This window comes from Roseateles sp. P5_E4 (genome assembly GCF_054049255.1).
The window spans coordinates 218795-275127 of the sequence record NZ_JBFUMS010000010.1 but is presented as its reverse complement, the minus strand read 5'-3'; the positions used below and the strand labels follow the sequence as shown (position 1 = coordinate 275127).

The window sequence follows — 56333 nt, the reverse complement described above, 5'->3', positions numbered from 1 at the left end:
GCGCAGACTCTCCAAGCCGGTACACCCACCGCGCCGGTAGTCGTGGCCATGGCAGCGACGAGCACAGCACCGCTCACCCGCATCCCGCGCCTGCGTGACCCCAACGGCGACCAGACCCCCGACCTGGCCGACTACGTCAACGAAGGCGAACGCCCCACCATGGCTGAAGTGATCCAGCGCCTGCATGCGGCCGGCGTGCGCACGGGCCTCGGCGCCTTCAATCCCCCCGGCACGCGCCCGCCCATCATCGGCCTGGCCGTGCCCGAGAACTTCGAGTTGCCGCCCGGCTATGTGCGCCACCACCAGGCCACCGACGACGGCCAGCGCATCGAGCCCATATTGATGTTCTCGCCGGACGCGCAGATGCTGGTCATCAATGGCCGCGCCGTCGCCGTACCGGCCGACCGCGTCGTGCCGCCTGAACTGGCGCCGCCGGGGTTGCCGATCCGGCGCATCGTCGTGCCGGCACCGGTGGACGGCCCGCGTTGACGCTCGCTGCCTTGCCCAGCCGGCTCGCCCGCAGCCGGTGGACCGGCGTCGTCGCGGCCGCGCTGCTCTGCGGTCTGTACGCCCGCGGCGGGCCGGCATGGATGCTGGGCTTCGTCGCTTTGGTGCCCTGGCTGCGCACGCTGGATGCCGAAGCCCGTCTGGGCCGCACGTTGCTCGGTGCGTGGGCCATGTCGGTCGCTTACACGGCCGCCGTGTTCTTCTGGTTCGGCAGCGCCCTCGGCGCCTACACGCAGATCGGCGCGGGTGCGGGCCTGGCGCTGCTGCTGCTCGCCGCGCCGCTGTTCCAGCCGCAGATCCTCGTCTTCGCCGTCGTGCGCCACCTGGTGCGCCGCCATCACGGCGTGACCCTCGCCGCATGCATCGGCGCGACCGCCTGGGTCGCGGCCGAATGGGCGCTGCCGCATGTGCTGGGCGACACGCTGGGCCACGGCCTCTACCCCGCGCCGCTGCTGCGCCAGGCCGCCGAGCTGGGCGGCGCCACCGGGCTGACCGTCGTGCTGCTGCTGGCCAACGAGGCCATCGCCGCCGCACTGGCGCGTCGTCGCGAAGGCCTGCGCGCGATGGTTGTGCCGCTGGTGCTTGCTGCCGTCGGCCCACTGCTGCTGGCCGGCTATGGCCTCTTCGCGCTGCAACCTGAGCAAACCTCAGCAGCCAAGCCACTGCGCATGGGCCTGGTGCAGTCCAACATCACCGACTACGAGCGCCTGCGCCGCGACAAGGGTGCTGCCGCAGTCGTGCGCGAGGTCCTTGATACGCACTTCGCCATGAGCTACGACGCCGTCGAGCGCCAGCATGTCGACGCGGCGCTTTGGTCCGAGACCGTCTATCCCACCAGCTTCGGCCAACCCAAGAGCCAGGCCGGCGCCGAGTTGGACGCCGAGATCCGGGCCATCATCGACGCGGCCGGCGTGCCCTTCGTCTTTGGCACCTATGACCGGGATGCCGACGGGGAATACAACGCGGCCGCGTTCGTGCTGCCCCGCAGCGGCTTGGCTGGCATGTATCGCAAGACGCGGCTCTTTTCTTTCACCGAATACCTGCCTGCCTGGCTGGACAACGCCACCGTGCGCGGCTGGCTGCCCGGCGCCGGCAGCTGGCGGCCGGGCAGCGGCGCGCGCATCTTCCCGTTGCGCCTGGCCGACGGCCGCGAGATCCCGGTGCTGCCGCTGATCTGCCTTGACGACACCGACTCCGGCCTCGCCATCGCCGGCGCACGCCTGGGCGCGCAAGTCATCCTGACCATGTCCAACGACTCGTGGTTCACTGACCACGAGCAAGGCGCCGCACTGCACCAGGCCGTCGCAGCCTTTCGCAGCATCGAGACCCGCCTGCCGCAGTTCCGCGTCACGACCAATGGCTTCAGCGCCGTCATCGATGCCCGCGGCACCGTCATCGCCGCCACGCGCATGGGCGAACGCACCCTCGTCATCGGCGACCTGCCAGTGCGCGACCCCGCGCCAACGCTGATGGTCCGCTGGGGCGACTGGGTGGGCGGCGCGGCGGCGATCTTCCTCGCCGGCCTGGCTGTGTTGACGGCGCTGCGCCGTTGGATGGGTGCGGTGCCTGCGAATGCCCCGGTCCGGCTGCCGACGCGGCTCGTCGTGCTGCCACCCGCTGCTCGTGCCGTGGCCGGCCTGCTGCGATTGATCTCGAGAGGCGGCGCGCTGGTCATGGGCGCTGCCGTGCTGTGGGGCGACGGCTCGCTGCAGAGCAATACGCTGGCGCTGCTGCGCATGTTCACCGCCCTTTGTCTCATTCCCGAGGCAGCGGCCTGGGCCGTGCTGCGAGCCTGCACTGCTCAGGTCACGGTGACAGACAGCCAGTTGGTGCTGACGCGGGGCACACAGCGACTTGAAATCCCACTGCATGACATCGCCGCCGTCGAACCCTGGCGCTTGCCCCTGCCTGGCGCTGGCGCCTCCCTGCGCATGAAGTCGGGCGAGCGCTGGCCCCACGGCCTGGCCCCGCACGATCCCTGGGCCCTCGCCCGCGCCCTCGGTGCGCCCACGCACGAGCAACCACCCTCACGCGCTTGGTGGGCCTACGTCCGCAGCCGTCCGCAGCTGCCGGGCAGTCGCCTGGCGCAATCAGCGTTCAAGTTCCTGCTGCTGCCGTTCCTGCTGGCCGTGCCCGCCTTCCAACTGCACCAGAAGATCGCGTACGGCAGCGCCTTCGGGGAGTTCTACAGCTACGGGCTGACCGCCTATCTGACAGCCTTTGCGCTGTGGTGGGCAGCATGGATTGCCGGCGTGGTGCTGTGTGCAGCGGCGCTGCGAGCGGCGATCGAGGTGGGCGCGTTTGCGGGCGCGCTGATGCGTCCGCAGCAGGCGATGGCGGTGCGTGTCTGGCTGGAACGGCTGGGCCTGCTCGCGTTGTATCTGGGCTTGCCCGCTTGGTTGTTGCTGCGGGCTGTGGCCGGTTGATTCCGCCCTGGTGCTTTCCATCGGCTGGCCCAAGGCCGCGGCGAGATGCGCTTCTCGGGCATGCCGGCTTTTCCAGCCGTGGCAACCCTCACGCCTTCGTCACATGCTCTGACGGGCTCAGCCCATGAACCCGCCGGTAGGCGGCTGAAAACGCGCTCTGGCTGTCGTAGCCCACTTGTGCCGCCGCCTGGTTCACGGACGAGCCGAGTTCGATCAGCTGCCGCCCCACCATCAGCCGTGCCTGCCGCACCCAGGCGGGCCACGTGAGGCCGTTGGCTTCCTGCGGGAAGACGCGGCAGAACGTTCGCACGCTGACATGGGCAGCGTCCGCGCAGGCGGCCAGCGGCCATTCGACGGCGAGGTCAGCCAGTTGCATGGCGGTGACGCGGCGCAGGCCGGGGCTCTTCGGCTGGGGCACGCTGAGCATCGCCGTGGCGGAACTCTTGCGTACCTCGTGCAACGCGGTCTGCCGCAAGGCGGCGATGGTGGTCGCCGCCTCGGGATCCTGATCCCTCCTGGCGTCCTGGCCGCCCCCTTGCATCTGGCGAAGTTCCAGGATCACGGCGGCCAGCAGCGGGCTCACACCGATGACTGTGGGCTCCGTCGGCAAGGTCGCCGGCAGCGGCACCGGGAAGTGCAGCGGCCGCAAGCGCACCGCCGAGCGCGTGCCGGCCCGCCAGCCGCTCGGTACGCCCGGCGGCAGCCAGATGGCACGGCTGGGCAGCAGTGCCCAGACGAGAGCTTCGGTGAAGAGGGTGTAGGCGCCTGACTCGGCGTAGATGAGCAGGGCCTCCTGCGGGTGCACGTGCAGGGGTTCGCCGCCTCCCGCCTGGACGTCGTAGGCCCGGGCATCGACGCTGGCGTCGGCGCTTCTGGGCAGGAAAACGGTGATTGGCAAGTTCACGACGACGTTTGGCGCAAGTGCGGGCGACCGCGTGATTATCGAGTCGCAGACTGCAGGCATGGGCATACAGCAAGACCTGCCACCTCGCACCGGCACTGCAGTCGACGTGCCAGCGACGCGACCTGCTTGAGGTCGCTGGCGCTCGCTGCCCATCGCGTCGCCAGGCGTTGCCCCCTCCCCACCCTCGAAAGGCCATCGCATGCCCTCTGATCCGCCCTTCACCGCACCGCCAGGGACCGGCGCCCCAGCGGCCCGGCGCCGGTCATTCATCGCCCTCACTGCCGTGCCACTCATCGCATCGGTTGCCGGCGTCTTCGCCGCAAGCACTTCCACCACGCAAGGAGCCTCCATGAGCAAGCCCACCTCTCGTCCGACATCCCACTTCGCGGCCGTCAACGGCCTCAAGCTCTACTACCAGACACAGGGTGCCGGTGCGCCCCTGCTGCTGCTGCACGGCGGCGTCGCACCGGACTGTTTCGGGGCCAATGTCGAGGTGATGGCCAAGAGCCGGCAGGTCATCCTGGTCCATCTGCAAGGCCATGGCCACACGCAAGACATCGACCGCCCGCTGCGCTTCGAATCCATGGCCGACGACGTGGCGCAACTCATCCAGCACCTGGGCCTCGGCGCGGTGGACATGCTCGGCTATTCGATGGGTGGCGGCGTGGCCCTGCAAACGGCCATCCGCCACCCCGGCGCGGTGCGGCACCTGATCGTCATGTCGCAACCCATGCGCCATGACGCTTGGTTCCCTGAGGTGCGGGCCGCCTACGAAGGGATGGTCGCCCACGCGCCACAGATCGCTCACAACATCCAACGCAGCCCGATGGCCACGATGTACCCCGAGGCCCGCTGGGAGCCTTTGCTGCGCAAGATCGGTGAACTCGAAAGCCGTGAATTCGACTGGCGGGCCGAGGTGGCGGCGCTGAAGATGCCGGCGATGCTGATCTTTGCGGATGCGGACGCCATTCAGGTCGACCACATGGCCGAGTTCTACAAGGCCCTGGGGGGCTCTCAGCGGGACGCAGGGATGGACGGCTCCCTGCGTGCCAAGGCTCGGCTCGCCATCGTGCCGGGGGCCACGCACTACGGCATTGCCTCGTCACCGGAGGTGCCCGATCTGGTGTCAGCGTTTCTTGGCTCAGGGCCCGAAAGCCGTGGCTAGGTGCGTGCAGATCTGCCCGTGGCGGCCTGCCTTGGCCGCAGTGAAAGGGCGCGGCCGGTGCGCATCGTCTTGCGTTGCCTCCAGTATATGAACCGCCTGGGGGCTTGCGCGAGTGCCCATCCCCCATTCCAGAATCGTCGCCCGATGCAGGGAGCCGATTGAAATAGGAGTTAGGGCAATGCAGTTGATGCGCGAACCAAAGGGGTGCGGGACGGGCGTTGGTCCGCGGGTGGGTAGCCACGAGGTATCGACAGCCGCGGGAGCGCAGCGATGAGCGCGCACAGCGTGGCCATTGCGGGCGGCGGCCCGACGGGACTCATGCTGGCGGGCGAGCTGGCTCTGGCCGGTGTCGACGTGGCAATCGTCGAACGACGGGCGAGCCAGGACCTGGCCGGCGCGCGGGCGGGCGGTCTGCACGCACGCACAATCGAGATCCTCGATCAACGAGGCATCGCGGACCGTTTCATCACCGAGGGCCAGACGATGCCACGGTGCGGATTCGCCCAGCTGAAACTGGACCTCAGCGATTTCCCCTCACGTCACCCGTATGTGCTGGCGCTGTGGCAGAACCGATTCGAGCGCATCCTCGCCGACTGGGTCGAGGCGCTGGGCGTGCACTTCTATCGCGAACGGGCGGTGACGGGCTTCACCCAGGACGAGACCGGCGTGACCGTTGCGACGGCCGACGGCGCCACGCTGCGGGCGGACTACCTCGTCGGTTGCGATGGTGGGCGCAGCGTGGTGCGCAAGCTGGCCGGCATCGCGTTCCCGGGGTGGGAGGCCACGGCGAGCAACCTGATCGCCGAGGTGGAGATGCGCGAGGCGCCGCCACTGGGCATCCATCGCACGGCGCTGGGCATCCACTCCTTCGGCAAGCGGGACTATGAGATTCGCGATGGTGAGGTGCACTTCGCGGACGACGGGCCGATCCGGGTCATGGTGCCCGAGGCGCAGCTGGGTGTCGGCGGCGAGCCGACGCTGCAGGAGCTCAGCGCGGCCCTCGTGGCCGCCTGCGGCACCGACTACGGCGTGCACACGCCAACCTGGCTCTCGCGCTTCACCAACGCGGCTCGCCAAGCCGCGGCCTATCGTGACCGGCGCGTGCTCCTGGCCGGCGACGCCGCGCACGTGCATTCGCCAGTGGGCGGCCAGGGGCTCAACACGGGCGTGCAGGATGCCGTGAACCTGGGCTGGAAGCTCGCCCAGGTCGTGAAGCGCATTTCGCCCGAGAGCCTGCTGGACAGCTATCACGCCGAACGGCACCCGGCAGGGGCACGCGTGCTGCAGCTCGCGATGGCGGCGGTCTCACTTCTTGGGCTGGACGCCGGCACCGGGGCCTTGCGCGACACGCTCGCCGAGCTGCTCGTGATGAACGAACCGCGCAGGCGGCTCGCTGCAGACCTGTCGGGACTGGGGGTTCGCTACGACCTTGGCGACGGGCATCCGCTGCTCGGGCGTCGCATGCCCGACCTGGACCTCGTCACCGAAAATGGCCCAAGTCGGGTCTTCAGGTTGCTGCACGATGGTCGGTCAGTGCTGCTGGATCTGGGCGACGCGCGCCGCGCCGATGACGTGACGCCCTGGGCGGGCCGCATTCGACACCTGCATGCGAGATACGAAGGCTCCTGGGAACTCCCCGCGCTTGGGGCCGTCAAACCGCCCACGGGTGTGCTGATCCGGCCCGACGGGCATGTGGCCTGGGTCGGTGAAGGGGATGTGCGTGGGCTCGACGGGGCGATGCACACATGGTGCGGGCCGGCCCGGGCGTGAAGGGCTGGTGGTGCCGCTGCGCGCTTCGGCGGCCCGTGCCGGTCAGAAGCTACCGCTCGATCACGAGCCCACGAGTTTGTCGGCTGCGCAGCACACCGGCCAAACCGAGGCCGCCGGCCAACCACAGCAGCAGTACGGAGGGCTCCGGAATCGGCGCGGTGGGCAGCTCACTCATGAACACGCCGCTCGACGAGGTGAAGCTCCAGCCCTCGGGCATTTCGATGCCGAGCTGGGCGGTGTGGGTGAAGTTCATCACCGCGTGGTCGTTGTTGTCCGAGCGGAGTCTCAGTTCAAGATGGGCCAGCACGCCGACCACCTCGCCCGGCGTCACCAACTGCCGCACCTTGAGCACCGCGGACAGGCTGTCGACATGGTCGTCCAAGACGAGGACTTCGCCGCTGCCGAGGACCGAGGCGCGCTTGTCGGCGCTCAAGGGCTGGCTGACCCAATCGAAGGTCAGGTTGGAAACAGTGGCATTGAGAGACAGGCTGTTGTTGGCTCTGAAGATGGCTTGCGCCATGCTGGAGAAGCTGCCGCTGACAGTCAGCGAGAGTGTCACCATGCCGGGCCGCGAGCCGCTGAACTTCAGCTCGTCGGAAACATCACCGGTGGCGTTCACGGTCACCCCGAAGAAACCGCTGCTCCCTGAGGTGTCGACCGTGATGCCGCCACCCACCGCGCCGCGGTTCATGTCGGCGTACGAAGTAGCCAGATAAGTCCAGCGCGTGGAGGCACCATCAAAGTCGGTCCGCACGTCTTCGACGGCGGCGCGCCCGCTTGCGACGGTCTCGCTTTCCAGGAATCGGCCGCTACCCGCAAAGACCTTGGCCGTGCCGAAACCCTGTGCCTGCGCTGGCAGCTCGGCCAGCAGCAAGGCCGCGATGCCCAGCCACGCCGCACAGCCGACGCGCCTGGCTGGCGCTGCGATCGAAGCCTGAGTTCGGTTCATCGTCCGTCTCCCGCTGCGGCCCGCCCTGACCAGGACACCGGGCCAGAAATCGGCGACACCGGGTGCGAGTCTATGCCTCGTGGCGACGTTGCGCGAGCGCTGCAGAGCAGAAGCCTCCGATATGCTCCCGCCCCAGTTGTACATACAAGTGGAGCATTCCCATGACGACCTATGACATCGTCATCGCCGGCGGCGGCGTGTCGGGCCTGTATTGCGCGCTGCGCCTGGCCGACGCGGGCCACCGCATCCTCGTGCTCGAAGCCGCAGCCGACCGCTGGGGCGGACGCATCGAGACCGAGGACATGGACGGCTTCATCGCCGAGTACGGGCCGATGCGCTTCGAGCCGACGCTGCAGCCGCGTTTCGCTGCCCTGTGCGCCGAGCTCGGCGTGGGCCTGCTCGATTTCTCCGGCCCTTCATCGGATCAGGTCAGCACCGATGACACCGACCTGCCCGAGGCCGAGCGCGGCCTGAACTCGCTGCAGCTGCTCAAGCGCGGCATCATGCTCATCATGGGTCGTGCGCCCGATGACCAGGCCTGGATCGATGCGCTGACGGAAGGCGACTACATGCGGCTGCGCAAGCATGCCCAGCTGCACGGCCAGCCGCTGTGGGACATGGGCTTCTGGAACGCGTTGTCGGCGCAGGGCATCCTGAGCCACCGGGCGCTGGTGAAGCTGCGCGACACCGGGACCTTCTATCACATGATCCCGGAGAACCTGAACGCGGCGGAATGGATCATCTGGTGGCTGCGCGCGCTCAAGACCGTGGGCCAGCAGCTCGCCAGCATCGAGGGCGGTTCGGCCAAGTTGACCGAAGGGCTGCTCACGCGGCTGCGCGGCCATGCCAACGTCACGCTGGCGGGCGGCCACAAGCTGATGGGCGTGCGCCCCGTGGAGCTGGGCAAGCCGACGCTGGCCCTGGACGTGGCGACGCAGAACGGCGCTCTCACGCTGCGTGCCGAGCGGCTCATCCTCGCGCTGCCGCGGCTGCCGCTGCTCAAGCTGACGCGCCACCTGCCCGAGCACATCGGCTCGCAGCTGGACTGCGTCAATGGCTTCCCGATGCTGAAGGTCTTCTTCGTCTGCAACACGCCGTGGTGGAGCTACGGCCAGGCGCCGCAGCAATACGCCAACTGCATGCCGACGCGCGAGATCCACTACTTCCGCCGCGCCCCCGAGGCCGACGCCGACGGCCACGGCATGGTGCTGCTCTACATGGACCGCCCGTCCACCGAGTTCTGGCGCCACTACGTCATCGACGGCGACCGCCACGACCGCGCCGAGGTGGACCAGAACGCGCGCATCGTCGATGCCTTCACCCTCTTCGTGGCCCGCGACGTGAAGCGGGCGGCGGATGCGAATGCCGAGTCGGCCTTGAAGTTGACCGATAACGCACGGCGCGTCTTTGGCGACCTGAGCCTGGCCGAGACCAGCCAGTACATCCGCAACAGCATCATCACGTATGGCATCCGCGACTGGGCCCGCGCGCCCTATGGCGCGGCCAACCACGGATGGCAGCCGGGCGTGCGCTCGTGGAAGGTCATGGACGCCTTCAAGGCCTTCGATTTCGGCAGCGGCGCGCGCAACTTGCACATCGTCGGCGAGGCCTATTCGGACTACCAGGGCTTCATCGAAGGGGCGCTGAACAGCGCCGAGCTGGCGCTGGCGACCATACCAGCGCGGCCCGTGGACGAGGCCGACCAGGAGCCCAGCTTGGGCCTGTCCTGAGGAGCCAGATACCAGTTGCGAATGGCTATCCTGCCCGCCACAGAAGGAGTGGCGATGAGCAGGAAATGGCTGGCGCTGGCGGCGCTGACGATGATGGTGATGGGTGCCCGGGCGGCCGAAGACGGCTCGATGGACTGGGTGCGCGCCCGGATGAAACCGATGGCGGCGAGCACCCCCGCCGAGCTGACCGATGCGCAGCTGCAGGCCTTTGGCGACGCCATCGGCCATGCCCGCGTCGTGGCCCTGGGTGAGCAGACGCATGGCGGCCGCCAGGAGTTCGAGCTCAAGACGCGGCTGGTGCGCTATCTGCATGAGCAGAAAGGCTTCGACGTGCTGCTGCTGGAGAGCGGCGTCTTCGACGTGGCGCTGCTGCAGCAGGCCATGCAGCGCGGTGAGCAGCTCGATGCGCTGGCGCCGGGCAATGTCTTCTACATGTACTCCAAGAGCGACGCCGGCCGCACGCTGCTGCGCTATCTGGACGAGGCGCAGGCCGGTCCCAAACCCATGCTGCTGTCTGGCATCGACAGCCAGCTCAGCGGGGCTCTAAGCCGCAGCGAGCTGCCGCCACGACTGCGCGCCAGGCTGCAAGGCGATGCCAGCGACTGGCCGGTGTTCGAACGCCTCGCCGACAAGCTGATGCAGATGGACCGCACGCCACCATCAAGCAACGACGCGAAGACCTTCGACGCGGTGGCCACGCGTCTGAAGGCCGCGCTGTGCAAGCCCGGCGGCGACGAGTTGCTGTGCCGCAGCCTGGCCGGATTGCAGGCCCAGGCGGCCAACTTCTGGCACGGCGAATACTTGCGCGACCACGAGATGGCCGACAACGTGCTGTGGCAGCTGCAGCACGTCTACCCGGGCCGCAAGGCCGTCATCTGGGCCCACACCATCCACGTGGCGCGCGGCGTGAAGTTCGACGACAGCCATCGCTATGCCGGCGACATCCTCGGCCAGAAGCTGGGCCGCGACTACTACGTGCTGAACACCACCGCGCTGCAGGGGCGCTTCATGGAGTTCGCCTCGGGCGAGGTGCAGGCAATCCCGCCGGCCTATCCGCGCAGCCTCGAGTCCGCCCTGGCCAGTGATCCGGCCGGCTTCGCCTTCCTCAATGCGCCGAAGAAGCTCAAGATCGGCCTGCCGGCGCGCGGCATGGAGTTCGGCTACAGCATCCCTCTGGGCACCGGCATTGGCCTGGGTGCGCAATGGGACGGCGTCTTCTACATCCGCGACATGGCGCCCGTGAAGATGGAGCGCTAGGCGCTCAAGCCGGCTTCGCCGTGCAGGCCTTGGCGGCCGAAAGCCCACGAAGATAGCCGCGCCTCACGCCGCCGGCGGTGATGGCCGCGCTGACTTGATGCGCGTAGCGCTCGGCGCCGCTGAGCTTGCGCACCCAGCCGCGAAAAGGGATGACGCCTTCGGCCGTGCGCTGCAGCGCACCGGTGGCGGCGTCGCCGCCCCGGTCCAGCAGGCCAGGGTTGCCGCTGGTGTGAGGCGCATCCAGATCGGGGCCGAGGACTTCGTCCAGCGCACGGATGCCGGCGGCCAGGCCACCGCAGCTCGTATCGGCCGGCATTGCATAGGGCGCGGCAGCGGCCGCCTTGAGTACGTCGGGAATCTCGGCGCGCACGACGTTGAGGTCGGACAACGGCGTGGTCGCGGCGTTGGCGACCTTGTCCTGGTTGGAGCTGGCGCAGGCGGTTAGGACGAGAACCGCGGCGAGGAGGGTCAGTGGGTGTGGGCGCATGGCCCCGGATCATCTCAGCCCGGCATTGATCTTTGCCAACGCGACCGAGCCCGGGCAGAGTGCTTTTTCACCAAGACTGTTCAATGCGCCGGCCGCCGTGCGCTGGGCCGCATGCCAATCCTTGGCCGCCGGGTCGACATAGAGCAGGCCGGTGGCGATCTCGCCAGCCGCCGCGCGCAGTTGCATCGCGTTCATGGCGTTGAGGCGGTCGGTCGGGTCGTAGTCGGGCGCCATCTTGCGCAACCGCAGCGTGCTGCCATCGGCCTGGGGTACGTCAATGACGTCGGGCGAGTGCTCGACGACCTGCTCTTCGGCCAGGTCGATGAAGTCGATGCGGTTCAGCGCCTCGTTGTGGTCGCGGACATGGTCATAGCTGCGTGTCGAGCCGGCGTGGTTATTGAAGGCCACGCAGGGGCTGATGACGTCGATGAAGGCCGCGCCGCCGTGGCGCATGGCGCCTTCAATGAGGGGCACGAGCTGGGTCTTGTCGCCCGAGAAGCTGCGCGCGACGAAGGTGGCGCCGAGCTGCAACGCGAGGGCCGCGAGGTCGATGGCGGTGTCGTTGTTGGTTGCGCCCTTCTTGGCGACCGAGCCTTTATCGGCCGTGGCGCTGAACTGACCCTTGGTGAGGCCATAGACGCCATTGTTCTCGACGATGTAGACCATGCGCACGCCGCGGCGCATCGCATGCGCGAACTGGCCCAGGCCGATGGAGGCCGAGTCGCCGTCACCGGAGACGCCGAGATACAGCAGCTCGCGGTTGGCGAGGTAGGCGCCGGTCAGCACGCTGGGCATGCGCCCATGCACGGTGTTGAAGCCGTGGCTGGCACCGAGGAAGTAGTCGGGCGTCTTGCTTGAGCAGCCGATGCCGCTGAGCTTGGCGACGCGGTGCGGCTCGATGTCGAGCTGCCAGCAGGCCTGCACGATGGCGCCGGAGATGGAGTCGTGGCCGCAGCCGGCGCACAGCGTCGAGACCTTGCCTTCGTAGTCGCGGCGCGTGTAGCCGACCGCGTTCTTGGTCAGGCTGGGATGGTGCAGCTTGGGCTTCGCAAGATAGGTCATGCTGCACTCCTCGGCGCCGTGGCCAGCGCATGCACATGACGCGTGATTGCGTCGATGATGAAGCGGGCCGTGATCGGCGTGCCGTCGTAGTGCAGCACCGGCGTGAGGTGAGCCGGCGCCACCTCCAGCTCGTTGACCAACATGCGGCGCATCTGCGCATCGCGGTTCTGCTCGACGACGAAGACGGCGCCATGCGCGGCGATGAACTCGGCCACCGACGGCGGGAAGGGGTAGGCACGCAACCTCATCGCGTCGATATGGATGCCAGCCTCGGCCAGCGTCACCAGCGCCTCATCCATGGCTGGCGAAGTGGAGCCGAAATAGAGAACGCCGACGCTGGTCTTCTGCGCGGCGGCACGCACCAGCGGCTGAGGCGCCAGCAACGCGGCGGTGGCGAACTTGGCGCGCAGGCGCTCGACGTTGCGGATGTAGTCGTCACCGCGCTCGGAGTAGAGGGCCTGCTCGTTCCTCGTCGTGCCGCGCGTGAAGTAGGCGCCCTTGCTGGCGTGCGTGCCGGGCAGGGTGCGCCAGGGGATGCCGTCGCCGTCCACATCCTTGTAACGGGCAAACTCCTTGCCGGCGTCCAGCTGCTCGGCCGTCATGACCTTGCCGCGGTCGTAGCGGCGTTCGTCATTCCATTCGAGCGGCGCACACAGGCGCTGGTTCATGCCGATGTCGAGGTCGCTCATCAGGAAGACGGGCGTCTGCAGGCGCTCGGCCAGGTCCAGCGCATCGGCCGCGAACTCGAAGCACTCGCGCGGGTCCTCGGGCAGCAGCAACACATGCTGGGTGTCGCCGTGCGAGGCGTAGGCGCTGGAGAGCAGGTCGGCCTGCTGGGTGCGCGTGGGCATGCCGGTGCTGGGGCCACCGCGCTGCACGTCGATGACGACGAAGGGAATCTCGGCGAAATAGGCCAGGCCCAGGAACTCCGTCATCAGCGACACGCCGGGGCCGGACGTGCAGGTGAAGGCGCGCGCGCCGTTCCAGCCGGCGCCGGTGATGATGCCGATGGAGGCGATTTCATCTTCGGCCTGCACGATGGCGTAGCGCTTTTCGCCGGTCTCGGGGTCGGTGCGGAACTTGGTTGCGTATTTCTCGAAGGCTTCGGCGACCGAGGACGATGGCGTGATCGGGTACCAGGCGCAAACGGTGGCGCCGCCGTAGACGCAGCCCAGGGCTGTCGCCGCATTGCCCTCAATGAAGATCTTGTCGCCGACCGCATCGGCCGTCTTGACCTTGAGCCCGAAAGGCTGCACCGACAGATGGTCGCGCGCGAACTCAGCTCCCGCATGCAGGGCGCGCACATTGGAGTCCAGCAGCCTCTCCTTGCCCTTGTACTGCTCGGCAAAGAGCTTCTCGATGACAGCGGCTTCGATGCCCATCAGCTCGCTCAAGGCACCGAGCACGAGGATGTTCTTGAACAGCGTGCGCTCGCGCGGCACGTCGTAGGTGGCATTGCAGATGGCCGTGGCCGGCATGCCGATGACGTGGATGTCGGGCCGGAAGGCGCTGGCCGGCATGGGCTTGGTGCTGTCGTAGAACAGATAGCCGCCAGGCTGGATCTCGGCCAGGTCCTGGGCCCAGGTCTGCGGGTTCATGGCCACCATCAGGTCCACGCCGCCGCGCCGGCCCAGCCAGCCCGCCTCGCAGACGCGCACCTCGTACCAGGTCGGCAGGCCCTGGATATTGCTCGGGAAGATGTTGCGCGGGCTGACCGGCACGCCCATGCGCAGGATGGCGCGCGCAAACAACTCGTTGGCCGAAGCCGAGCCAGAGCCGTTGACGTTGGCGAACTTGACGACAAAGTCGTTGACGGCTTCGATGCGGCTCATGCCGTCACCTCCTTGCGTGTCGCGGTGTCACGGCAGGCCGCGCCGGCCTTGGCGGTGACCAGCAGGAACTTCTGCATGTCCCAGGCTCCCGTCGGACAGCGTTCGGCGCACAGGCCGCAGTGCAGGCAGACGTCCTCGTCCTTGGCCATCACGCGGCCAGTCTTGAGACCGCCCTCGACATAGACGTCCTGCATCAGGTTCAGCGCCGGTGCCTTGAGCCGCTCGCGCAGGTCATCGCCGTTGTCGGTGAAGGTGATGCAGTCCATCGGGCAGATGTCCACGCAGGCGTCGCACTCGATGCAGAGCTTTGGCGCGAACACCGTCTGCACGTCGCAGTTCAGGCAGCGCTGGGCCTCCTTGAAGGCCGTGGCGGCGTCGAAGCCCAATTCCACCTCGACCTTGATGCTGGCCAGCGCGATGTTGGCAGCCGTCCAGGGCACCTTGCTGCGCAAGTCGTTGGTGATCGCGTTGTCGTAGCTCCACTCGTGAATGCCCATCTTCTGGGACACGAGGTTGACGTGCGGCGGCGGGCGCTGTGTGACCGGCTCGCCGTGCAGCAGGCGGTCGATGCTGACGGCCGCCTCATGGCCGTGGGCTACCGCCGTGATGATGTTCTTCGGGCCGAAGGCCGCGTCGCCACCGAAGAAGACATGGGGTAGCGAAGACTGGAAGGTCTGCGCGTTCAGCACTGGCAGCCCGTGCTCGTCGAAGGCGATGCCCGAGCCGCGCTCGATCCACGGGAAGCTGTTCTCCTGGCCGACGGCGATCAGCACCTCATCGCAGGGGATGACGATCTCCTCACCTGTCTGCGCCTTCTTGAAGCGCATGCCGGTCAACTTGCCGCCGACATGCTCGAAGGCCAGCGGCACATGGAAATCGAGGATGGGGATGCCTTCATGCTCGGCGTCCTCCTTCTCCCAGGGCGAGGCCTTCATCTGCGCATAGCCGCTGCGCACGGTCACCGTGACCGACGAGGCGCCCAGGCGCCGTGCCGAGCGGCAGCAGTCCATGGCCGTATTGCCACCGCCCAGCACGATGACACGCGGCGCGACGCTGGTGACATGGCCAAACGACACGCTGGCCAGCCAATCGATGCCGATGTGGATCTGCTCGGTGGCCTCCTGGCGCCCTGGCAAGGGCAGGTCGCGCCCGCGGGGTGCGCCGCAGCCGACGAAGACGGCGTCCCAGCCCTCGGCCAGCAGTGCCTTCATCGACTCGATGCGTTGCCCGGCGCGCCACTCGACACCCAGGCCGAGGATGTAGCCGCACTCCTCGTCGATGACGCGCTCCGGCAGCCGGAAGCGCGGGATCTGCGTGCGGATGAAGCCGCCCGGCTTGGCTTCGCCGTCGAACACGGTGACGGCATAGCCTTCCAGGGCCAGGTCGCGCGCCACCGCCAGCGACGCCGGCCCAGCGCCGACGCAGGCCACGCGCTTGTTCTTGCGCGCGGCGGGCTTGGGGATCATGGCGCGGAACCCGTCGCTCTTGTTGTCCGCCGCCACGCGCTTCAAGCGGCAGATCGCCACCGGCTCCGGCTTGGCCGCCTGTTTTTCCTCCACGCGACCGCGTCGGCAAGCCGGCTCGCAGGGCCGGTCGCAGGTGCGACCCAGCACGCCTGGAAACACATTGCTGACCCAGTTGACCCAATACGCCTCGTCATGCCGCCCCTGCGCGATGAGGCGGATGTATTCGGGCACCGGCGTGTGCGCCGGGCAGGCCCATTGGCAATCGACGACCTTGTGGAAATAGGCCGGGTCCGAGATATCGGTCCGCTGCACGGTGTCTCCTCCGTGGTGTTGGGACCTGCTCACATGGCGGGAGTCGGATGCGTTGCCACCCAACAGCCCGCGAGCAAGGCGCGAAACGAAGCTGGGGTAGGCCCCAGCGAGGCTTCGCAACGCCGCGCGCGGGCTGTTGGGCGGCAACCCTGCGGGAGAGGGGCTGCGCGGGCGCACAGCGTTGTTGCGCGCATCGCCCGGGCATGCAACCCGGGCTTCAGCGCGACGCCTAGCCGTACACCCGCGCAGTCCCTCTCGCACCGATTCCCGTCATGTGAACAGGTCCCTGTGCGGTGAGTCTAGGACGCCCGTTCCCTCCTCGACTCTGTGGAAACCCTTTGCATCGTGGGGATGGCGGGCACCCCCGCTCTTGCCCAGCATCTCTGCGCCCATTCCGGGCGCAAGGAGATTCGACATGGCTTCTGGTTTCAAGCAGGCCTGGCGGGTGGCAGTGCTCGCCATCGGTCTGGCCACGGCGGGCCTCGCCCAGGCCGCCAACGACTATTTCCTGCAGATCGACGGCATTCCCGGTGAATCGACCGACAAGGACCACAAGGACTGGATCGACATCGAAAGCTTTTCCTGGGGCCTGACCCTGGTCAGCAGCGGGGGCATCGGCAAGGCCAGCTTCTCCGACCTGGCCTGGACCCAGCATGTCGACGTCTCGACTCCCAAGTGGTTCCTCGCCGTCGCGACGGGCAAGCACGTCAAGACGGTCACGCTGGACGTGGTCAAGGTATCCGCCGGCCGCAACGACTCCTTCTTCCAGATGATCTTTAGCGACACCCTGGGCAGCAGCCTGCACATCAGCGGCGGCGGCGGCGGCAGCGAACTCTTCGCCAGCGCGTCCATGACCTCGGGCGACACCGTGAAGCTGCGCTATCGGCCCCAGGACAACAAAGGCGGCTTCGGCGCCTGGGTGGAGGGCAGCTTCAACCTCAAGACCAACTCGGCCACGGCCGTCTTCAGCGGCGACGAGACGGTGCTGCTGGGCCTGTTCGGCTCCGGCGGCAGCGTCGCGTTTGACGCCGGCGCGGTCACGCCGGTGCCGGAACCGGCGAGCGCCCTGTTGCTGCTCGGGGGCCTGGCCGCCTTGGCCGCTCTCAGGCCGCGGCGCCGCGCTTGAAGCGCCACGGCCGGACCTGGGCGGCGGCCACGGTCACCGCCCAGCAGATCCAACCTGTCCACATCGTGTGGCTGGGGTAATGCGCACCGCGCAGCATCTGCCCCACGCCATAGACGACGCCCAGCAACACACAGGCCAGCACCCAAGCGCGCGCAGCCCGCGGGTAGGCCCGCGCCAGCGCCCAGCCGCCGCAGAGATAGGCGAAAGCCGCGCTCGCATGGCCGGAAGGGAAGCAGTGCCCGCCACCGCCGTCATGCGCACCCAGCACCCAGTGGGAGATGTAATGGGCCACACCGCCAAACTCGGCCAGATCCCAGGGGCAGCTCGTCAGGCTGAAGCGCTTCATCAGCGAGATGACGGCCAGGCAGATCAGTGTCGTCACCAGCCACCAGCGCCGCTCCGGCCGGCTCAGCGCGGGCAGCAGCCGAGGCACCAGATTGAGCAGCACGATGAAGCCCATGGCCAGGTAGGAGACCAGCCGCCCGCCTTCGTGGATCAGCACCCGCGTGACCCAGGCCTCGCGCAGCGCGAAACCGTTGGCGTCGCCGCCCAGGCGCACCGCCCAGAGGTCGAGATGGCTGAGGTCCCAGGCCAGCAGCGCCAGCAGGGCCAGGGCCAGCGCCAGTGCGCCGGCCGGCAAGGCGGCGCGCGCGGATCGATCTAATGGCTTGGTCGGCATAGGCCGGCATTGTCCGGTGGCGCCGAAACCACCAGGCTTGCTGCTTGCTGGCGTCTCACGCGCGCTCTGACCTGCCCCGCGAAGAGGCTGAATGCCACGCCGGTTACCCCGCGTGAGCCCTTGTCTACACTGGCCTCATGAGTTCTCCCATCTTTGCCGCCGAGCGCGCTGTGCGCATCGGCCGTCAGGCGCTCGAGGTCGAGGCCCGTGCCCTCGCCGAGCTGGCGCCCCGCCTGGGCGACGCCTTTGCGGGCGCCGTGCAGCTGATGCTGGCCTGCCGCGGCCGCGTGGCCGTCATGGGCATGGGCAAGAGCGGCCACGTGGGCCGCAAGATCGCCGCGACGCTGGCCTCCACCGGCACGCCTGCCCTCTTCGTCCACCCCGCCGAGGCGGCCCATGGCGACCTCGGCATGGTCACCAGCAGTGACGTCGTGCTGGCTCTCTCCAATTCCGGCGAGAGTGACGAGCTCAACGCCATCCTGCCCGTGCTCAAGCGCCTGGGCATTCCCATCGTCGCCATGACGGGGCGGCCGCAGTCCAGCCTGGCCGCCCATGCCGACATCGTGCTCGACAGCGCGGTCACCGAGGAGGCCTGCCCGCTGCAGCTCGCGCCCACGGCCAGCACCACGGCCCAGATGGCCCTGGGCGACGCCCTCGCCGTGGCCCTGCTCGACACCCGCGGCTTCAAGGCAGAGGACTTCGCCCGCTCCCACCCCGGCGGCACTCTGGGCCGCAAGCTGCTGACGCACGTGCGCGACCTGATGCGCAGTGGCGACGCCCTGCCCCGCGTGGCGGCCGACACCGGCTTCACCGACCTGATGCGCGAGATGAGCGCCAAGGCCCTGGGCATGGCCGTGATCGTCGACAGCGACGATCACGTCCTTGGCATCTTTACGGACGGCGACCTGCGCCGCCTGGTTGAGCAGGGCCGCGACCTGCGCGCGCTGACCGCCGCCGAGGTCGCCCATGCCAAGCCGCGCACCGTCGGCGCCGAAGCCCTGGCCGTGGACGCGGCCGACCTGATGGAAGCCGCGCGCATCACCGTCGTCCTGGTCGTCGATGCCGAGCAGCGCCTGCTGGGTGCCATCAGCATCAACGACCTCATGCGTGCCAAGGTGATCTGAAGTGAAGCCAGCACTGAAATTCCCTCCCGAACTCCTGGTCAAGGCGCAAGGCCGTGGCCTGGCCATCAAGCTGGCCATCTTCGATGTCGACGGCGTGCTGACGGACGGCCGCATCTACATCGGCGAGCATGGCGAAGGGTTCAAGGCCTTCAACACGCTGGACGGCCATGGGCTGAAGTCGCTGCAGCAGGTCGGCATCACGCCGGTCATCATCACCGGCCGAGACAGCCTGGCCGTGCGCCGCCGCGTCGCCGACCTGGATCTGAAGCACGCTGTCTACGGTGCGCGCGACAAGCTCGCCGCCGCCGAGCCGCTATTGGCCCAGTTAGGCGCCAGTTGGGACGAGGTCGCCGTCATGGGCGACGACTGGCCTGACCTGCCCCTGATGACGCGGGCCGGCTTCGCTTGCGCGCCACCCGGCGCTCATGCCGAGGTACTGGCCATCGCCCACCATGTCACGCGCGCCGCCGGTGGCTACGGCGCGGCGCGCGAGTATTGCGATGTGCTGCTGATGGCCGCCGGCCATTACGAGCGTCTGCTCAACACTCATCACGACACGCTGGACGGGGGCAAGGCCTCGTGACACCGGTTGCATTGCCGGCACCGCTGCCGCGCCGCCAGAAGCCCAGGCCCATGCTGTGGCGGCTGCAGAGCCTGCTGTCCAACTACCTGCCGCTGCTGCTGATGGCCGCGCTGGCCAGCGCAACCTGGTGGCTGGTGAAGAACACGCCGCTGATCGACGCACCGGGCGAGGTCGCGGCACCGCGCCATCTGCCCGACTACCGCATGGCCAACTTCGAGATCCAGCGCATCGGCGCCGATGGGCGGCTGCATGTGCAGATCGCCGGCGCCGAACTGCGCCACTACCCGGACACCGACACCGTCGAGATTGACGAGGTCCGCGTGCGTGCCATCGGGCCGGACGGCAGCCTGGCCATCGCCGACGCCAAGCGCGCCCTCAGCAATGGCGACGGCAGCGACATGCAGCTGCTCGGCAACGTCCACCTGCGCCGCCTGCCACCCGGCGCCGGCGAGAACGCGCCGGCCCAGCTCGAGGTGCGCGGCGAGTTCCTGCAGGCCCTGTCCAACAGCGAGATCCTGCGCTCGCACCTGCCGGTCACCATCCGCCAAGGCAGCTCGACGCTGCACGCGCAGAACTTCGAGTACCGTCACCTGACCGGCCAGGTCCACTTCACGGGCAGGGCGCAGGGGCAAATCGTCTCCAAGGCCCCGAAATGAGCGAGCTGGTCTTCATCACCGGCGCGTCCAGCGGCATCGGCCAGGCCCTGGCCCTGCGCTACTACCGCGACGGCGCACGCCTCGCACTGGTCGCGCGCCGCACCGCCGAGGTCGAACGCTGGGCGGCCGAGCAGAAGCTCGACGCGGCCCGCTTCAAGGTCTACGGTGCGGACGTTGCCGACCTGGACGCCATGGCCCGCATCGGCCGCGAGTGCATCGCCGCGCAAGGCCTGCCGAATGTGGCCATCGCCAATGCGGGCATCAGCATCGGCATGGACACGGCCCACTTCGACGACCTCGAGGTGATGCGCCGCACCTTCGAGACCAACAACGTCGGCCTGGCCGCGACCTTCCATCCCTTCGTCGCGGCGATGAACGAGCGCCGCTCGGGCACGCTGGTCGGCGTCGCCAGCGTCGCGGCCATCCGCGGCCTGCCGGGGCATGGTGCCTACAGCGCCAGCAAGTCCGCCGTCGTCGCCTACTGCGAAAGCCTGCGCGGCGAATGCCGCCCCTTCGGTGTGAGCGTCGTCACCCTGCTGCCGGGCTATATCGACACACCACTGACGCGCGGCAACCGCTACAGCATGCCCTTCCTGATGCAGGTCGACGACTTCGCCGACCAGGCCGTGCGCGCCATCCGCGCCCAGGTCAGCTACCGCGTCATTCCGTGGCAGATGGGTGTGCTGGCCAAGCTGCTGCGGATATTGCCCAACTGGCTCTACGACCGGGCACTGGGCAGCCGGCCGCGCAAGAAGCGGGCGAGCGAATAGGACTGTTCACGGCCCGCGCGCCGTGGCTACACTGCGCGCCTTCGACCCGAGAGCTGCCGTTGCAGCCGAGGAGGACATCATGGCCAAGGTGCTTCACCCCTGCTAAGCCCGCGCGCTGAACATCGTTTCAGCGCCGCCCGCTCGCTGCTGCGCGTCCACCGCTGACGGCGCCAGCCCATTGATTCCTGCGGCCCCGTTCGGCGGCCGACCTCGGACGAAATTCATGATTTTTCGCCTTCTCGGCTCGGGCATGGCCCTGGGCCTTTGCGCCCTGGCCCTGCCCGCCTGGGGCAACGCCCCCGAACTTCAACACCCCACCGCCCTGCGCCTCGCAGCCGGCGAAGCCACGCCTGTCATTGACGGGCAGCTGGATGACGCGGCCTGGCTGCGCGCGCCCGTCTACGAACGCTTTGCGCAGTTCCTGCCCGCCGACAAGCAGGCCGCGCGCTGGCGAACGACGGTGCAGGTTCTCGTCACCGAGGACGCCCTCATCTTTGGCATCCGCGCCTGGGACCCCGAACCCAGCCGCATCCGCGCCCCGCTGGCCCGGCGCGATCAGGTCAAGGCCGACCAGGACTTCGTCTCCGTCTTCATCGACCCCGTCGGCCATCGCCGCACGGCCCAGTACGTGCGAGTCAGTGCGGCCGGCGGCGTCGAGGACGGCCTGTTCGCGGCCGAAGAGGACACCGAGGACTCGGCACCGGACTTCGACATCCATGCCGCCGCGACCCGCCTGCCCGACGGCTACAGCATCGAGCTGCGCTGGCCCATCGCGGCGCTCAGGTTCCCGCACGATGGCGGCGCACCCTGGCGCATCATGGTCGCACGCAACATCCCGCGCGACGACCGTACGCTCAACGTCAGCTCGCCGGCTCTGAACAAGGACGCGCTGAGCTTCATCGCCGAGCTGCAGCCGCTCGATGGCCTGGGCGATCTCGTCGAACAGGTGCGCGAACGCAGCTTCATCGCCTTCCGACCCGAGCTGACGTTGCGCTCGACGCGCGAGAGCAGCGACGAGAGCGGCACCCGCCGCACGCGCAAGGCCTCGCTGGGCGCCGAGTTCAAGTGGCGGCCGCGCGCTGACTGGGTGCTGGACGCGACGCTCAATCCCGATTTCTCCCAGGTCGAACTCGACGCGCCCCAGCTCGCCGGCAACACGCGCTTTGCGCTCAGCGTGCCCGAGAAGCGCCCCTTCTTCCTGGAGAGCGCCGACGTCGTCGGTCCGACCCAGCCCGACGAATCGGGCGAGAACCGCAGCCTCGCGGCCTTCTACACGCGCGCCATCACCGACCCCGACTGGGGCCTGCGCGCCACCTGGCGCGGCGCTGGCGCCGAGGCCACGGCCCTGAATCTGCGCGACGCCGGCGGCGGAACGGTGTTGCGCGCCGGTGCCTTTGCGACGCGCAGCGGCGTGCAGCCACGCGGCTCCCAGGCCAGCTTCGCGCGCGGCCGCACGCAACTTGGCGACCTCGGCCTGGCGGGCCTGGTGTCGCTGCGCGACTTTGGCAAGGGGCTGACGACTCAGGTCATCGGCAGCGACGCTGTCTGGCGTGCCGGCGACAGCGACCAATGGCGCGGCCATCTGCTGCTGTCCGATACGACGCTGGGCCTGGACGCCGACGGCCAGGTACTGCGCGTGAGCCGCGAACGCGGCCACCGCGCCTGGGCGGCCTGGCGCCACCGGGATGCCGACTGGGCGGCCAACGTCAACGTCGAGGAGATCAGCCCTCGCTTTGCCAATGACAACGGCTTCGTCAACCAGAGCGGCATTCGACGTGCGTCGGCCTTCGGCTATCTGCGCCTGGGGCCACGGGAGTTCGCCGGCATCGACATGCACGACCACGAGGTGCAGCTGAAAGTTCAGGAGACACGCACCCTGGCCGATCCGCTGCTCGGCGTCGCGGCAGGCCAGGTCGTCGACCGCCTCTTCCAGCCAGGCTTCTGGTTCGCCGCCGCACGCAACACCGGCGTTTGGGGCCATGTTGGCCTGGACAGCCACCGCGCTCGGAGCGGCGGCCCGCTGCATGCGACGCGCACGCTGCTGATCGGTATGGAGTCCAACCCCGGCGAACTGCTGAACTACGTGGATGCCGAGGTCGAATGGGGCCGGCGCCTGGACGTCGACGCCGATCGCGTGGGCCTGGGCGCGCAAGCCCAGATCCAGGCCCAGATGCGCCTGCCGCTGCCCGCCGGGTTGTGGCTGGAGTTCGAGCAGCGCTTCGGACTGGCCTGGGTCGATGCACCCGATGGCCACCGCGCCTTCACCGACCGCAGCGCCCAGAGTCTGGTCGTCTTGCACCTGAGCCCGCGCGATTCCCTGCGGCTCATCCAGCAGCAGACCCGCTTCAACCGCCGTGACGACGCCAGCGCGAATCTGGCTGCGCAGAACAACCGGGGGCGGGTGCTGTCGTTGATGTTCCAGCACCGTGTCGGGCTGAGCCGCATCATCAGCCTGGGCCTGAACCGGGCTCGTGAACAGCCAGGTGCCGTGCGCGCCAGCGAGGTCTTCGCCAAGGCGACGCTGGGGTTCTAGAGATGCAGCCCCAGAAAAGACAAAGCGCCCGAAAGGGCGCTTTGCTCAGATCTCTTGCGAGGCTGTGGGATCAATAGCCGCCGGAACGGCCACCGCCGCCGTAGCCACCGCCGCCACCACCGTAGCCGCCGCCACCGCCGGAACGGCCACCGCCGCCACCGCCATAGCCGCCGCCACCGCCGGAGCGGCCACCGCCACCACCACCGTAGCCGCCACCACCACCGTAGCCGCCGCCACCGCCGCTGCTACCGCCGCCGCCGTAGCCGCCGCCACCGGAACGGCCACCGCCGCCGCCGCCGCCGTAGCCGCCACCACCACCGAAGCCGCCACCGCCGGAACGGCCACCGCCGCCGCCGAAGCCGCCCGGACGCTCTTCACGAGGACGAGCCTCGTTGACGACGATGGCGCGGCCTTCGAGGGCCTGGCCGTTCATGCCGTTGATGGCTGCTTGCGCCTCAGCGTCCGAACCCATTTCGACGAAACCAAAACCCTTGGAACGGCCCGTCTCGCGGTCCATCATGACCTTCGCGGAGGTCACCGTACCAAATTGACCGAACGATTCTTGCAGCGATTCGTCACGCACGCTGTAGGCCAGATTGCCCACATAAAGCTTGTTTCCCATGGGGAAGCCCTTCTCTACTCAAAACCAAAAAACCATGTGGAGCTTCAACCCTACGTGAACCATTCAAGCGAAGGTGCGGCGTCCAGACACAGGCAATTGATTATGGTGGCGGGGTAAAGAGATTGCGGAACGCCACTCCGGCAAGTGTTGTTTTTCAGAGCTAGCACAAACCCTGGCGCCTGGGAGCCATCACGGTCCCGTCATCGATACCATCGCCCCGCCCCACCCGAATTCATGACAACCAGCCTGCTCGTTCCCCTCACCCGCGTGCTCGCCAGCGTCGACGCGCCGCGCAATCTGCGCGCCCTCTATGCACTGCTGGCCGGTTTTTGCGCCGCCGGCCTGCTGCTGGCCATGGCCCAGTCAGCCTTGGCGCGCGATCAAGGCCTCTTGAGCGCGCTCTGGGTGGGGCTGGCCCTGGCTGTCGCTTTTTTCAGCGTCAATGCGACGGGTCTGATGCTGATGGACCAGGCGCGCGGCCTGCCCGTGCGCGACCCCCAGGACGCGCTCTCGGACGCCCTGCGCAGCGGCCATCGCGTGCTGCTCGCCCTGTTGGCCTGCCTGGCCCTGGCCGGCGCGGCCGCCCTGGTGCTCGCCGGGCTGCTGTGGGCGACGCATTGGCCGGTCGTCGGCGCGCCTCTGCTGGCCGTCGTGCTGCCGGCTGGCGTGCTGGTGCTAGGCGGCATCAGCTTCGTCCTGGTCGTTCTCGTCGGACCTCTGGCGGGGCCAGCGGTGTGGGCGGGGCGGCGCAGCGCCGGCGTGCTGGTTTTTTTGCGCGAGCGCCTGCGTCACGGCCTGCCCGAAACGGCGCTGCTGATGGCCGCCGTCTACCTGATGACGGCGCTGGCCACGGCGGCCGTCAGCTTCGTCGTCGTCAGCGGCGGGCGGATGGTGGCCGGCCTGGCCATCCTCGGCGCGGGTGTGGAGCTGCCCGCCAACCAGTTGCTGGCCGGCGTCATGGGCTTGGGGCCGCGCGGCCTGGGCGCCAGTGGCGTGCCGCTGCAGGGCGGCGCGCTAGGCCTGGCTGCATTGATCGGCGGCGGCGTCGTGTTCGCCATCGCCCTGGTGCTGCCGACCCTGGTCTGGCTGCGCGGCTGCTGTGCCGTTTATCTGGCAGTGACCGAAGCGGAATGACGTCGCCCCGAATCGCGTCGCTCGTGCCAAGCGCGACGGAGACGCTGGTGGCCTTGGGGCTGGGCCATCGCTTGGTGGCCCGGACCGGTTTTTGCATCCACCCCGCCGAGGTGGTTGCCACCGTTGCCAAGGTGGGTGGCACCAAGGACGTGAATCTGGCCAAGCTGAGAAAGCTCGCACCCACCCATGTCATCGTCAACGTGGACGAGAACCGGCTGGAAACCGCCGAAGCGCTGCGGGAGTTCGTACCCGAGGTCATCGTGACCCACCCGAGCCGGCCCGAGGACAACCTGGCGCTGTTCGAGCAGTTGCGCGCTGCCTTTGCCGACCAGCCGGGCGTCAACGAACGCGCCACGGCGCTGTCGGCCGAGTTCAACGCCGCGCTGGCGCGCTGCCGTGAGCGCGCTTGGCCCGGCGAGAACGTGCTCTACCTGATCTGGCGCGACCCATGGATGACGGTGGCGCGCGACACCTATGTCTCGACGCTGCTGGTCGAAGTCGGCTGGCGCACCTGGCCCGACGTGCTGGGCGGAGAGCACGGCGCCGGCCGCTACCCTGCGCTTGCGGGCGATGAAGCCTGGCTTCGCGACATCGACCGCGTGCTGCTGAGCTCCGAGCCTTATCGCTTCGGTGCTGCGCATATCGCCGCGGCGCAGGCGCTGTGCCCGCAGGCACGCGTGCAGTTGGTCGACGGCGAACTGCTCAGCTGGTGGGGTTGCCGCGGCGCGGCAGGGCTGGACTATCTGCGCACCCTGCGCGAACACGCAGAGGCTTGAGTTTTTCGGCCTTGACAGCATCGGGGCCCGCCACAATCAGCCGTCATGGACATCTACAAGCCCCTCGTCGCGCTGTTGGCCATCGTGAATCCGGTCGGCGTGGTGCCCTTCTTCATCCACTTCACGTCCGCCTTTTCGCGCACGCAGCGGCGCAAGACCATCCTCGTCAGCGCCAGCACGGCCGGCATCGTCATCGCGCTGAGCGCGCTGTTCGGGCTGAAGATCATCGAGTTCTTCGGCATCTCGCTGGCCAGCTTCCAGGTGGGCGGCGGCTGCCTGCTGCTGATCAGCTCGCTGCAGATGCTCAACGCCCAGCCGGCCGAGGCGCGCAAGGAGGATGTGTCGGAGGGCAACACCAAGGCCGACGCCGGCGCCAGCATCGCCGTCGTGCCGCTGGCCATCCCGCTGCTGACCGGCCCGGCCACCATCTCCACCATGGTCATCTACGCCGACAAGACGCGCGTCTGGTGGGAGCTGGCCGTGCTTTGCGGCTATGGCGTTGTCGTCGCCCTCGTCACCTTCGTGGTCTTCTCCGCGTCCAGCAAGATCGCCAAGGTGCTGGGCCAGACCGGCATCAACATCATGACGCGGCTGATGGGCCTCATCCTCGCCGCACTGGCGGTGGAGCTGCTGGCCGACGGCCTCATCAAGCTTTTCCCGGTACTGGCCGCACGAACCGTGGGGTGACCACATGAGCCTGTTTGACCTGCCTCCCATCTGGATGGCGCCGATGGCCGGCGAGGCGTCCAGCGCCGCGCTGGTGGCCGCCGTGAGCGCAGGCGGCGGCTTCGGCCAGCTCGGCGCGGCCTATCTGACGCCGGCACGCATCACCGAGATTGCCGCCGACATCCGCGCGCGCACCGGCCAGCCCTTCGGCATCAACCTGTTCTGCCCGCAGCCCTGGCTGCGCGACGACAGCGCACTGGACGCCTACCTCGCCCGCCTGGCCGCCTGGCACTCCGAACTGGGCCTGCCAGCGCCGGCGCGGCCGGAGCGCTTCGAGGAGGACTTCGACACCCAGCTTGAGGCCACCATCGCCGCGCATCCCGCCGTCATCAGCTTCGCCATGGGCGACCCCGGCGTGGCGCGCGTGGCGGCGTTGAAGGCGCAGGGCTTCACCGTGCTCGGCACGGCCACGCAGGTGGCGGAAGGCCTGCTGCTGCAGGCCAGCGGCGTGGATGCCGTCATCGCCCAGGGCTACGAAGGCGGTGGCCACCGCGGCGGCTTCCTGGGCAGCGCGGAAGGCGCGCTGATCGGCACGATGGCGCTGGTGCCCCAGCTCGTCGATGCGCTGGATGTCCCGGTGATCGCTGCCGGCGGCATCGCCGACGCACGCGGCGTTGCGGCGGCGCAGGCGCTGGGCGCCAGCGCAGTGACGGTCGGCACGGCGTTTCTGCTGGTCGACGAATGCCCACTGTCGCCGCCCTACCGCGCCGCCTTGCTGGCTGCGAGCGACGCCGATTCGACGCTGACGCGCGCCTTCTCCGGCCGCCTGGCGCGCGGCGTGGCCAACCGCGTCACGCGGGAGCTGGAGGGCATCGTCCTGCCCGCCTTCCCGCAGCCCAACGCGGCCAGCCGACCGATGCGCCAGGCGGCGGCCAGGGCCGGCCAGGCTGACTTCATCAGCCTCTGGGCCGGTCAGGCGCTGCCGGTCAACCGTGCGCCGGGTTCGGCTGCGCAGCTCGTCGCGAGCTTGGCCAAGGGTTGGCGCACTTGATTCTGCTGCTGGAAGACGACCCGGCGATTGCGGACACCGTCGCGTTCGCGCTGCGGCGCGAGGGCTTCGTCGTCGAGCATTGCGCCTGGCTGGCCGAGGCCCGCGAGCGCCTTCGCGCGGCACCGGCGCCCGAGCTGCTCATCCTCGACATCGGCCTGCCCGACGGCCACGGCCTGGACCTTTGCCGAGAGCTGCGCAATGGACCGCTCTCCCGCCTGCCCGTCATCGTGCTGAGCGCGCGCAGCGAGGAGATGGATCGCGTGCTCGGCCTGGAGCTGGGCGCCGACGACTACCTCGCCAAGCCTTTCAGCCCGCGCGAGCTGGTCGCCCGCGTGCGCGCCCTGCTGCGCCGCGCCCAGGCCGCGCCCGTGCCAATGCTGGGCTTCACGGTCGACGGTACGCGAGTCAGCCTGGACGGCGTGCCGCTCAACCTCACCAAGCTGGAGCTCGGCCTGCTGACGCATCTGCTGCGCGCCCCGCAGCGCATCCACAGCCGCGACGCGCTGCTGGACGCCGTCTGGGGCAGCAGCGCCGAAAGCACAGACCGCACCGTGGACACCCACATCAAGACGCTGCGCGCCAAGCTGCGCGAGGCGGCGCCGGCGCGCGACCCGATCAAGACGCACCGCGGACTCGGTTACTCCCTGGAGCCCTAATGAGGCTGGGCCTGCGCGTCTTTTTCGGCTTCTTCCTGATCGCCGGCCTGAGTGCCGTGCTGTTGCTCAAGGTCTTCCTGGCCGAGGTCAAGCCCAGCGTGCGCGAGGTCATGGAAGACCTGATGGTGGACACCGCCCATCTGATGGCAGAGACCGCCGCCGATGAGATGGACGCCAACGGCCTCAAGCTCGACAGCCCTCTGGCCGCGCGGCTGCAGCGCTATGTGAAACGCGAGGTCGACGTACCGATCTGGGGTTTGCGCAAGCAGAGCCTGGACCTGCGCATCTATGTGACCGACGCCCACGGCCGCGTCGTGCTCGACTCCGGCCAGCCCTCGGCCGTGGGCCAGGACTACTCGCAGTGGCGCGACGTGGCGCTGACGCTGCGCGGCGACTATGGCGCGCGCTCGACGCGCTATTCCGCGGACGACCGCAGCACCATCCTCGTCGTCGCGGCGCCCATCCTCAAGGACGGCCGCACGCTGGGCGTCGTCAGCGTCGCCAAGCCGGTGGCCAGCGTGCAGCGCTTCATCGACCGCGCCGAGCGCCGCGTGTTCTGGGCTGGCGCCGCACTGCTGGCCGCCAGCCTCATCGTCGGCGTGACGGTGACGCTGTGGCTGGTCGCCTCGGTGCGGCGGCTGCGCCGCTATGCCCAGCAGGCCCAGGCTGGCCAGGCCATCGCGCCGCCGGCCATGCCAGGTGAATTGGGCGATCTCGCCCATGCCATGGACGACATGCGCCGCCGCCTCGAAGGCCGTGAGCAGCTCGAACACGACGTGCGCGCACTGACGCATGAACTGAAGAGCCCGCTGGCCGCGCTGCGCGCCAGCGGCGAGCTGCTGCAGGACGAGCTGCCCGCCGCCGACCGCCAGCGCTTCGCCGCCCAGGTGCTGGACCAGACCGCGCGGCTGCAGACGCTGGTGGAGCGCGTGCTGGCACTGTCGCAGCTGGAGGCCCAGGTCGGGCCGGGCGAGCGCCAGCGGATCACCTTGGCTGACTGGGCCGAAGGCCAACTCGAGCGGCAGGCGTCACGCCTGGCGCAGAAAGGCTTGAACGTCACCTGGACGGCGCGCGAAGAAGCGATCGTCGAAGTGGACACGGCGCTGCTGGAGCTGGCCCTGGGCAATCTGCTCATCAATGCGATCGACTTCGCACCGGACGGCTCCATGCTCGAACTGGCCGTCAGCACAACGGCGACGACCGCACGCCTGACGCTGCGCGACCGCGGCCCCGGCGTACCAACGGCGGCGTTTACCCAGCTGGGCAAACGCTTCTTCTCGACGGCGCGGCCGGGCAGCTTGGTCAAGGGTTCGGGCCTGGGCCTGGCGATTGCACGGCGCGTGGCGGAGCTGCACGGCGGCGGGCTGGCCTTCGAGGCGGCGGAACCGGGGTTGCGGGTGACGCTCGTGCTGCCTCGCTGACTTCACACAGACTTCACGCACTTCGTCGCCTCCTCACCGCCGCTGGCGATGCTGGCGGGCATGAAGCTCAACCCCACCTTCTCCAAGCTGGCCATCCTGGCCGTCATCACCGCCGTGCTGTGCATCGTGCTCACCCAGATCGGCGGGCTCGTGCACGAGCGCCAATGGCGACAGCGCGAGGCCGCGCAGAGCGTCGAGCAGTCGCTTGCCGGCCCGCAGGCCTTCGCCGGGCCGCTACTCGTGCGCGACTGCAAGGAAAGCTGGGTCGTGCCGGGCGTGGACAAGAAGAAGGACTCCATCGAAACGCGTGACTTCCAGCTGATGGCATCGCCAACCACGTTGAAGATCGACGGCGGCGTGAGCCCGGAAGTGCGGCACCGCGGTCTCTTCAAGGTGAACACCTACCTCGCCCAGCTGAACGTGGAGGCGCGCTGGGAACGGCTCACCGCATTGGCTCCGCGAGCCGAACACCCGAACGGGCGGCTGAGCTGCGGCGACCCCACCGTGGTCATCGCGCTAAGCGACCCACGCGGCATCCGCACCGCCGAATTGAAGCGGGATGGCGGGACCCTGGCCGTCCTGCCCGGCAGCGCACACCCGACCCTTCACGGTGGCTTGCATGCGACGCTGGCCGAACTTCACACGGACGAGCCCTTGGTGCTTTCGCTGAAACTCAGCCTCGTCGGCAGCCAGCGCCTGGGCATCGTGCCTGCCGCCGGCGATACCCACGTCGCCTTGCAATCGAGCTGGCGCACCCCAGCTTCACTGGCCAGTTCCTGCCCATCGAGCACCAGATCGGCGTCAGCGGCTTCTCCGCGCGCTGGCAGGTCTCGTCGCTGGCCAGCACGGCGGTAGCCGATGTGCAGGCCGGCCATGCCCTGCCCGACCTCTCGGGTGGTGGTGCGCTGGAGGCGCCCTACCCCGACGGCGGCAAGGTGGTCAAGGGGGGTGGCCTGGACGTCCTCGCCGTCGAGCTGATCGACCCCGTGAACCCCTACGTCATGAGCGACCGTGCCATCAAGTACGGCCTGATGTTCATCGCGCTAACCTTCGTCACCGTCGGCCTGACCGAACTGCTGACGGGCCGGCGCGTGCACCCGGTGCAGTACCTGCTGGTCGGCCTGGCGCTGAGCCTGTTCTTCCTGCTGTTGCTGAGCCTGTCGGAGCATCTGCCCTTCCTGGTCGCCTATCTGATCGCAGCCGGCGCGGCGGCCCTGGTGCTGACGCAGTACGCCGCGGCCATGCTGGGTGGCTGGCTGCGCGGCGCGGCGTTCGGCGGCGGCATCGCGCTGTTGTACGGCGCGCTGTATGTGCTGCTGAGCCGCGAGCAGACGGCCCTGGTGATCGGCGCCGTGCTGCTGTTCGCCGTGCTGGCCGCGGTCATGACACTCACGCGCAAGCTTGACTGGTATCGCCTGGGCAGCGCCGCCGCCGAGTGATTTACGCTAGGGGCTGCATCTCACCCCCCAAGCACGCCCCGTTAGCGCTCAATGTCCCGACAAGGTTTCGACTACATCATCGTGGGCGCCGGCACCGCCGGCTGCCTGCTCGCGAACCGGCTCAGCGCCAACCCGGAGAAGCGCATCCTGCTCATCGAGGCGGGCGGCAAGGACGACTACCACTGGATCCACATCCCCGTCGGCTACCTTTACTGCATCGGCAACCCGCGCACCGACTGGTGCTTCAACACCGAGGCCGAGGCCGGGCTGAACGGGCGCAGCCTGCGCTACCCGCGTGGCAAGGTGCTGGGCGGCAGCTCCAGCATCAACGGCATGATCTATATGCGTGGCCAGAGCCGCGACTATGAGCACTGGGCCGAGGTGACGGGTGACGACACCTGGCGCTGGGAGCGCGTGCTGCGCGCCTTTCGCAAGCACGAGAACCACTGGCGGCTGGACACGCCCAAGACCGCACCCGAGGGTTTTGCCGCCGTGCACGGCCACAAGGGCGAGTGGCGGGTCGAGCAACAGCGCCTGCGCTGGCCCATCCTCGACGCCTTTGCCGCCGCCGCCGCCCAAGCCGGCATCCCGGCCACGAGCGACTTCAACGCCGGCAACAACGAGGGTGTGGGCTATTTCGAGGTCAACCAGAAGAAGGGCTGGCGCTGGAACACGGCCAAGGCCTTTCTGCGGCCGACCACCTTTGGGCGACCCAACTTCGAGCTGTGGACGGGCGCCCAGGTGCGCAAGCTGCGCCTGCTCAAGGATGACACGGGCCTGCGCTGCAGCGGCGTCGAGGTGCTGACACCTCATGGCGTCGAACAGCCCTGGCTCAACGTCGGCGGCGAGGTCATCCTGGCCGCTGGCGCCATCGGCTCGCCGCAGATCCTGCAGCTCAGCGGCCTCGGCCCGGCCGACCTGCTGCAGAGCCTGGGGCTGACGGTCGAGCAGCACCTGCCGGGAGTGGGCGCCAATCTGCAGGACCATCTGCAGATCCGTGCCGTCTACAAGGTGGACGGCGCGAAGACGCTGAACACGCGCTCGGCCTCGCTGCTCGGCAAGGCCATGATCGGCCTGGAATACGCGCTGCGCCGCAGCGGGCCCATGAGCATGGCGCCCAGCCAGCTCGGCGCCTTCACGCGCAGCCACCCCGACAAGGTCTGGCCCGACCTGGAATACCACGTGCAGCCGCTGTCGCTGGATGCCTTCGGCGAACCGCTGCACGGCTTCAACGCCTTCACGGCCAGCGTCTGCAACCTCAACCCGACCAGCCGCGGCACGGTGCTCGCCACCTCGCCCGACGCGACGGTGGCGCCGGCCATCCGGCCCAACTACCTGTCCACCGAGGCGGACCGGCACGTCGCGGCCGAAAGCCTGAAGCTGACGCGCCGCATCGTGTCGCAGCCGGCGCTGGCCGGCTTCAAGCCCGAGGAATACAAGCCGGGCCCGCAGTTCCAGACCGACGAGGAACTGGCGCGGCTGGCCGGCGACATCGCGACGACCATCTTCCACCCCGTGGGCACCTGCCGCATGGGCCGCAAGGACGACCCCGGCGCGGTGGTCGACTCGCGGCTGCGCGTGCGCGGCGTGAGCGGGCTGCGCATCGCAGACGCGAGCGTGATGCCGACGATCACGAGCGGCAATACGAATTCGCCGACATTGATGATTGCGGAAAAGCTGGCGGGGTGGTTGGCGCAGTAGCCGTTCGGCGCACCGACCTGGGCCCCAGTCACCGCGCTCAGCCCGGCGTCGCCTCGGCGCGCCGCATCGGCAGCGTGACGCGGAACGTCGTGCCGCTGCCGACCTGGCTGTGCACGTCGATGCGCCCGGCGTGCTTTTGCACGATGCCGTAGGACAAGGACAGCCCGAGCCCTCTGCCCTGGCCGACCGGCTTGGTGGTGTAGAAGGGCTCGAAGATGCGCCCGAGCACTTCTTGCGGCATGCCGCAGCCCGTGTCGGCCACTTCCAGCCACACATGCGCGTCGCCTTCACAACCGGTTCGAAGCGTGATCGTGCCGCGCACCCCGCTATCGATCGCATGGGCTGCGTTGACGACCAGGTTCAGTACCACCTGGTTGATCTGCGACGGCATGCAGTCGACGTCCGGCAACCGGCCGAACTCCCGCACCAGGTCGGCCTTGTGCTGCACTTCGCCAGCGACCAGGTTGAGCGTGGATTCGATGCCCGCGTGCAGGTCGACGCGCTGCCATTCCTGCCCGGCGTCGACGCGCGAGAAATCCTTCAGGTCCTGCACGATCTGGCGAACCCGCATCAGGCCCTCGCGCGACTCCTGGATCAGCGCCGGCATATCGTCGTGCAGATAGTCCAGGCCCACCTGCTCCCGCTGTGCTGCAAGCGATGCGGCCAGGCTCGCGGGCAGCTGGTCCTCGGCCGCGCGGTAGGCGCCGAGCAGCCCGAACAACTGTTCCCGGTAGGTATCCAGCGTGCCGTGGTTCGCAAAGACATAGCCGATCGGGTTGTTGATCTCGTGCGCCACCCCGGCGGCGAGCTGCCCGATGGACGCCAGGCTCTGCGATTGCACCAGCTGGGTCTCCAGCTGCTTGCGCTCCGTGATTTCCGCCTGCAGCGCCGCGTTCGCCTGCGTCAGCTGGGTGGTACGCGCGGCCACCGCGGCTTCAAGTTGATCGATCTGCGCGGCAGCCTGCTGCGTGGCCTGCCATTTCGCAGCCAGCGCGTTGGCCAGCTGGCTCACCTCGATGTTGTCGAAGGGCTTCTTCAGGATGAGCAGCCGGCCGCGGGTGTCCAGGCGCTGCAGCACCTCCTCCCATGAGGCGTCGGAGTAGGCGGTGCAGAAGACCACCTGCAGCCTCGGGTCGGCTTGCCAAAGGCGCTCGACCGTCTCCACGCCATCCCACCCGGGCGGCATGCGCATGTCGACGAAGGCCACCGCATAGGGCCGGCCCTGCGCCAGCGCCTCGACCACGCGGGCCAGGCCTTCCTGGCCCTGGTAGGCCGAGTCGAGCTCGAAGGGCTGGGCGGCTGCGGTGATTTCGTCGCCGAACAATGCCGCCTTGGCGGCTTCCAGCGCCGACGCGGCGCCGAGTTCGGGCGCGAGGATCTTGCGGAAGTCCGCATGGATCGTCGGCATGTCGTCGACCAGCAGGACGCGACGGTTCTCGAAGGAGTTCATGCCTGGGTGTCCGTGGCAGCGGTCAGCGGTAGTTCAAGCGTGAAGGTGGCCCCGGTTCCGGGGCCGTCACTGTGGGCAGTCAGCGTACCGCCCATCTCCTGAGCTGCCAATACGCAACTGTGAAGGCCAAAACCGTGGCCGTCCTGCTTGGTCGTGAACCCGTGCGCGAAGATGCGCGTGAGATTCTCCGGCGCGATGCCGCAACCGTTGTCGGCAACAGCCACCTGGAGGCGATCCCCTTCAACCGCCCGTACCCGCACCACGATGCATTGCCCGACGTCGGGCGGCGCCTGCAGCACCGCATGGCGCGCGTTGCCAATCAGGTTCACCAGGATCAGCAGCGTGCGGTGCTTGTCAAGCATCAATGCCGGCACATCCTCGAACTCGCGCTCCACGCGCAGAGGACCGATGCCGCCGGTGTCGATGCGCAGCGCATCCTCGATCAAATCGGTGATGCGGGTCGATTCGACCATGCTGGACGCGCCGGCGTAGGACTGCTGCGTCGCCACGATTTCCTTGATATGGCGCACGCTGCGCGTCAACGCCGCCAGCTCGTCAAGGATCTGCTGGCGCTCCTCGGCCACCGCCACCGAGAGTTGCTTCAGATAGCCTGGCAGCAGCAGCCCGCGCGCGTCGCGGGTGAGGTAGTCGCCCAGGTCCTGCGCATGCGCGTCCAGCAGCGCCACCGCGCGGGCCAGCCCAGCCGCCTCCGAACCGCGGACCTTGCCACTGATCAACTCGGCCGACACATTGACGCTGTTGAGCACATTGCCCACGTTGTGCAGCACGTTGGTGGCGATCTCGGCCATGCCCGACTGGCGCGCGTTCTCCAGCGCCTGCTTCTGCGCCAATTGCTGCTCGCGCGCCTTGCGCACCGCTTCGGCCGCTTCCTCGCGGCGAAAGAAGAAGTGGCCGGTCGTCAGCAGGATCACGATGATCGGCGTGGCCGCGACGACGACGACGATGCCCGACTGCCGGAAGCTGAGGAACAGCAATGTCGCCACCGAGGCGTTGCCCGCGTAGGCGATGCCAAGCCAGCCGAATGCGTCGACGAATGCCCGGACCGACAGCGGCTCGTTGCGCTTGAGCCGTGGCACTGCCGTGGCCATCACGGTGTTCAGCACGAAGTAGGCGAGCGCAAACAGGATCGCGCCCAGCAGGATCAGGCTGTCGCTCTCCAGTTGATGGTTGCGCAATTCGCCCAGTGCGACGTGCAGCACGGTGCCGGCGCTGAACATGGCAATGGCCGCCATCGCGGGGCTGGCGATGCGGCTGGTCCAGCGCTTGGAGGTGCGCCAGGCGCCGACCAGCGCTTCCGCTGCCGACGCCACGGCCGCGGCCTCCGGCCCGTTCAGCAGCAGCAGCAGGAAGATGAAGATCTCGCCAGCGGTGAACGAGTTCGTTGAACGCGGAATCCGCACCGGCACCAGCCCGGCCAGCATCGCCAGCAGCGTGCCGCCCACCACGCGCAACCAGGCATCCGGCGAAAGGCTCACGACGTGGCGCAACGAGTGCGCGAGCACCACTACACCGATGCAGACCACCGCCCACCAATACACCGCCGCCTTGCGGTTGTAGTCCGGCATCAGTGCCTGATGGACGCGCCGAGGCCAGCTCACTCCGGGCTCGGCGCCTGCAGCAACCATCATCGTTCGCCGGTGCGGGCAACTTCGCTGAGCACGACACCCTCGCTGAGCACCACGCCCTCGCTCAGCACGACACCCTCGCTGAGCACCACGCCTTCGCTCAGCACCACGCCTTCGCTGAGGACGACCCCTTCGCTGAGCACCACACCCTCACTGAGGACGACGCCTTCGCTGAGGACCACGCCGCTGCCCGATGCCAGCCAGCCGGAAAGCGTCGCGGTGGGGACGAAGACGCCCGTGCGACCCAGCAGCGAACTGCGGCCGACCAGCGAATTCAGTGCAATGACGCCGTCGGTCAGGAAGCGCTGCCCCGACGGCACGGGAGACGCCATGATCGTCGACAGCGCCACGCCCGGGCGGATCTGGACGATCAGGCGCGCCGCGCTGCCGCCCACCCAGAACAGGCCCGGGTCGTACACCGGCTGGTAGCGGGTGAAAAGCGCGCTGCCGGAGTAGAGATGGCGCCCGCCGGCGAAGATGATGCGACTCCAGGGCACCGACTGACCGCCGATGATCGACACCGGCGCGGGCATCACCTGGCCCGGCGCCAGCAGCGGCGCACCCGCCGCGATGCGGCCGCTGGCGATGACCGTGGCGAGATCGCTGCGCAGCGCACCGGCCAGCCGCACCGCGCCGTCGACGTTCAACAGGCCGGCGCCCTGTTGCAGCAGGTTGGCGCCTGGCAGGGCCTGCGCGGTGTACTGCAGGATCGCCTTCACCAACGGGGGCGTCAGGCCGGGGTTGGCCTGCAACATCAGGGCCACGGTACCGGACACCACCGGCGCAGCGACCGAAGTGCCGCTCAGGTCCATCAATTCGCGGCCCCGCGGCTGCGCCGTGCCGCCATAGGGCGCCGACAGCGAGGGGAAGTCCGTGGCGAGCGTGCTGCCGGCCGCCATCGGGCCGACGATGCGGTTGCCCGGGGCCACCAGGTCCGGCTTGAGCAGGTTGTCGGCGACGCGGCGCCCGTCGGGCAGGAACAGGCCGCCGCGGGTGGGCCCGCGGGAACTGAAATGGTTGACTGCGTCGTCGCTGCGCGAGGCAGTCGCCTGCGTGTTGGCCGATCCCACGGTGATGACCGAGGGCTCATTGCCCGGCGAGCTGATCGTGCCGTAGCGCTCCTGACCGGAGGCGTCCGTGCCGTAGTTGCCGGCGGCCACGACCACCACGAGGCCGGCTGCACTCGCGCCGCGCAGAGCGCCGCACAGCGGGTCGGTCCGATACGACTCGGTCGAATCGGCGGCAAGGCTCACGTTGAGCACGCGGATGTTTTGCTGCTTCGCATGTGCGATGACCCAGTCGATCCCGGCCAGCACATCGCTCAGCTCGCCTTCGCCGCGGCTGTCAAGCACCTTGACGTCGACCAGCGAGGCCTGGGTCGCAATGCCGCTCGACTCGGGCAGACGCGACGTCGAGCGGCCTGCAGCGATGCCCGCGACATGCGTGCCGTGGCCATATGCATCCGCCCCGCCCGCCGCTTGGGGGCGTTCATCGAGCGCCGCGTCGGATCGGTCGACGCCGGGTTGCCAGGCGCGGTCCGCGCCGCCTTGCGTCACCTTCTCAAAGTCGACGGCGCGTGCGACCCGCGAGCGCTGACCATCGGTGAACGCGGTGTGGTTCCCAGCGATGCCCGAATCCAGCACGGCGATGGCGACGCCCGAGCCGTCCAGGCCCCGCGCCGCGCCGATCGTGGCGGCACGCACGTCGGCTGCGCCGGTGGAGGCCTCGGTCAGGCTGAACGTGCGGGCCGCGCGCCGGTTCGGCGAGATGCTCTGCACGTCCGGCCGCGCAGCGAGCGCGTCAACCTTGTCAACGGGCAAGGTCACGAAAAGCGCCGGCACCGACTGGTAGCGCCAGTAGACGGTGCCACCCGCCGCCACGACCGCGCGGCGGAGCTCGACCAGCTCGGCGTCCCGCCCGTCGCTGACGACCAGGGTATGCACGTAGCGGCGACCAGCCAGTTCCTGTTGCCAGCGCTGGCGAGGCGCAGCGGCCGAATCGACGGCCTGGCGCAGATCGGCGGCAATCTTGTCGCGCGGTGCAGCCTGCGCCAGTGCAGGCCACAGCAATGCAGCCAGCGTCAGCAGCAGCGCAAGCGCCGCGTGCAGGCGCCACTCGATCAGAACTACGAATCGAAGAGGGAGCGTGGTGGACTTCATGGACAGCTTTCGTTGTTGCGCTGATTCCTACGCACACGCCCGGTCGGGCGTCGCGCCGCATCCCGGCGACGGAAGAGCTGCCATGTCGACGGCACCTGCCGGCGGCTTGTCCTTGGCAACCCCGCTGTCGTAACCCGCCAGGCGGGCCTTAGACCGGAAGCTTTGCGACCCCGGCTTTCGCTCGGGTGTGCCTTTGTCATCAGTGAAAAAGAATGTATTTGAAATCGCGGCTTAACGCTGTGAACAAGTGGCGCTTCCGGGTCCGTCCGGCCACCGTTACACATCCATGATCCAGCCTCACAGCGACGCGTGAAACCGGTCAGTTAGGTTGTGAGGCATCGCCCATCCGATCACGCTCCGGCCGTATGGAAGAAGTCGACCTTTTACAGAGGACCACAGCACAGAAGTCGCCGGCTGCCCGCGCCTCGCGCGATGCGAGGCGGTTTGCTAGCCATGTCGCACCACGCTACACCGCGACAATCCCGCCCATGCTTCGCCAGTCTCCCCGCGTGCTCTCCGTCATCCCGCCGATGACGCAGCTGAACACGCCCTACCCGTCCACCGCTTACCTGACCGGCTTCCTGCGCTCGCGCGACATCGACGCGCAGCAGGTCGACCTGGCGCTGGCCCTGGTGCTGGAGCTGTTCACGCCCGCCGGCCTGGCCCAGTTGCGTGACGCCGTGCTGGCGCTGCCCGAAGCCAAGCGCACGCCGCAGACCGCCTGGTTCGCTGCCGAGTTCGACGCAATAGCGGCCGCCACGCCGCGCGTCCTCGGCTTTTTGCAGGGCCGCGACCCGACGCTGGCGCATCGCATCAACACCCGCGCCTTCCTCCCCGAGGGCGCGCGCTTCGCCTCGCTGGACGCCTATGTCGACGAGGACGGCGGCGACCCGCTCGCCTGGGCGTTTGGCGCCCTCGGCTTGCAGGACCGCGCGCGCCACCTCGCAACCCTCTTCCTGAACGACCTCGCCGACGTGCTGCGCGACGCCGTGGATGAACGCTTCGAGTTCGTCCGCTATGCCGAATCCCTAGCCGCGGCCCAAGCGCATTTCGACCCGCTGGCCACCGCCCTGGCCGCTCCGCCCAATCTCGTCGACCGCACGCTGCACAAGTTGACGCTGGCCGCGCTGGAACAGCACCAACCCGAGGTCGTGCTGCTGTCCGTGCCTTTCCCTGGTTCGGTCTACGCCGCCCTGCGCATCGCCCAGACGATCAAGGCCGCACGGCCAGAGGTCGTCTGCGTGCTGGGCGGCGGCTATGTGAACACCGAGCTGCGCGAACTGGCCGAGCCGCGCGTCTTCGACTTTGTCGACTACGTGACGCTGGACGCCGGCGAGCGGCCACTGCTGGCGCTGCTGGAGCACGTCGCCGGCAAGCGCTCCAAGACGCGCCTGGTGCGTACCTTCTGGCGCGACGGCACGGAGGTCAGGTACACCAACTTCGTCGAGCCCGACATTCCCTTCGATGACGTCGGCACACCGACCTGGGACGGCCTGCCGCTGGACCGCTATCTGTCGCTGCTGGACATGCTCAACCCGATGAACCGGCTCTGGAGCGACGGCCGCTGGAACAAGCTGACCGTGGCGCATGGCTGCTACTGGAAGAAATGCAGCTTCTGCGACGTCAGCCTGGACTACATCTCGCGCTACGAGGCCGCGTCGGCTTCAGTGCTGGTGGACCGCATCGAGGCCATCGTCAAGGAGACGGGCCAGACGGGCTTCCACTTTGTCGACGAAGCCGCGCCGCCCAAGGCGCTCAAGGCTCTGGCCGAGGAGCTGATCCGCCGCGGCGTGGCCATCAGCTGGTGGGGCAATATCCGCTTCGAGAAAACCTTCACACCCGAGCTCTGCCAGCTGCTGGCCGACAGCGGCTGCATCGCCATCTCGGGCGGGCTGGAGGTGGCATCGGACCGGCTGCTGAAGCTGATGAAGAAGGGCGTCTCCATCGAGCAGGTGGCGCGCGTGACCAAGGCCTTTGCCGACGCCGGCGTGCTGGTGCATGCCTACCTGATGTACGGCTTCCCCACGCAGACAACGCAGGACACCGTGGACGCGCTGGAATACGTGCGCCAGCTGTTCGAGAACGGCTGCATCCACAGCGGCTTCTTCCACCGCTTCGCCTGCACGGTGCATTCGCCCGTCGGACTGAACCCGGCGGAATACGGCGTCACGCTACAGCCCCTGCCCGCCGATGGCCGCTTTGCGAAGAACGACGTCGCCTTCATCGACCCCACGCCCACCGACCACGACGGCCTTGGCCAGGGGCTGAAGAAGGGCCTGTACAACTTCATGCACGGCATCGGCGTGGACAGCGATATCCGCAGTTGGTTCCCGGTGCGCGTACCCAAGACGACAGTGCCGCGCCGCTTCGTCGAGCGCGCCCTGGCGACAATCACCTGATGTACACCTCCACCTTCACCTTCGCCAAGGGCGACTACGACGCCGATTTCTTCGCGCTGGACGACCGCATCGCCGCCATCGCCCGCGCCATTCCCGGCTACCTCGGCGAGGAAGCCTGGGAGAACGCAGCGAACGGGCTGATCTCCAACGTCTATTACTGGGACTCGATGGAGGCCCTGCAGCAGCTGATGAGCCACCCCGCGCATCGCGAGGCCAAGCAGGCCCAGGCCAAATGGCTGAGGGGCTACCAGGTGGTCATCGCCGAGGTGGTGCGCACCTATGGCGATGGCGGCATCGCCCATCCGCTCGCCGAAACCACGCCGGCCCACTGACTTTTGTGCAGTGCACAATCGCCGCATCCAGCAACGGAGGCGGCGATGCGGCGTGTGGTGTTCAACCAGAAGGGTGGCGTGGGCAAGTCCACGATCACCAGCAACCTGGCGGCGATTGCCGCGGCAGCGGGCAAGCGGGTGCTGGTCATCGACCTGGACCGTCAGGGCAACACCAGCCGCTACCTGATGGGCGATGCGCTGGATGAAGGCGCACCGGGCTCGGCTGAATTCTTCGAGTCAACGCTGAAGTTCAGCGTGCGCGCACCTGGCGCGACCGAGTTCGTCGTCGAGACGCCGTGGGAGAACCTGCACCTGATGCCGGCCAGCGCCGAGCTCGATGAGCTGCACGGCAAGCTGGAGAGCCGCTACAAGATCTACAAGCTGCGCGACGCGCTGCTGCCGCTGGCCGACGACTACGACGAGATCTGGATCGACACGCCGCCGGCGCTGAACTTCTACACGCGCTCGGCGCTGATCGCGTCCCAGGGCTGCCTGATCCCCTTCGACTGCGACGACTTCTCGCGCCGCGCGCTGTATGGGCTGCTGGAGGCCGTTGAAGAGATCCGCGCCGACCACGCGCCCGAGCTGTCGGTCGAGGGCATCGTCGTCAACCAGTTCCAGGCCCGCGCCTCGCTGCCGCAGCGCGTCGTGCAGGAGCTGCTGGACGAGGGCCTGCCGGTGCTGCAGCCGTATCTGTCGAGCAGCGTCAAGGTCAAGGAATCGCACGAGCTGAGCCGGCCCATGATTCATCTCGATGCGCGGCACAAGCTGACGCAGGAGATGCAGGCGCTGTACGACGCTTTGGGCTGAAGCGGGCCGGTTTTTCCGGCCTTGGCCGCGCGCCGCGAGGGCCAGAATCGCGGCATGAGCACTTCCGACTCCGTACGCATCGTCGGCGCCAGCGTCCAGACCGAACTGCCCGTCATCATTGCCGAGCTGGGCCCGATCGCGGACCGGCTGCAGCTGGCGCGCGAGGCCATCGAGGAGTTGCGCGTCAGCCACCCGCAATCGCCCGAGTCCAACGTGAAGTCGGTGTACATGAGCCCGTGGAAAAGCCACATGCTCAATGCCAAGCTGCTGCCGCTGTGCGCCAGCGTCGTCGAGATCGCCAAGGCGGCCGCGCCCAAGGCCTGGTCGGGCGAGCTCGACTCGCTCGGGCTGGACCTGCTCGTCACCCACTGCTGGGGCGCCATCTACGAAGAGGCCGACTACACGGCCCCGCACAACCACTGGCCGGCCGACCTGAGCTGCGTTGTCTACCTGGAAGCTGAAGCCGGTTGCGCGCCGCTGGTGTTCTCCAAGACCAGCGCCTACCAGCCGCGGCCCGGCACGTTGATCATGTTCCCGGGCATCACCATGCACGAGGTGCCGGCCACGCCGGGGCGGCGCGTCGTCGTCGCGATGAATCTCTTCAAGCAGCTGGGGCTGGGTCCGCAGGCACCGGCGGCAGGCTGAGCCGCGCCCGCAGCCCCGGGCCGGCGTGGGCATCCAGCAGCTCCAGCCGGCCGCCGTGCCGGGCCGCGATGTCGGCCGCGATGGCCAGGCCCAGGCCGCTGCCGGTGCCCGTGGCAGCGTCACCGCGGCGGAAACGCAGCATGGCGGCGGGGCGGTCGGCTGGCGCAATGCCGGGCCCGTTGTCCTCGACCTCCAGCCACGGTCCGGCCGCATCGCTGCCGCAACGCACCGTGATGCGGGCGCTTGCGCCGGCGTAGCTGACGGCGTTGTGGATGAGGTTCTCGAGCAGCTCGCGCAGCAGGAAGGCATGGCCCAGCGCCGGCGCCTCGGCCAGTTCGAAGCCGAGGTCGACACCCGCAGGCAGCGCGCGATGGGCCCAGTCCTGGCCGCTTTCGGTGGCGATGTCGCGCAGGTCGATGCGCTGCCCCACGTCGACGCTGCGGTCCTCCGCGCGGGCCAGCGACAGCAGCTGCTGGGCCAGGCGGGCGCTGCGCACGACACGCTGGCGCAGCCGCTCCAGCAGCGGGTCCACGCGCTGGTCGTGCGGCTCCAGCATGGCCAGCTCGATCTCGGTCTGCAGCGAGGTCAGCGGCGTGCGCAGCTGGTGGGCCGCGTCGGCCAGGAATTCGCGCTGGGCGCCGGCCGCGCGGGCCAGGCGCTCGAACAGGCGGTTGAAGGCGGCCTGCAGTGGCACCAGCTCGCGCGGCAGGCTGGCCGCCAGCGGTGTCAGCCGGTGCAGGTCGCGATGCTCCAGCTCGGCGCTCAGGCCCGTCAGCGGCGCCAGGCCCTGGCGGATGGCCCACCAGCCGGCCAGGGCCAGCAGCAAAGCCAGCGCCACACCGTTCAACGCGACCGAGCTGCCGATCTCGCTCTGCAGCGCGTCGCGCTTGTGCAAGGTCTCGGCAACGAGGATCTGGCAGACACCGGTGCCGCAGTCATGGCCGAGTTGCACCAGGCGCAGCTCTCGGCCGCGCAGCCTGACGTCGCCGTAGGAGGAGTGGCCCGCCGCCTGCGGGGCCGGGCGGGGCTGCAACTCGGCCAGGCCGGCATCGCCCTGCAGCACCTCGCCGCGCGGCGCCAACACCAGGTAGAAGACATCGTCCTGGCGGTCGAAGCGCAGGGCGCGGTCCATGGTGGCGCTGACATCGATGCGGGGCTCGCCGCTGCGCACGTCGATCTGGCCCGCCAGCGTCAGCGCGGTGTCCTCCAGGCCCTCGTCGAGCCAGCTCTGCGCGCTGTGCCTGACCTGCTCGTACAGCGCCGTGCCGAGCACGGGCAAGGCCAGCACCAGCGGCAGCATCAGCCAGCCGAACAGCCGCCGCTGCAGGCTGGAGCGTGAACCCTCAGCCAATGTCAGCCTATTTCCTCGAGCAGGTAGCCGAGGCCGCGCACAGTGCGAAGTTGCACGCCACCCGGCTCGATCTTGGCGCGCAGGCGCGACAGGCAGACCTCGATGGCGTTGTCGYTGACGCCCTGGTCCCAGGCATTGCTGGCCAGCGCGATGTGTTCCTTGGGCACGACCTTGCCGGAGCGCGCCATCAGAAAGCCCAGCACATCCCACTCGCGGGCGGACAGGGCCAATGGCTCGTCGTCGATGTAGGCGCGGCGGGCTTCCTGGTCGATGCGCAGGCGCGCCAGCTGCAGCTGGTTGCTGGTGCGCGCCTGGCTGCGCCGCACCAGGGCGCGGGCGCGGGCGACCAGTTCGGTCAACGCAAAGGGCTTGACGAGGTAGTCGTCGGCGCCGCCTTCCAGGCCACGCACGCGATCTTCGACGGCGTCGCGGGCGGTCAGGATCAGCACCGGCACCGCGATGCTCTCGGCGCGCACGCGGCGCAGCGTCTCGAAGCCGTCGATGCCCGCCAGGCCGATGTCCAGGATGAGGAGGTCGTAGGCGTCCTCCTTCAGCGAGCGCGGCACGGGCTCGCCGCGGGCGGTGCAGTCCACGACCCAGCCTTGGGAGCGCAGCGCGCGGGCGGTAGTTTCGACGAGTTGTTCGTCGTCTTCGACGAGCAGGATGCGCATGGTGGCAGCAGTATGGCGCGAGAGCGGCCGATGTGCTGACGCAGGGCTGTCACGCCGGGGCCATTCACATGCCAGCAATGCGCCGCGAAGTGAATGTCAGCGCGGCGCGCCCACCACTGCGCGTGTTGCCGCCTCGAAACATTCGCCGGCGATCTGCCACAGCCGCGCGGCGTCCGCGTAGCGGTCGCTGGGCTCACCGTTGAAACGGTCGCCCGCCAGGTCGACACGCGGCTGGGCGTAGTGCAGCCAGAAGTCGGCGCCCATCTTCTGCGGCAGCAGCTCGGCGTTGAAGCTCAGGTAGTCACCCGGCCCGGCGCCGCGCACAAAGCCCTCGAAGCAGCGCTGCCACATCCAGCGGAAGTGGCTGAGGTAGTCGCCGGGGTCGTCGAGCCCGGTCTGGATGCATCCAGGGTTGCCGACGCGGGCATGCAGGAAGCGCACGCGCTCGAACACCGGCGCGAGCCGCTGCGCGCGGTCGTGAAACTCGCCGCCATAGGTCAGCTCGTGGCCGGTGTACCAGTGCGACAGATCGGCGTTGAAGCGCAGCGCCGGCCAGCGTTCGACGAGATCCAGCGTGCGACGGAGATCCTGGGTCATCGTGCCGCGGTGGGTCTCGACATAGAGCGGGTGGCCGTGCCGCGCCGAAGCTTCCAGCACGGCCGCGGCAAGGGCATCCATCTCGGCGTCGGTCTCGAAGCTGTTGCCCACGTGCAGCGTCGTGATCTCGCAACCGAGGTCGCGTTGCTCACGCACGATGGCGTCCACCTCGGTTGGAACCAGTGCGCGGCAGATGCCGGTGACGGCCAGGCCAGCGTCGCGCGCGGCCCGGGCGGCCTCGCGCGTGGGCTGCCAGATCTGCACGGCTTCGTGGCCGTCGGCCTTCAAGAGGGCGAGTTGCTCGGCATGCGTCGCGCGCCAGCCGGTCGAGGCGCGCGGGAGCTCGGCCAGGGTACCGAGGTTGATGTCGCGGCGCAGCCGCGGCGGGTTCGCACTGCCGTCGTTGCAGCGGTCAATGGGCGAGTTCATGGCCGGCATCATGCCGGGCCGCCAGGTCGGCCAGCGCCGCCTGCAGCGCGGGGAAGCGGAAGCGATAGCCGGCGGCCCGCGCCGCGGCAGGAACGACGTTCTGGCCGTCCAGCAGCAGCGTGGACATCTCGCCAGCCAGCGTGCGCAGCGGCCAGGCGGGCATGCGCAGCCAGGCACCGCGGCCGAAGGACGCGGCCAGGGCCTGCATCGGTAGGCCAAACTTCGATCTGGCGCCCTTTCTTCTGTGGATTTGCACCGGGAACCGCGAGCAAGCACGAAGCCACTCAGCCACATCAGCGCACTACCATTGCCGGCCTCCGGGAAAAACACCATGAAACTGCTCGCCAAATTCAATCTGGTCTACCTGCTCGTGATGAGCCTGGGCATCGCCCTGAGCGGCTACATCGCCCGCAATCTGCTGCAGGACAACGCCAAGCAGGAAACCATCGCCACCGCCCAGATGCTCATGGAGAAGGCACTGGCAGTGCGCAGTTACACCAACACGAAGATCAAGCCGTTGCTGGTCTCGCAGATGACCGACAAGTTCCTGCCGGAGACGGTGCCCAGCTTTTCCGCCACCGAGGTGCTGGGGACGCTGCTGGCCAAGCACCCCGAGTTCGCCTACAAGGAAGCGACGCTGAACCCGACAAACCCGCGCGACCGCGCGACGAGCTGGGAGGTCGACATCGTCGGCCAGTTCCGCTCCTCGGCCGACCTGAAGGAAACCGTCGGCACGCGCGACACGCCCGCCGGCCCGTCGTTGTACATCGCTCGCCCGCTGCGCATCACCGACCCCGCCTGCCTGGCCTGCCACAGCAGCGTCGAGGCCGCGCCGGCCACCATGGTCGCCAAGTACGGCCCCGCCAACGGCTTTGGCTGGAACCTCAACGAAGTCATCGGCGCGCAGGTCGTTTCAGTCCCGCTGGGCGTGCCGCTGCAGCGCGCTGACCAAACCTTCAAGGTCTTCATCACGTCGCTGATCGGCGTTTTCGTCGCTGTTGGCGTCGTGCTGAACCTGATGGTGTGGATGCTTGTCGTGCGGCCCGTCACCCGCCTGTCGGCGCTGGCCGACCGCGTCAGCCAGGGTGACCTGGATGCGCCCGAGTTCCAGGCCAACAGCAAGGACGAGATCGCCACGCTGTCCCATTCCTTCTCTCGCATGCGGGCCAGCGTCGTGCAGGCCATGAAGCTGCTGGACACATGAGTCATTTCAGCGCATGAGCGACAAGAAGCACCCGACCCAGCTCGGCAAATACCGCATCACCGAGGTTCTCGGTGAGGGCGCGATGGGTGTCGTCTACAAGGGCTTCGACCCCGACATCCAGCGCACCGTCGCGCTGAAGACCATCCGCACCCAGCTCGACGCCGACGACGACAGCCCCGGTGCACCGGCCTCGCGTTTCCGCAACGAGGCCCAGGCTGCCGGCCGGCTGCACCATCCGGGCATCGTCGCCGTCTACGACTTCGGCCGCGCCGAGAACGTGGCCTACATCGCGATGGAGTTTGTCGAGGGCCGCTCGCTCGCCAGCTACCTCGGCGCCAAGGTCCGCTTCACCGACACCGACATCCCCGGCATCATGAGCCAGCTGCTCGATGCCCTCGGCCATGCGCACGAGAAGGGCGTCTGGCACCGCGACATCAAACCCGCCAACATCATCATGACGACGGCCGGGGGGCGGCTCAAGGTGGCCGATTTCGGCATCGCCCGCATCGAGAGCACCAACCTCACGCAAACCCACTACATGGTGGGCACCCCCAGCCACATGGCGCCCGAGCAGTTCCTGGGCAAGCCCATGGACCGGCGCGTGGACATCTACGGCGCCGGCGTCGTGCTTTACCAGCTCCTCACCGGCCGCGCGCCCTTCGCCGGCACCACCGAGGCGCTGATGTACAAGGTCGTCAACGACATGCCGCAGCCGCCGTCGACCATCGAGGGTGTCGAGCGCCCGGGCTGGTTCGACGCCATCATTGCCCGCGCGTTGGCCAAGCGCCCCGAAGACCGTTATGCCACCGCCGAGGAATTCAAGCAGGCCATCACCGACGGCATCGGTCAAAGCATCGACGACACCGGCTGGGAAAAGACCGTGATGCTGGCGCCAGCGCGCGCGCGCCCCGCGCAGCCGCTGGCCACGCCCACTGTCGCACCGCCCTCGCTGTCAGGCACGTCGCTGCCCGGCTCCACGGCGGGCACGGCCAGCGCCCCGACGCCATCGCACTGGGACAAGGCCCAGCTCACCCAGGCCGAATTGACGCTGGCCAGGCATGTCGGCCCGCTGGCCAGCGTGCTGGTGCGCCGCGCCGCACGCGAATGCCAGGACATCAACGAGCTCTACAGCAGGCTGGCCGAGCAGGTCACCGACCCGCGTGCGCGCGACGCCTTCCTCGGCCAGGCCAGCCTGGTCACCGGCGGCCACCACCGCACGGCAGGCGGCGGCACGGCCGGTTCGCCGTCGGCCGGTGGCTCCAAGGGCGCCACGGCGGGCTCGGCGGGCAGCGGCACCCTCATCGGCGGGCCGCTGAACGAGGCCGTCATGGACAAGGCTCAGGTTCTGCTGGCGAAACATGTCGGGCCCATCGCCAAGGTGCTGATCAAGCGCGCCGCAGCCGGCACGGACAGCCGGGCGGTGTTCTTCAACCGGCTGGCGGAGTCAGTCAACGATCCGGCAGCGCGGGCGAAGTTGCTGGCGGAGCTGGGGCGACTTTCCTGAGGCGCGGCAGGCTCAGGGCAGGCGATAGGCCAACACCTTGAGTCCTCGATCTGCCGAGACGTCCGCATACACCTCCGGATTCGCCACGCGTTCGACGAATGCCAGCTCCGGTGCGTGCTCGGCCATCACGCCGTGCAGGAAATCCAGGCCCAGCTTGGGCGTGTTCAGGCACAGCAATGCGTGGCCCCCGGGCGCCAGCAGCGCAGGCAGCCGCTTTGCGAGCCGCGCATAGTCCTTGGTTGCGACGAAGCTGCCCTTCTGGAAACTGGGGGGGTCGCAGATGACGAGGTCATAGGGCCCGCCGCGGGTCAGCTTGCCCCAGGAGTTGAAGATGTCATGTGCCAGGAACCTGGCGCCCGCCTTCACACCGTTGAGTTCATGGTTGGTGCGGCCGATGGCCAGCGCACCCGAGGCCATGTCGACGTTGACGACCTCGGCCGCGCCGGCCTGCAGCGCCACGACCGAGAAGGCGCAGGTGTAGGCGAACAGGTTGAGCACCTTGGCGCCCGGTTGCACCTGCTCGCGCACCCAGCGCCGGCCTTCGGCCATGTCGAGGAAGAGGCCATGGTTCTGGCCGCGCAGCAGGTGCACGAGGTAGCGTGTATCGGGTACTCCAGCCTCGCTGACGACGTGCGGCTCGGGCAGGGTGCCGGCCATCAGGCGCGTCTGAACGCGGCCGCCGTCCTGGCGGCATTGGAAGACCCAGGGCGCCTCAGGCCAGCGCGCCATGATCGCCGCACCGATGGCAGCCAGCGCCTCGTCGGCCAGCGGCTCAAAGCTGGTCAGCAGCAGCGCAGGCGGGTAGGCGTCCAGCGTCAGGTGCTCGCAGCCGGGATGCAGGCCGCCGCGGCCGTGGAAGAGGCGTTGAGCGCCCTGGGGAAGGGCCGCCGAGGCGGCGATGACGTCGAGCAGAGCTTGCATGGGTGAGGCATTGTCCCGGGCCAGAATGGCCGCCATGGACCTCCAGCTCATCCTCGACGAGATCAACGCCGAACTGCGCCCGCAACTCGCCACGGCCGGCGGCAAGGTTGCCAGCTATATCCCGGCGCTGGCGCGGGTGTCGCCGCTGCAGTTCGGCATCGCGCTGCGCACCTGCGCGGGCGAGACGGCCGCGGCCGGCGACAGCGCCGTGCCCTTCTCCATCCAGAGCATGTCCAAGATGTTCTCGCTGACGCTGGCGATTCGCGCGCTGGGCGAGGCCATGTGGGACCGCATCGGCCGCGAGCCCTCGGGCAGCCCGTTCAATTCGCTGGTGCAGCTGGAGACAGAGCGCGGCATTCCGCGCAACCCTTTCATCAATGCCGGTGCCATCGCAGTGGCGGACCGGCTGGTGTCGCAGGGCGACGCCAAGGCCGAGTTGCTGGCGCTGCTGGGCCGGCTGTGCGGCGAGACCGTCCGCATCGACGCCGAAGTGGCGCGCTCGGAGGCCGACACCGGGTTTCGCAACACGGCGCTGGCCAATTTCATGAAGGCCTTCGGCACGCTGGACAACGACGTCGCCACGGTGCTGGACGTCTACTTCAACCAATGCGCCATCGCGATGAGCTGCGAACAGGTGGCCTGCGCCGCCGGCTATCTGTGCCGCGACGGCCGCCACCCGCTGGCCGGCACGCCCGTGCTCAGCACGGCGCAGACGCGCCGGGTCAATGCGCTGATGCTGACCTGTGGCACCTACGACGCTGCAGGGGAGTTCGCCTTCCGCATCGGCCTGCCCTGCAAGAGCGGCGTCGGGGGCGGCATCGTCGCCGTGGTGCCCGACCAGCTCACGCTGTGCGTCTGGTCGCCAGCGCTGGACGGCACCGGCAACTCCTTGCTGGGCCGCCGGGCGCTGGAGCTGTTCGTCGCGAAGACGGGGCTGTCGGTTTTCTGATCAGCTGGCGTACTTGACGCTGCAGCCATAGGGCCGCGTCGACGCCTTCTCGACCTTGCGGCCCGCAGCCACCGCGGCCAGGGCCTCGGTGACGTAGGGCTCGGCCTTGGCGATGTCGGCCTTGTCGGGCGTGGCGAGGCTGTCGATGCCGCCCTTGTAGGCCAGCGTGCCATCGGCCTTGATGACGTACATGTGTGGTGTCGTCTGCGCGCCGTAGAGCTTGCCGAGCTCGCCCTTGGGGTCGAGCAGGGTCGCAGTGGGCGCTGCGCCGCGGTCGGCGTTGAGCTTTTGCGCGGTGGCGCCGTCAACATGGCCCTGCTGGCCAGGCGCGGAGGAGATCACCTGCAGCCAGACGACGCCCTGGGCCGCAGCGGCTTTCTGCTGGGTTTGCATATTGCCGGCGCCATAGTGCTTCCTGACATACGGGCAGTCGTGGTTGGTCCACTCCAGCACGACGGTCTTGCCTTTGTAGTCGGCCAGATTGACGGTCTTGCCGTCGGCCGTCGTGGCGGAGAAAGTCGGCGCGGGTGCGTCGACATTGGCCGTGGCATGGGCCAGTGCAGGAAGGATCAGGGCGGCGAGCAGGCTGCGGCGAAGCAAGGTCATGTCGAACTCCTGGAAGAGGCGGGGGGCACAGAGATGGCCTCGACGATGAGACCGGGGGTAAGGATCTGCGGCAGCACCTGGGCCTCGGCGGCGCCCGGTGCGTAGTAGAGGTAGAGGGGCACGCCGGAGCGGCCATGGGCTTTCAACACGGCGGTGATGTTCGGGTCCTCACGCGTCCAGTCGCCCTTCAGATAGGCCACGCCGGCCTTGGCGAAGGCGTCCTTGACCTCGGGGCGCGACAGCGCGACGCGCTCGTTGACGAGGCAGGAGATGCACCAGGCCGCCGTCATGTTGACGAAGACCGGCTTGTTTTGAGCGCGCAGTTCGGCCAGGCGCCCGGCGCTGTAGACCTCGATGGCAGATCCCGGTGCGGCAGCATGAGCGTCGGCAGGCACGGGCCTGATCCAGTGAATGACACTGAGCGCCAGCACGAAGCTGGCCACCATCGCCACGCCGCTGACGACGCCTTTGCCCGCGCGGTGCAGCCACAGCGCGAAGGCGATCAGCACCAGGCCGCCCAGCGCCATCGCGACGCCGTCCGGGCCGGCCTGCTGGGCCAGCACCCACAGCAGCCAGACGACGGCCGCATACATCGGGAAGGCGAGGAACTGCTTGAACTTGTCCATCCACGCGCCGGGCCGCGGCAACCAGCGCTGCGCCGCGGGCCAGAAGGCCAGCAGCAGGAAGGGCAGCGCCAGGCCCAGGCCCAGTGCAAGGAAGACAGCCAGCAGCACCGCCGCCGGCTGGGACAACGCAAAGGCCAGGGCCGCGCCCATGAAGGGCGCCGTGCAGGGCGTGGCGACGACGGCCGCCAGCACACCGGTGAAGAAGCTGCCCGCCAGGCCCTGGCGCGCGGCCAGGTTGGAGCCCACACCGGTGAAGCTGCCGCCGAATTCGAAGAACCCTGACAGGTTCAACCCGACCAGGAAGAGCAGATAGCTGACGATGAGCACGAACACCGGCGAATGGAACTGGAAGCCCCAGCCCACCTGCTGGCCGCCGGCGCGCAGCGCGATCAACACCGCCGCCAGCGCCGCGAAGCTGACGAGCACACCGGCCGTGTAGGCCAGACCCTCCGCCTTGTGGTTGCCCTCGCGCACCAGGGCCAGCGCCTTGATGGACAGCACCGGGAAGACGCAAGGCATCAGGTTCAGGATCAGGCCGCCAACCAGGGCCAGGGCCAGGGCAGGCAGCAGGCCGAGGTCGCTTTCTGGCGCGGGGGCGGGCGTAGCGGTTTCGGCCGCAGGAGCGTTGAGATCGGCCGGGCCGGGTCCCTTGCCGGCGCCTTCGGGCATGGGCACGGAGACGGTCCAGGCCTGTTCGCCGGCCGCAGTCGTCAGCACGATGACACCGGACAGAGGCTTGCCGGCAGGCACGGGCTCGTCACCGGCGGGGATGTCCAGCATCCAGCCGCCGCCCTCGGCCTTGAAGGCCTGCGGCGCGCTGTGGGCGACGGCGCCCCAGGCGTCGGCGAAGAAGTAGGCCTTGGTGACGCCCGCCGTCGGGCCGCTGAGGCGCGCACCTTGCGGCGCGGGCTTGAGCTGCACGGCGAAATTTGCCGGTTTGGGAATGGCGCCACGCCATTCCTCGATCTGGGCCGCATCGGCACCTGCCTTGGCCGTGGCCGACACCGGCAAGTCCAGGCCCAGGCTGACCTGCTCGGGAATGCAGACATCCTTGCAGACCAGCCACTTCACCTCGGCTGCCGGCTTGAAGCGGCTGCCGGGCTTGGCGTCGGCCGGCACCGTCAAGTCAACGAGCAGGGCCGCGCGGCCTTCGTAGCCGTAGTTGACGATGGGGCCGATGGCCTGGATGGCCGGCGTGGGCCACTGGATGGGCCCGGCCTGGGCGCCACTCCAGTCGATCGTCGTCGCCTGGCCGGAGTCGCCCGGGTTGAGCCAGTAGGTGTGCCAGTGCGACTTGATGTTCTGCTCCAGCGCCACCGTGAAGCGCTGGCCCGGCGCCACCGCGGCCTGGCTGGAGACGAGGCGGGCCTGCACATGCTCCGTGGACGCTTCGGGCGGTGCGGCAAAGGCCAGCAGCGGGGCGGCCAGCAGAGCCGGAAGGAGGGGGCGCAGGAACGAGAACATCCCGAAATCCTAGGCCATCCCGCTTTCACCCTGCCGTGACAGGCCTGCCTGAACAAATGCATCGAACGCGGCCCACAGCGGTGCGAAGCGTTCCGGCCCGCCTTCCAACAGGGCCAAGGCATGCAAACCGGCTTCCAGTGTTGACAGCTGGCCAGGGCGGTGGGCTCGGCGTATCGCATAGCGGCCGGGCTGCTCGGGCAAGCTCAGCCGCGGCAGCGCGGCCAGCCAGGGGTTGACTGCCAGCAGGCGGCGACTCTGGCGCCAATTGCCGTCCAGCAGGACGAGGCGATTGACGTCGGTCAGCGTGGCCCCCTCGCCCTCGCCCGGGTAGAGCAGCGCCGTGCCGGGGCGGGCCAGTGCGGGGTCGAAAGCCTCGCCGCGCAGCAGGCACGCGGCTGGGCTCAGGCCGAGCGTCAGAAAGGCGGCGGTGTTCTTGGCATGGCCGGCCTCGGCCGGGTGCTGGAGGATGAGCAGTTCGGTGCGCACGGCCAGCGGCGCCGGCAGCGTGGCGCACAGGCAGGTGCTGGCCGGACGCTCGCAGCGCGGGCAGACCGCGCGGGGCATGGGCGCCTCGGCTCAGTTCACCGGTGGCGACACGGAGTGCGGCGCGATGGTCGACACCGTGCTGTCGGCACCGGCATCAGCGGCCGCCTCCTCCTCGCCGTGGTGGCGGCGCGAGCGCGTGGTGGGCAAGCCGACCTGGCGCCTCTTGGCCAGCCGGCCGGCCAGCCAGACGCCGCCAACGACGCCGAAGATGTTGAAGGCACCGAACAGCGGCGCCGCACTGGACGACAGCAGCATGCTCTGCAGGGGCGCCGAGTAGGCGCGCGGCTTCAGCGCGAAGCTGAAGGCGCCGAAGATCAACCAGCCCGCCCAGGCCACGCCGACGCCGGACATCATCCACGCGACATAGGGGCGGTGCCGGCGGCGCTGCGGCCGCAGCGTCAGATAGCCCCAGATCAGCGCGGCAATGAAGAGCAGCAGCGCAATGGCGACGGCCTCGCCGAGCATGACCTGAAGGCTGTTGCGGCCACCCAGCTGGGCATAGACCTGGCGCGGCAGGCCGGTGGTGGCGTACTTCATGGCGGCGCCCGCGCCGAAGCAGTACAGCAGGAGGCCGGAGAAGAAGGCGATGGAGCGGCGGGCGGCTTTCATGGGGGCGCATTCTCGGCGCTGTCACGCCAGCAAATCCGGGAGGATTTCCCGTTCAGCCCAAAACAAAGCCCGCCGTCCGGTGCCGGGCGGCGGGCTGCAAAGAGGAGAGTTGCCGATTTCAGCGCTTGCGGTCCAGGCGCATGGCGCGGGCGAGGCCGCGGCGTTCGCCGCTGTAGAAACCGGTGTCGAAGGCCTCGTGCTTGCGGCCCTTTTCGACGGATTCCTCGGCGCTCCAGGCCACCTCGGAGAGGGGCAGGCGGCGCGGCGGGTGTTCAGTGCGGGGCTGGATCTTCATCATGGCTGTCTGGCCTTTTGAGGGCCGTCTCACGCCGAGTGGGGCGCGATTGGGAGGCACAACGCGGGCTGGTTGGGGGTGGTTGACAGGCCAAACACACTTCTTTGCACTTGTCGCCTGCGGTCACCGGCTATGCAGACAATGCCACTTTTGAATTCAGGACCTCGCGATGACCGTCCAGCTGAAAAAGACCCTCCCGGCCAAGGCCACTCCCATCACCGTCGTGGACCGCGCCGCCTTCCAGGCCCTGGCCCCCGGCCTGCCACCGGCCACCCGCGCCTGGCTGGCGACGGTCGGCTTTGTCGGTGCGCCGGACAGCCACGCCCTGATTCCCGGAGCCGATGGCCGCCTGGCCCAGGTCTTTGCCGGCGTGGCCCACAGCGCTCACCCCTTTTCGCTGAGCCATCTACCGCTGACCCTGCCGGAAGGTGTCTACAAGCTGGATGACGCCGGCCTGGCCCTGCTGCCAGAGGGCGCGGCCATGTCCTGGGAGCTGGGCGGCTACCGCTTCGACCTCTACAAGCCGGCCAAGCGCGCGCCGGCCACATTGGTGCTGAAGGGCGGTGCCGACGCCGAACGCGGCCTGGCGCTGGCCGCGGCGATTTCGGCCACGCGCGATCTCGTCAACACGCCGGCCGAGCACATGGGCCCGGCCGAGCTGGCCGCCGCCGCCAAGGCCCTGGCCAAGCAATACGACGCGACCTATGCAGAAACCGTCGGCGACGCCCTGCTGAAGAAGAACTTCCCCAGCATTCACGCCGTCGGCCGCGCGAGCACGCGCTCACCTCGCCTGATCGAGCTGAATTGGGGCAATCCCAAGCACCCCAAGCTGGCCCTGGTGGGCAAGGGCGTCTGCTTCGACACCGGCGGCCTGAACATCAAGCCCGGCGAGGGCATGCGCCAGATGAAGAAGGACATGGGCGGCGCGGCCAACGCGCTGGGCCTGGCCACCCTCATCATGGCCTTGAAGCTGCCGGTGCGTCTGCAGCTGCTGATCCCGGCGGTCGAGAACTCGATCTCGGGCAACGCCTACCGGCCCGGCGACGTCATCAAGACGCGCAAGGGCCTGCACATCGAGATCGGCAACACCGATGCCGAGGGTCGCGTCATCCTGTGCGACGCGCTGGCCTATGCCGCCGAGGGCAAGCCCGACCTCGTCATCGACCTGGCGACGCTGACGGGTGCCGCGCGCGTGGCCCTGGGCGCCCAGCTGCCGGCGCTGTTTGCCAAGCACATGGACACGGCCCGCGACCTCGTTGACCTGGGCCTGAAGCTGGACGACCCGCTCTGGCATATGCCGCTGTGGGCACCGTATCACGCTGGCATCGAGAGCACGATCGGCGACATCGTCAATACCGGCAAGAGCGCTCTGGCCGGCGCCATCAACGCGGCGCTATTCCTGGAAGACTTCCTGCCGCCTCAGCAAGACTGGCTGCACGTCGACCTGTTCGCCTGGAACGACGCGCCTCGCGCCGGCCGGCCAGTGGGCGGCGAGGCGCAGACGATCCGCACCCTGCTCGCCTACCTGGAGCAGCGGTATTCGGCCTGATGACGCGGCCCGATTACTCGGGCGCCTGATCCTTGGTCGGCTCAGTTTCCTGGGCCGGCTGCGCCTTTGCTACCTGGGGCTTGGCCGCCTGATCGCGGCGCGGCTGATCGGGCTTCCTGCCCTGCCCCTGGCGCTGCGGCGGCCGGCCACCTTCGCGGCGACCTTCTGAGCGCCCCTCGGGGCGACCGCCACCACCGGGGCGTCGGTCATCGCGGCGCGGCGGGGGCCCATCGCGGCGCACCTCCCGCGGCGGGGCAGGCGGCGCCTCGGCGCGCTCCTTGCGAGCGATCTCCAGCAGGCCCGGCAGCTCCTCAGGCACCACGCCCTTGAGCACGCAGAAGTTGGCCTCGGTCAGCGTCGTGCGCTCGAAGTCCCACAGCAGCTGGGCTCGGTTGCGGCGCTGCTGCGCCTCGAGCTGGTGGCGCTCCTGCTCCACCTGCTCGCGCTCCTGCTTCAGGCCGCGGCGGCGGGTCAGCTCTTCCTTGGCGGCATTCAGATGCTCTTCCGTGATCTCACCGGCGGGATTGCCGTCGAGGTCGAAGCGGCTCTTGGCCTGGGTCAGCGCGATCAGATAACCGGTGCTGCCGGTGTGGCGGCGCAGGAAGGCGCTGAGCTGAGCCTTGCTGAACTTGCCCGGTGCGCGCTCCTGGATGTCGGCCTGCACGCGCAGCTTGACAGGCTTGGGCTTGCCGGTGAACAGGGCCGGGAACAGGGCCTTGAGCTCGGCAGTGGCGTCTACCGCCGGCGCAGCGGGCGAGCCAGCAGCA

49 protein-coding genes, 1 pseudogene and 1 riboswitch (2 of these 51 running past the window's edge) are annotated in these 56333 nt (G+C 68.9%); of the genes and pseudogenes, 28 read left to right on the top strand and 22 right to left on the bottom strand.

All coding sequences use genetic code 11. From position 1 onward, the window contains the following. Both ACXJLH_RS20635 and lnt read left to right on the top strand, forming a co-directional pair. Positions 1-489, top strand: the 3' portion of a protein-coding gene (locus ACXJLH_RS20635; RefSeq protein WP_457445938.1) for a hypothetical protein. Its footprint begins 174 nt before the window's first position; 489 of the gene's 663 nt are visible here — the last part of the coding sequence; the start codon falls outside the window, past its left edge; the stop codon is at positions 487-489. Between the two features lie 11 nt (positions 490-500). After that, on the top strand, positions 501-2933 hold the full coding sequence (lnt, locus tag ACXJLH_RS20630) for an apolipoprotein N-acyltransferase (protein WP_457445937.1): 2433 nt from the start codon (positions 501-503) through the stop codon (positions 2931-2933). Positions 2934-3021: 88 nt separating this feature from the next. On the opposite strand, the gene ACXJLH_RS20625 is transcribed toward lnt, so the two are convergent. Continuing rightward, entirely contained in the window at positions 3022-3837 is an 816-nt protein-coding gene (locus ACXJLH_RS20625; RefSeq protein WP_457445936.1) for an AraC family transcriptional regulator, read from the bottom strand. Between the two features lie 349 nt (positions 3838-4186). Here ACXJLH_RS20625 and ACXJLH_RS20620 point away from each other — a divergent pair, with 349 nt between their 5' ends. Both ACXJLH_RS20620 and ACXJLH_RS20615 read left to right on the top strand, forming a co-directional pair. Further along, entirely contained in the window at positions 4187-5002 is an 816-nt protein-coding gene (locus ACXJLH_RS20620; RefSeq protein WP_457445935.1) for an alpha/beta fold hydrolase, read from the top strand. 270 nt (positions 5003-5272) lie between these two features. Further along, a complete protein-coding gene (locus ACXJLH_RS20615; protein WP_457445934.1) occupies positions 5273-6772 on the top strand; it encodes an FAD-dependent monooxygenase in 1500 nt (499 codons plus the stop codon). A gap of 49 nt (positions 6773-6821) precedes the next feature. Here the strand turns inward: ACXJLH_RS20615 and ACXJLH_RS20610 are convergent, their stop codons facing one another. After that, positions 6822-7646: a hypothetical protein gene (locus ACXJLH_RS20610; protein WP_457445933.1), complete on the bottom strand. Its 825-nt coding sequence runs from the start codon at positions 7644-7646 to the stop codon at positions 6822-6824. A 236-nt stretch (positions 7647-7882) separates the two neighbouring features. Between ACXJLH_RS20610 and ACXJLH_RS20605 the strand changes: the two genes are divergently transcribed. Beyond that, positions 7883-9451: a flavin monoamine oxidase family protein gene (locus tag ACXJLH_RS20605; RefSeq protein ID WP_457389666.1), complete on the top strand. Its 1569-nt coding sequence runs from the start codon at positions 7883-7885 to the stop codon at positions 9449-9451. A gap of 54 nt (positions 9452-9505) precedes the next feature. Then, positions 9506-10708, top strand: a complete 1203-nt coding sequence (locus ACXJLH_RS20600; protein WP_457445932.1) for an erythromycin esterase family protein — start codon at positions 9506-9508, stop codon at positions 10706-10708. 4 nt (positions 10709-10712) lie between these two features. Here the strand turns inward: ACXJLH_RS20600 and ACXJLH_RS20595 are convergent, their stop codons facing one another. From ACXJLH_RS20595 to ACXJLH_RS20580, 4 genes are read right to left on the bottom strand one after another with little or no spacing between them, the layout of a single operon-like run. Beyond that, positions 10713-11195 (bottom strand): hypothetical protein, encoded by a 483-nt coding sequence (locus tag ACXJLH_RS20595; protein ID WP_457445931.1) that lies wholly within the window; start codon positions 11193-11195, stop codon positions 10713-10715. A 9-nt stretch (positions 11196-11204) separates the two neighbouring features. Next, positions 11205-12257, bottom strand: a complete 1053-nt coding sequence (locus tag ACXJLH_RS20590) for a 2-oxoacid:ferredoxin oxidoreductase subunit beta (protein WP_457445930.1) — start codon at positions 12255-12257, stop codon at positions 11205-11207. Beyond that, positions 12254-14089, bottom strand: coding sequence for a 2-oxoacid:acceptor oxidoreductase subunit alpha (locus ACXJLH_RS20585; protein WP_457445929.1), 1836 nt, complete (start codon positions 14087-14089; stop codon positions 12254-12256). Before ACXJLH_RS20585 ends, ACXJLH_RS20590 begins: the two co-directional genes overlap by 4 nt. Continuing rightward, entirely contained in the window at positions 14086-15867 is a 1782-nt protein-coding gene (locus ACXJLH_RS20580) for an FAD-dependent oxidoreductase (protein ID WP_457445928.1), read from the bottom strand. The genes ACXJLH_RS20585 and ACXJLH_RS20580 overlap by 4 nt, the downstream gene beginning before the upstream one ends. A gap of 415 nt (positions 15868-16282) precedes the next feature. Here ACXJLH_RS20580 and ACXJLH_RS20575 point away from each other — a divergent pair, with 415 nt between their 5' ends. Further along, a complete protein-coding gene (locus tag ACXJLH_RS20575; RefSeq protein WP_457445927.1) occupies positions 16283-16993 on the top strand; it encodes an Hcp family type VI secretion system effector in 711 nt (236 codons plus the stop codon). Here the strand turns inward: ACXJLH_RS20575 and ACXJLH_RS20570 are convergent. Further along, positions 16971-17672 (bottom strand): phosphatase PAP2 family protein, encoded by a 702-nt coding sequence (locus ACXJLH_RS20570; protein WP_457389671.1) that lies wholly within the window; start codon positions 17670-17672, stop codon positions 16971-16973. The genes ACXJLH_RS20575 and ACXJLH_RS20570 overlap by 23 nt on opposite strands. Positions 17673-17809: 137 nt before the next feature. Between ACXJLH_RS20570 and ACXJLH_RS20565 the strand changes: the two genes are divergently transcribed. The 5 genes from ACXJLH_RS20565 (at position 17810) to ACXJLH_RS20545 (ending at position 23338) form a co-directional block, all read left to right on the top strand. Further along, positions 17810-18796: a KpsF/GutQ family sugar-phosphate isomerase gene (locus ACXJLH_RS20565; protein ID WP_457445926.1), complete on the top strand. Its 987-nt coding sequence runs from the start codon at positions 17810-17812 to the stop codon at positions 18794-18796. 1 nt (position 18797) lies between these two features. Then, entirely contained in the window at positions 18798-19379 is a 582-nt protein-coding gene (locus ACXJLH_RS20560) for a KdsC family phosphatase (RefSeq protein ID WP_056191877.1), read from the top strand. A gap of 50 nt (positions 19380-19429) precedes the next feature. Further along, entirely contained in the window at positions 19430-20035 is a 606-nt protein-coding gene (lptC, locus tag ACXJLH_RS20555) for an LPS export ABC transporter periplasmic protein LptC (RefSeq protein ID WP_056192618.1), read from the top strand. After that, positions 20032-20805: an SDR family oxidoreductase gene (locus ACXJLH_RS20550; RefSeq protein WP_457445925.1), complete on the top strand. Its 774-nt coding sequence runs from the start codon at positions 20032-20034 to the stop codon at positions 20803-20805. Before lptC ends, ACXJLH_RS20550 begins: the two co-directional genes overlap by 4 nt. Before the next feature lie 223 nt (positions 20806-21028). Further along, on the top strand, positions 21029-23338 hold the full coding sequence (locus tag ACXJLH_RS20545) for a DUF5916 domain-containing protein (protein WP_457445924.1): 2310 nt from the start codon (positions 21029-21031) through the stop codon (positions 23336-23338). A gap of 70 nt (positions 23339-23408) precedes the next feature. On the opposite strand, the gene ACXJLH_RS20540 is transcribed toward ACXJLH_RS20545, so the two are convergent. Beyond that, positions 23409-23960, bottom strand: coding sequence for an RNA recognition motif domain-containing protein (locus ACXJLH_RS20540; protein ID WP_056191871.1), 552 nt, complete (start codon positions 23958-23960; stop codon positions 23409-23411). Positions 23961-24194: 234 nt separating this feature from the next. On the opposite strand from ACXJLH_RS20540, the gene ACXJLH_RS20535 reads away from it, so the two are divergent. The 8 genes and pseudogenes from ACXJLH_RS20535 (at position 24195) to ACXJLH_RS20500 (ending at position 32804) form a co-directional block, all read left to right on the top strand. Then, positions 24195-25094: a hypothetical protein gene (locus ACXJLH_RS20535; protein WP_056191870.1), complete on the top strand. Its 900-nt coding sequence runs from the start codon at positions 24195-24197 to the stop codon at positions 25092-25094. Then, positions 25091-25870 (top strand): helical backbone metal receptor, encoded by a 780-nt coding sequence (locus tag ACXJLH_RS20530; RefSeq protein ID WP_457445923.1) that lies wholly within the window; start codon positions 25091-25093, stop codon positions 25868-25870. Before ACXJLH_RS20535 ends, ACXJLH_RS20530 begins: the two co-directional genes overlap by 4 nt. Before the next feature lie 45 nt (positions 25871-25915). Then, complete coding sequence (locus tag ACXJLH_RS20525) at positions 25916-26557, top strand: MarC family protein (protein WP_056191866.1); 642 nt, start codon at positions 25916-25918, stop codon at positions 26555-26557. Positions 26558-26561: 4 nt separating this feature from the next. Beyond that, positions 26562-27587 carry a nitronate monooxygenase gene (locus ACXJLH_RS20520; protein ID WP_457351157.1) on the top strand — a complete coding sequence of 342 codons (1026 nt, stop codon included), beginning with the start codon at positions 26562-26564 and terminating at the stop codon, positions 27585-27587. After that, on the top strand, positions 27575-28243 hold the full coding sequence (gene creB, locus ACXJLH_RS20515; protein ID WP_457445922.1) for a two-component system response regulator CreB: 669 nt from the start codon (positions 27575-27577) through the stop codon (positions 28241-28243). Before ACXJLH_RS20520 ends, creB begins: the two co-directional genes overlap by 13 nt. Continuing rightward, positions 28243-29664 (top strand): two-component system sensor histidine kinase CreC, encoded by a 1422-nt coding sequence (creC, locus tag ACXJLH_RS20510; protein WP_457445921.1) that lies wholly within the window; start codon positions 28243-28245, stop codon positions 29662-29664. The genes creB and creC overlap by 1 nt, the downstream gene beginning before the upstream one ends. A 48-nt stretch (positions 29665-29712) precedes the next feature. Next, positions 29713-31103: pseudogene (creD, locus tag ACXJLH_RS20505) on the top strand (cell envelope integrity protein CreD). A 51-nt stretch (positions 31104-31154) separates the two neighbouring features. Continuing rightward, entirely contained in the window at positions 31155-32804 is a 1650-nt protein-coding gene (locus ACXJLH_RS20500) for a GMC family oxidoreductase (RefSeq protein WP_457445920.1), read from the top strand. A 37-nt stretch (positions 32805-32841) separates the two neighbouring features. Here the strand turns inward: ACXJLH_RS20500 and ACXJLH_RS20495 are convergent, their stop codons facing one another. The 3 genes from ACXJLH_RS20495 to ACXJLH_RS20485 are packed head-to-tail and all read right to left on the bottom strand — an operon-like array spanning position 32842 to position 38059. Then, positions 32842-34254 (bottom strand): ATP-binding protein, encoded by a 1413-nt coding sequence (locus tag ACXJLH_RS20495; protein WP_457445919.1) that lies wholly within the window; start codon positions 34252-34254, stop codon positions 32842-32844. Beyond that, entirely contained in the window at positions 34251-35840 is a 1590-nt protein-coding gene (locus ACXJLH_RS20490) for a sensor histidine kinase (RefSeq protein WP_457445918.1), read from the bottom strand. The genes ACXJLH_RS20495 and ACXJLH_RS20490 overlap by 4 nt, the downstream gene beginning before the upstream one ends. A gap of 59 nt (positions 35841-35899) precedes the next feature. Next, the gene (locus ACXJLH_RS20485; protein ID WP_457445917.1) at positions 35900-38059 is read right to left on the bottom strand and encodes a S8 family serine peptidase; all 2160 of its coding nucleotides are present in this window, start codon (positions 38057-38059) and stop codon (positions 35900-35902) included. 111 nt (positions 38060-38170) lie between these two features. Next, positions 38171-38261: riboswitch (cyclic di-GMP riboswitch) on the bottom strand. A gap of 286 nt (positions 38262-38547) precedes the next feature. Here ACXJLH_RS20485 and ACXJLH_RS20480 point away from each other — a divergent pair. The 4 genes from ACXJLH_RS20480 to ACXJLH_RS20465 are packed head-to-tail and all read left to right on the top strand — an operon-like array spanning position 38548 to position 42245. Next, on the top strand, positions 38548-40458 hold the full coding sequence (locus ACXJLH_RS20480; RefSeq protein WP_457445916.1) for a B12-binding domain-containing radical SAM protein: 1911 nt from the start codon (positions 38548-38550) through the stop codon (positions 40456-40458). Then, positions 40458-40790: an antibiotic biosynthesis monooxygenase family protein gene (locus ACXJLH_RS20475; protein WP_056191846.1), complete on the top strand. Its 333-nt coding sequence runs from the start codon at positions 40458-40460 to the stop codon at positions 40788-40790. The genes ACXJLH_RS20480 and ACXJLH_RS20475 overlap by 1 nt, the downstream gene beginning before the upstream one ends. A gap of 45 nt (positions 40791-40835) precedes the next feature. Next, on the top strand, positions 40836-41600 hold the full coding sequence (locus tag ACXJLH_RS20470) for a ParA family protein (protein ID WP_457445915.1): 765 nt from the start codon (positions 40836-40838) through the stop codon (positions 41598-41600). A gap of 54 nt (positions 41601-41654) precedes the next feature. Further along, positions 41655-42245 carry a hypothetical protein gene (locus ACXJLH_RS20465; protein WP_457445914.1) on the top strand — a complete coding sequence of 197 codons (591 nt, stop codon included), beginning with the start codon at positions 41655-41657 and terminating at the stop codon, positions 42243-42245. On the opposite strand, the gene ACXJLH_RS20460 is transcribed toward ACXJLH_RS20465, so the two are convergent. The 4 genes from ACXJLH_RS20460 to ACXJLH_RS20445 form a co-directional block, all read right to left on the bottom strand. Beyond that, positions 42202-43596 (bottom strand): sensor histidine kinase, encoded by a 1395-nt coding sequence (locus ACXJLH_RS20460; RefSeq protein WP_457351173.1) that lies wholly within the window; start codon positions 43594-43596, stop codon positions 42202-42204. The genes ACXJLH_RS20465 and ACXJLH_RS20460 overlap by 44 nt on opposite strands. A gap of 2 nt (positions 43597-43598) precedes the next feature. Continuing rightward, complete coding sequence (locus tag ACXJLH_RS20455) at positions 43599-44267, bottom strand: response regulator (protein ID WP_457445913.1); 669 nt, start codon at positions 44265-44267, stop codon at positions 43599-43601. Between the two features lie 96 nt (positions 44268-44363). Further along, positions 44364-45293 (bottom strand): hypothetical protein, encoded by a 930-nt coding sequence (locus ACXJLH_RS20450; RefSeq protein ID WP_457445912.1) that lies wholly within the window; start codon positions 45291-45293, stop codon positions 44364-44366. Then, positions 45277-45501, bottom strand: a complete 225-nt coding sequence (locus ACXJLH_RS20445; RefSeq protein ID WP_457389690.1) for a DUF1731 domain-containing protein — start codon at positions 45499-45501, stop codon at positions 45277-45279. The genes ACXJLH_RS20450 and ACXJLH_RS20445 overlap by 17 nt, the downstream gene beginning before the upstream one ends. Positions 45502-45624: 123 nt before the next feature. On the opposite strand from ACXJLH_RS20445, the gene ACXJLH_RS20440 reads away from it, so the two are divergent. Together ACXJLH_RS20440 and ACXJLH_RS20435 are read left to right on the top strand one after the other, a co-directional pair. Continuing rightward, positions 45625-46497, top strand: a complete 873-nt coding sequence (locus tag ACXJLH_RS20440) for a c-type heme family protein (RefSeq protein ID WP_056191831.1) — start codon at positions 45625-45627, stop codon at positions 46495-46497. A gap of 13 nt (positions 46498-46510) precedes the next feature. Then, the gene (locus tag ACXJLH_RS20435; RefSeq protein WP_457445911.1) at positions 46511-48001 is read left to right on the top strand and encodes a serine/threonine-protein kinase; all 1491 of its coding nucleotides are present in this window, start codon (positions 46511-46513) and stop codon (positions 47999-48001) included. 12 nt (positions 48002-48013) lie between these two features. Here the strand turns inward: ACXJLH_RS20435 and ACXJLH_RS20430 are convergent, their stop codons facing one another. Beyond that, positions 48014-48922 carry a class I SAM-dependent methyltransferase gene (locus ACXJLH_RS20430; protein ID WP_457319913.1) on the bottom strand — a complete coding sequence of 303 codons (909 nt, stop codon included), beginning with the start codon at positions 48920-48922 and terminating at the stop codon, positions 48014-48016. Positions 48923-48956: 34 nt separating this feature from the next. Here ACXJLH_RS20430 and ACXJLH_RS20425 point away from each other — a divergent pair, with 34 nt between their 5' ends. Then, entirely contained in the window at positions 48957-49871 is a 915-nt protein-coding gene (locus ACXJLH_RS20425) for a glutaminase (protein ID WP_457445910.1), read from the top strand. Here ACXJLH_RS20425 and ACXJLH_RS20420 read toward each other — a convergent pair whose 3' ends face one another. The 5 genes from ACXJLH_RS20420 to ACXJLH_RS20400 all read right to left on the bottom strand — a co-directional run bounded on the left by ACXJLH_RS20420 (position 49872) and on the right by ACXJLH_RS20400 (position 54017). Further along, positions 49872-50477: a redoxin domain-containing protein gene (locus tag ACXJLH_RS20420; protein WP_457319911.1), complete on the bottom strand. Its 606-nt coding sequence runs from the start codon at positions 50475-50477 to the stop codon at positions 49872-49874. Next, entirely contained in the window at positions 50474-52567 is a 2094-nt protein-coding gene (locus ACXJLH_RS20415; protein WP_457445909.1) for a protein-disulfide reductase DsbD family protein, read from the bottom strand. The genes ACXJLH_RS20420 and ACXJLH_RS20415 overlap by 4 nt, the downstream gene beginning before the upstream one ends. A gap of 9 nt (positions 52568-52576) precedes the next feature. Beyond that, a complete protein-coding gene (locus ACXJLH_RS20410) occupies positions 52577-53131 on the bottom strand; it encodes a tRNA-uridine aminocarboxypropyltransferase (protein WP_457445908.1) in 555 nt (184 codons plus the stop codon). 12 nt (positions 53132-53143) lie between these two features. Next, the gene (locus ACXJLH_RS20405; RefSeq protein WP_457445907.1) at positions 53144-53722 is read right to left on the bottom strand and encodes a hypothetical protein; all 579 of its coding nucleotides are present in this window, start codon (positions 53720-53722) and stop codon (positions 53144-53146) included. A gap of 118 nt (positions 53723-53840) precedes the next feature. Beyond that, positions 53841-54017: a hypothetical protein gene (locus ACXJLH_RS20400; protein ID WP_457319903.1), complete on the bottom strand. Its 177-nt coding sequence runs from the start codon at positions 54015-54017 to the stop codon at positions 53841-53843. A gap of 169 nt (positions 54018-54186) precedes the next feature. Here ACXJLH_RS20400 and ACXJLH_RS20395 point away from each other — a divergent pair, with 169 nt between their 5' ends. After that, positions 54187-55566: a leucyl aminopeptidase family protein gene (locus ACXJLH_RS20395; protein WP_457445906.1), complete on the top strand. Its 1380-nt coding sequence runs from the start codon at positions 54187-54189 to the stop codon at positions 55564-55566. Between the two features lie 13 nt (positions 55567-55579). Here the strand turns inward: ACXJLH_RS20395 and ACXJLH_RS20390 are convergent, their stop codons facing one another. After that, positions 55580-56333, bottom strand: the 3' portion of a protein-coding gene (locus ACXJLH_RS20390) for a ProQ/FINO family protein (protein WP_457445905.1). The gene runs 158 nt beyond the window's last position; 754 of the gene's 912 nt are visible here — the last part of the coding sequence; its start codon lies beyond the right edge, outside the window; the stop codon is at positions 55580-55582.

Coding starts and splice junctions, on each gene's coding strand:
- ACXJLH_RS20620 (WP_457445935.1), top strand. CDS start 4,187: ATGAGCAAGCCCACCTCTCGTCCGACATCCCACTTCGCGGCCGTCAAC.
- ACXJLH_RS20615 (WP_457445934.1), top strand. CDS start 5,273: ATGAGCGCGCACAGCGTGGCCATTGCGGGCGGCGGCCCGACGGGACTC.
- ACXJLH_RS20605 (WP_457389666.1), top strand. CDS start 7,883: ATGACGACCTATGACATCGTCATCGCCGGCGGCGGCGTGTCGGGCCTG.
- ACXJLH_RS20600 (WP_457445932.1), top strand. CDS start 9,506: ATGAGCAGGAAATGGCTGGCGCTGGCGGCGCTGACGATGATGGTGATG.
- ACXJLH_RS20595 (WP_457445931.1), bottom strand. CDS start 11,195: ATGCGCCCACACCCACTGACCCTCCTCGCCGCGGTTCTCGTCCTAACC.
- ACXJLH_RS20590 (WP_457445930.1), bottom strand. CDS start 12,257: ATGACCTATCTTGCGAAGCCCAAGCTGCACCATCCCAGCCTGACCAAG.
- ACXJLH_RS20585 (WP_457445929.1), bottom strand. CDS start 14,089: ATGAGCCGCATCGAAGCCGTCAACGACTTTGTCGTCAAGTTCGCCAAC.
- ACXJLH_RS20575 (WP_457445927.1), top strand. CDS start 16,283: ATGGCTTCTGGTTTCAAGCAGGCCTGGCGGGTGGCAGTGCTCGCCATC.
- ACXJLH_RS20570 (WP_457389671.1), bottom strand. CDS start 17,672: ATGCCGACCAAGCCATTAGATCGATCCGCGCGCGCCGCCTTGCCGGCC.
- ACXJLH_RS20565 (WP_457445926.1), top strand. CDS start 17,810: ATGAGTTCTCCCATCTTTGCCGCCGAGCGCGCTGTGCGCATCGGCCGT.
- lptC (WP_056192618.1), top strand. CDS start 19,430: ATGCTGTGGCGGCTGCAGAGCCTGCTGTCCAACTACCTGCCGCTGCTG.
- ACXJLH_RS20550 (WP_457445925.1), top strand. CDS start 20,032: ATGAGCGAGCTGGTCTTCATCACCGGCGCGTCCAGCGGCATCGGCCAG.
- ACXJLH_RS20545 (WP_457445924.1), top strand. CDS start 21,029: ATGATTTTTCGCCTTCTCGGCTCGGGCATGGCCCTGGGCCTTTGCGCC.
- ACXJLH_RS20540 (WP_056191871.1), bottom strand. CDS start 23,960: ATGGGAAACAAGCTTTATGTGGGCAATCTGGCCTACAGCGTGCGTGAC.
- ACXJLH_RS20535 (WP_056191870.1), top strand. CDS start 24,195: ATGACAACCAGCCTGCTCGTTCCCCTCACCCGCGTGCTCGCCAGCGTC.
- ACXJLH_RS20530 (WP_457445923.1), top strand. CDS start 25,091: ATGACGTCGCCCCGAATCGCGTCGCTCGTGCCAAGCGCGACGGAGACG.
- ACXJLH_RS20525 (WP_056191866.1), top strand. CDS start 25,916: ATGGACATCTACAAGCCCCTCGTCGCGCTGTTGGCCATCGTGAATCCG.
- ACXJLH_RS20520 (WP_457351157.1), top strand. CDS start 26,562: ATGAGCCTGTTTGACCTGCCTCCCATCTGGATGGCGCCGATGGCCGGC.
- creC (WP_457445921.1), top strand. CDS start 28,243: ATGAGGCTGGGCCTGCGCGTCTTTTTCGGCTTCTTCCTGATCGCCGGC.
- ACXJLH_RS20500 (WP_457445920.1), top strand. CDS start 31,155: ATGTCCCGACAAGGTTTCGACTACATCATCGTGGGCGCCGGCACCGCC.
- ACXJLH_RS20495 (WP_457445919.1), bottom strand. CDS start 34,254: ATGAACTCCTTCGAGAACCGTCGCGTCCTGCTGGTCGACGACATGCCG.
- ACXJLH_RS20490 (WP_457445918.1), bottom strand. CDS start 35,840: ATGCCGGACTACAACCGCAAGGCGGCGGTGTATTGGTGGGCGGTGGTC.
- ACXJLH_RS20485 (WP_457445917.1), bottom strand. CDS start 38,059: ATGAAGTCCACCACGCTCCCTCTTCGATTCGTAGTTCTGATCGAGTGG.
- ACXJLH_RS20480 (WP_457445916.1), top strand. CDS start 38,548: ATGCTTCGCCAGTCTCCCCGCGTGCTCTCCGTCATCCCGCCGATGACG.
- ACXJLH_RS20475 (WP_056191846.1), top strand. CDS start 40,458: ATGTACACCTCCACCTTCACCTTCGCCAAGGGCGACTACGACGCCGAT.
- ACXJLH_RS20470 (WP_457445915.1), top strand. CDS start 40,836: ATGCGGCGTGTGGTGTTCAACCAGAAGGGTGGCGTGGGCAAGTCCACG.
- ACXJLH_RS20465 (WP_457445914.1), top strand. CDS start 41,655: ATGAGCACTTCCGACTCCGTACGCATCGTCGGCGCCAGCGTCCAGACC.
- ACXJLH_RS20450 (WP_457445912.1), bottom strand. CDS start 45,293: ATGAACTCGCCCATTGACCGCTGCAACGACGGCAGTGCGAACCCGCCG.
- ACXJLH_RS20445 (WP_457389690.1), bottom strand. CDS start 45,501: ATGCAGGCCCTGGCCGCGTCCTTCGGCCGCGGTGCCTGGCTGCGCATG.
- ACXJLH_RS20440 (WP_056191831.1), top strand. CDS start 45,625: ATGAAACTGCTCGCCAAATTCAATCTGGTCTACCTGCTCGTGATGAGC.
- ACXJLH_RS20435 (WP_457445911.1), top strand. CDS start 46,511: ATGAGCGACAAGAAGCACCCGACCCAGCTCGGCAAATACCGCATCACC.
- ACXJLH_RS20430 (WP_457319913.1), bottom strand. CDS start 48,922: ATGCAAGCTCTGCTCGACGTCATCGCCGCCTCGGCGGCCCTTCCCCAG.
- ACXJLH_RS20425 (WP_457445910.1), top strand. CDS start 48,957: ATGGACCTCCAGCTCATCCTCGACGAGATCAACGCCGAACTGCGCCCG.
- ACXJLH_RS20420 (WP_457319911.1), bottom strand. CDS start 50,477: ATGACCTTGCTTCGCCGCAGCCTGCTCGCCGCCCTGATCCTTCCTGCA.
- ACXJLH_RS20415 (WP_457445909.1), bottom strand. CDS start 52,567: ATGTTCTCGTTCCTGCGCCCCCTCCTTCCGGCTCTGCTGGCCGCCCCG.
- ACXJLH_RS20410 (WP_457445908.1), bottom strand. CDS start 53,131: ATGCCCCGCGCGGTCTGCCCGCGCTGCGAGCGTCCGGCCAGCACCTGC.
- ACXJLH_RS20405 (WP_457445907.1), bottom strand. CDS start 53,722: ATGAAAGCCGCCCGCCGCTCCATCGCCTTCTTCTCCGGCCTCCTGCTG.
- ACXJLH_RS20400 (WP_457319903.1), bottom strand. CDS start 54,017: ATGAAGATCCAGCCCCGCACTGAACACCCGCCGCGCCGCCTGCCCCTC.
- ACXJLH_RS20395 (WP_457445906.1), top strand. CDS start 54,187: ATGACCGTCCAGCTGAAAAAGACCCTCCCGGCCAAGGCCACTCCCATC.